This is a genomic window from Streptomyces sp. NEAU-174, from assembly GCF_052665095.1.
The window spans coordinates 438,089-495,759 of record NZ_JBQTCE010000006.1 but is presented as its reverse complement, the minus strand read 5'-3'; the positions used below and the strand labels follow the sequence as shown (position 1 = coordinate 495,759).

The following is a 57,671-nucleotide window of genomic DNA, read 5'->3' as shown; positions in this document are numbered from 1 at the left end:
GCCGGGCCGTCACCCGGCGCGCGTCACCTCCACCGTCCCCGTCACGCACTCCGAGCCGTCGGCCTTGAGGATGCGCGCGTCGAGCCGGATCCGCGCGCCCTCGACCGACGACACCGTCGCGGCCCAGGTCAGTCGCTCACCGGCCACCGCCGTGGCGACATTGCGCCAGGCCACCGACTCCAGCCGGGCGCCCGGCCCGGCCCACTCCAGGGCGTGCCGACCGAGCATCTCGCCGTGCAGCGTGGACTGCACGACGGCGTCGGGAAACCCCTCGGTGGCGGCGTACGCGGCGTCGTAATGGATCCGGTGGGCGTTCCATGACACGGCGCTGAAGCGGAACAGCTGGACACTGGTGTGGGCGTACCGGCGCGGTGGACACTCCGCCCCGACAGCGGGCGCCGTCATCGGTCACCTCCGGTGGCGTCGAGCACCACGAGCGTCTCGTCCACGGCCGCCAGCTCGCCCCCGTCCGGGGACAGGAACCGGGTGCGGACACCCAGCAGGACGAACTCGCCCGACCGCCCGTGCTTGTGCCGCGCGGAGACGACCGCACGGGCCGCCGTGATCCGCGTCCCGGCCACCGGGGGCCGGACCAGGCGCACCGACTGGCCGCCGTGCACCTGGCGCACCGGGAGACCCTCGGTGCACGGCGACTCCCGCCGCGCCAGGCCATCCGGCCGCAGCTCGTCCTCCGTCGGACCGTCCTCCCAGCTCATGGTGGCCGCGAGGAACAGGGCGGGTGCCTCGACCGGCCGTCCGTCCGCCTCCAGGGCGCGGGCCCGGCGGATGTACCCGCCGTCGTTGAGGGCGGCCGCGTAACGGCAGAAGTCCTTGACCGTCGGGGTGCCGCAGTCCTCGTCCCGCCACTGCCCGACCAGCTCCCGCGCCCGCGCCAGCACCTCTCCCAGAGCGGGGGAGGACACGACGGCCGCCGTCACAGCGCCGACCTCAGTGTGCGGCTGATGCCGAGACCCGCCGTACGCAGCGCGCTGGCGTGGGCGATCGCGTCCACACGGTAGGTCGGCGCCGTGATCGACAGGGCCCCGGCGAGGGTGTTCTGGCGCCCGAAGACCGGTACCGCCATGCTCATATAGCCGAGCCGCACCTCCTCCGCCTCCGTGGCGATGCCCTGCTCGCGGACGCGGTCCAGCTGGCCGCGCAGCCGGCCGGGCGAGGTGATGGTGTGGCGGGTGAACGGCTTGAGGCCGCTCCTGACCACCTCGCCGAACAGGGTGCCGGGGGAGTGGGCGAGGATCGCCTTGCCGGTGGCCGTGCAGTACAGCGGAAGCCGCCCCGCCACCCGCGACTCCTCGCTCAGCCCCCGGTGGGGCAGGATCTTCTCCAGGTACACCACGTCCAGCCCGTCGTGGATGGCGAAGTGGATGGTCTCCCGCGTGGCCAGCAGCAGATCCTCCATGTACGGCTGCGCCACCTCGCGCAGGATCCGCTGCCGGTGCACCCGCTGCCCGATCTCGAACAGCCGCAGTCCCAGCCGGTAGTTGCAGCCCGCCCGTTCCAGCAGTCCCCATGCGACCAGCTCCTGGGACAGCCGGTGGACGGTCGCCTTCGCCACGCCGGAACGGCGCACCAGATCGGCGAGCGACAGCGAGTCGTCGTCGGGTGTGAACGCCTCCAGGATGGACCGGACCTTGCCGAGGACGGAGTTCATCGAGTCGGGACAGGCTCTGGTGACGTGGTCGATGGGGACGACGGTCATGGCAGGCACCTCACGATCAGGTGGGGGAGGACGCGGCGAGGAACTCCAGGCTGAGCGGGTTGTACAGATCCGCCTTCTCGTGCTGCGGCCAGTGACCGCACTCGTTGAAGATCTCCAGCCGGGCGCCGGGGATCGCGGTGGCGATGGCCTCGGCCTCCGGTACGTCCCCGAACGGGTTCTTGTTGCCCCAGACCACCAGCGTCGGCGCCTTGATCCGGGCCATGCGGTCGGGCCGCAGCAGATTGCGCTCGCGGGTCTCCGTCTCCTGGAGCGCCAGCAGATTGTGCAGGTTCCGCTGGAAGTCCGGGTGGTGGTAGATCTCGTAGCGGATCCGCGTCAGCTCCTCGCCCAGCTCCTCGTCCCAGTCGGCCCACAGCAGCCGCAGCCGGTCCCGGGTGAAGGAGATGTCGTCCTCCAGGGAGGCGCTGCGCGTGGACTTCTTCAGCCGCTCCATCACCGCCGGATTGACCTTGGTGCCGCCCATGCAGAGCAGTTGGAGGGAGGCGACCCGGTCCGGGTGCTCGCTCGCGGTCCACGACGCCACCCAGCCGCCCAGCGACTCGCCGACCAGATGGGCGCGCTCGGCGCCGACCGCGTCCAGATAGGCCAACAGGTGCTCGACATAGGCCGGGATCTCGCCCGGGCGGTCGGGCTTGCCCGTATAGCCGTGGCCCAGCATGTCGATGGAGTGGCAGCGGTAGCGCTCGGCGTGCGCCGGGATGTTCCGTACGAACGCCTCCAGATGGCCGGTGGTGCCGTGCAGGAACACCACATGCTCACCGTCCTCCGGGCCGGCCTGGAGCGCACGGGTCGTGATGTCGCCGGTCTTCACATAGGCGTGCCGGTAGTCGATGCCCGACAGCTCGGTCCAGATGCTCATGACTGCCTTTCGCTGTTCCGTGTCTGCGCGGGGTCGAGTACGGCGACCCCCATGCCGGTGAGCCACTCGGGTATCGGCTCGTAGGCCAGACGCCGCCCCGGGGCGTGGTCGAGCAGCGCGGCCATCAGCAGCCAGGTGCGTAGCTCCTGTGCGCCGTTGCCGGCCACCTTCTCCAGGTCCGCGGTGGTGTACTCGGTGAGGCGGTGCGCCTGTCCGCGTTCCAGCCAGGACAGGAACTCCTCGTCGAACTCCGGGTTGAGCGCCGCCTCGGCGGCCCGGATGATCTCGCGCCGCCGGACGTCGTAGTCCTGCCAGTTCTCCCGACCGTCTGTCCAGGCGCCGACCATGAACTCCTCGTCCTCGCCGTGCGGTTCGCGCCAGTCCGGCCAGGGCAGCCGGTGGGACAGCCCGCCGGAGCCGATGACCGCCACCCGGCGGTCGCCGGGGAACGCCAGGACCGCCTCGCGGATCGCCCGGCCCAGCCGCTCGCAGCGGTCGAGCGTGGGCAGCGGGGGCGCGAAGACGTTCACCACCAGCGGTACGAGGTCGACGTCGAGGCCGTCGAGCAGATACTGGACGGCGTGCGACTGGCCGTGGTCGATCTGGAGCCGGACGGAGAACGCCACATCGAATCCGGACCGCTCCACCAGCGCGCCGGCCAGGTACAGGGCCAGCTCCCGGTCCACCGGCTGCGGGCCCTTCGGGGTGCCGGACTCGCCGCTGGCGAGACATTCGTCGACCCCGATGGTGAAGCTGGGGATCAGGTCGAGCCAGAACCCCCGGAAGTGGTTGGAGCCGATCAGGACCACCGTGTCGGGGCGGGCCGCGGCCAGCGCGTCGCGCGCCTCGCCGAGCGCGTCCCGGAACCGCTCGGCGCGGTCCTTGTGGTACGTCTCCTCCCAGTGGGTGTTCATCAGCGTGCTGTGCGACGCCCCGACCCCCAGCACGATCTCGGTCATGCCACAGCTCCTTCCTCCGCCTCGGCCACCTCGGCGCGGGTCCGGGTGACGGTGTCCACGGCCGTGCGGATCAGATGGCGCGTGAGCCTCTCCATCGCCGGGAGCGACACCGTGTTCATGCCGCGGGCGAAGTCGATCTCGAACGGGGCCTCCGCCACCTTGGGCATGCCGATCCGCACCGTGGGGATGCCGCGGCCACGCAGGATGTTGGCGTCGGTGGCACCGCTGTTCCCGGCGATCACCTCGTGCGCACGCCCCTCCAGCGCCTCCCAGGCCGCCGTGGCGCTGCGGTGGATCCACGACCCGCGCGGGGTGCGGGTGCCGGGGATCGCCAGCACCATCTCCGCCCGGACGTCGAGACCGGGCGAGGCGGCCCGCAGGGCGGCCAGCGCGTCCATGAACTCCCGCTTGGCCCGCATCGGTGTGATGTCCGGGCTGATCCGCAGGTCCACCATCAAGGTGCACACGGCGGGGGTGACCGCCGCCATCCGCGGCCAGCCGCCACGGATCGAGGAGACGATGCCCTGCGGCGCCACCGTGCCCGAGGTATGCCGCTCGGCGTACTCCTCGAACCACTTCTCCAGATACCCGGCCACCTCACCGGCGCGGGCAATGGAGTTGTCGTACGGGAGCCGGTGGCGGGAGCCCGCGTAGGTGTGGGTGCCGCCGACCGTCACCTCGAACCAGACCAGTCCGACCTCGTCCCACGAGACGGTCCAGCCGGGCTTGGCGATGACCGCGTAGTCGGTCCACACGCCCTGCTCCAGCAGGAACGAACACCCCACGCCCTGGCCGGTGTTGTGGCGCGTCCCCACCGGCCGGGCGTTGGTGGGCATCCCGCCCGCGCCGAAGGCCGCCACCAGGTCACCGGTGAGCGGGACACCTGCCCGGGAGATCGCCTCGACGGCCATCATCACGCATGCCGCGTGCCCCTTGGGGTTGGAGGCGCCGAGCCCGGTGACGAGGTCGTCGTACACGGTGGCGGCGGGCCGCATGTCCTCGCGCAGCTCCGGGCCGATCCACGGCACGTCCTCGCTCTCCTCGCCCACGGTCAGGGTGTCGATGGGGGCGTAGAGCATGAGGTCGGGGCCGGTGCCGTCACCGGTCAGCCGCGCCCAGGCGTTGGCCTGCCGGTCGTCGAGGGGCTGGACGGCCGCGTGGCAGCCGGTGGCGCGCAGGGTGTCGGCGATATGCGTGGCCAGCGGGCCCTCGTCGCCGGTGGGGCTGGGGATGTCCACCAGGCCGGTGATCAGTTCGCGGAGCCGGTCGGCGCTGATGTGGCGGGCGGCGTCGAGCGCCCAGGAGCGCCGCCGTTCGTCCAGGCTCGCCAGGCCGTCGGCGCTCACTGGTTGATCCTGTGGACCTGGGTCATCGTGGTCCGCGCGACGCGCTTCGTGGCCAGCGGGATCCCGACGGCGATCGCGGCGCCCAGCAGCAGGGTGAACAGTTTGCGGAACATGTCATGCCTTCTCTGCGGGTGCGGATGCGGGTGCGGATGCGCCGCCGACCGCGGCCAGCTTCTTGCCGTACTCCTCCTCGCTGAGGTTCCGCCAGGCGGTGAGCGAGATGTCGGGCCGGTAGAGCTTCTCCGGCGGCGCGTCGGTGACATCGACCATCCACGCGTCCTGGCCGGAGAACTGGCCGTGGAACAGCCAGCGGATCGCCCCCAGGTACTTGGCGTAGAAGCGCAGGGTGTCCCAGCCCTCGGTGAAGTTGACCATCACCCCGACGTAGCGGTGGTTGTCCTCGTCCACCGGGACGTAGAACTCGTAGTGGATGAACTTGGGGTAGGCGATGCGCAGCACGCCCGGCATCGACAGGGACGCGAAGCCGGGGAACTCCTGGGCCTCGATCGTCGGGTCGACGCTGTCGGCCTTGCCGGTGTTGCCGATGTTGAAGGTCTCCTTCGGCGGCTGCATCTTCCACCAGCGCTTGTTGGTCCAGCGGCCCACCCCGGGGTACTCGGCCTCCCAGTGGACCTCGTCCTGGACCCGGAAGATCCAGCGGCCGCGCGGCACGATCCGGGTGATGTTCCAGGTCGGCATGGGCTTGAACAGCCGCCACAGCGACGTGCGGTGCAGATACTTGGCGTGGCCCTCGTCGAAGCCGTTCTCGCAGGCGAACCGCCAGTTGCCACCGCGCGGCTCGATCCGCCCGCCCATCACGAACGCGTTGCCGACCAGCTCCTCCGGAAGCTGGGAGTCGATCGGATGCGGCTCCTCGTCGGCGATCGGGATGTACACCCACACCATCCCGAGGCGCTCCTCGACCGGATAGGTGCGCACGCCCAGCTTCCCGGTCAGCCGGCACCCGGGGCCGTCGGTGATGACCGCGGACAGCCGCCCGGTGGGCAGGTCGAAGGTCCAGCCGTGGTACGGGCAGCTGACCGTGCCCGGAAACTGCTGATCGCCCTCCGACAGCGGCACACCGCGGTGCGGGCACCGGTTGTGCAGGGCGTACGCGGTGCCGCTGTCGCGGATCAGCGCGATCCGCTCGCCGCAGATGGTGAACGGCAGCGGCTTGCCGGTGATCTGGCTGGACCAGGTGACCGGGTACCAGTAGCCGCGGAAGCCCGCGGCCGCACCGTCGTAGTGGGGCCAGGACGACCAGTCCTGGCGGCCGGGCTCGGCCGGTTTTCTGCGGCGGCTCCGGACGGGGGTGGCCGTGTCGGGAGAGTCCTCGACCGTCATCGTGCGTGTCCTCCTGATACCGGGTGAACGGTGGACCCGAGCATCCGGCCCGGCGCGGATCCGCCCAAGGGATCCGGTCCGCTGAGCAGACCGCGCCCTCCCCGGCGCGGCGACCGGGCGGCGGGGTGACGGGATGGCGGGCCGACCGGACGGCGGCCGACTGGAGGCGGCCGCGGCGGTGCGTCCCGCTGAGCGGACCCCGCCCGGTGCGCGGACCGGACGGCGCGGTCTAGCGTGCGCCGGGTCCGCCCCCTCGCCGAACAGGGCCGTGAGCCCGTGATACGGAGCGAAACGTGAGCCACCCGACGTCACAGTCCCTGGTGCTGGAGGAGTTCGGCACCCTGCCGCGGCTCGTCGAGCGGCCGGTACCCGAGCCACGCCCCGGCCACACCCTGGTGCGGATCGAGGCGGCCGCCGTCAGCCACCTCGACCTGAACGTCATCGACGGCAAGTTCGGTATCCTCCCCGACCTGCCCGCGGTGCCCGGAACCGCGGGCAGCGGAATCGTCGTCGCCTCCGACACCCACCCCGAGGGGAGCCTCGTCCGCCTCAGCGGCAAGGCACTCGGGCTGCGCCGCGACGGCACCTGGGGCGGCCACGCACTGGTCCCGGACGCCGCGGTGGAGGCGGTGCCCGACGGCACGGACCCCGCCCTGGCCTGTAGCTTCTTCTCCCCCGCGGGCACGGCGTGGGCCTCGGTGCACACCGTGGCGGACGTCCAGCCCGGGGAGCGGGTCCTGGTGACCGGGGCGGCCGGTGCGGTGGGCGCGCTCACCGTGCAGATCGCGGCCCGGGCCGGGGCGGAGGTGATCGGCGTGGTGGGCCGCCCCGCCAAACTGCCGCATGTCCCGGCCCCCGCCAAGGCGCTGCTCGCCGCCGACCTCTCCGCCGACGCGATCGGTGGCCCGGTGGACGTCGTCGTCGACACCGTGGGCGGGCCGGTCCTGCGTGATTCCCTGCCGCTGGTGCGTCCGCGCGGCCGGGTCGCCCTCGTCGGCTACACCGCGGGCCGTGAGTTCACCGTGGACCTGGCCGACTTCCTGCTCGCCGATGTCTCGCTGCTGCCCGTGAACCTGATGACCCGGGGGAAGGAAGTGGCCGCCGACACCCAGCGGCTGCTCGGCGACCTCACCTCCGGCGAGCTGACGCTGCCCGTCGAGCGCCATCGCATCGACGGGCTGGCGGAGGCCGTGGCACGTCTGCGGTCCGGGGAGGCGGTGGGCAAGGTGGTCCTCGACCTCGGCTGAACGGCCCGGCGGCGGGGCGGGGCCGTTCACCGGGGAGGCGGGGCCGTTCACCGGCGGGGCGGGGCCGTTCACCGGCGGGGCGGGGCCGTTCACCGGCGGGGCGGGGCCGTTCACCCCATCAGGACCACGGCCCGGCCCCGGCAGCACACCACATCGCCCCGGCCACCGTGCTCGACCAGATCCAGGGTGACCCGCCCCGTCACCGGATCGACGGCGCCGACCGCGCCGCTCACCACGAGCCGCTCCCCGGCGAGGGCCGGTGCCCGGTTCCGCCATTCGACCTCCAGGACCCGTCCGCCAGGACCCGCGAAGGACATGGCGGCGCGGTGCATCAGACAGCCGTGCAACTGCGCCATGACGACCGGGCCGTCCAGCCCCTCGGACCGTGCGAACCCGGTGTCGTAGTGGATGCGGTGGGCGTTGCGGGTGACCGCCCCGAACCGCAGCAGCGTGACGGCGTCCGGGGTGAACTCCACCGGTGGTACGGGCTGACCCGTGTGCACCTTCATCGGACTCATCGGACGATGAACCTCTCCCGCACCCGGGCGAGCGTGGACCGCTCCACCGTGTACGTCTTCTCGACGGTCAGCAGCAGGAACGGCGCACCGCTGCCCTTGCGTGCGACATCCGTGAGGACACGGCGGACCCCGATCCGGTCGCCCGTCCGCACCTCGCCGGTGAACCGGACCTCCTGGCCGCCCGCCATGAGCCGTACGTCCAGGCCGTCGGTGCCCGGGACCTCGTCGCGGTACATCCCGTCCGGCCGGAACTCGCCCTCGTCGGCGCCGCCCGCGCCCCGCAGCAGACTCACCACGTACAGCGGATGGACGGTGAACCCGGGGTCGTCGGGGTCGATCAGCCGTGGGCTGGTCTCCCCGGCAGCGCGTGCGAACTCCGCCGCGTCCTCGGCCCGTACGACCCCCAGATCCCGGTGTTCCGGGCGGCCGATCACCGCCCTGGCCCGTTCCTCGGCCACTTCCCACGCGGACATGTGCTGCCTTTCTGCGGACGCGAATCATCGGGACGCGAATCGTCGGGACGCGAATCATCGGGGACACGATGAGCCGGGAGGCTAGCCACCGCCCGGAGGCCCTCACCATGGGACCGGCCCGCTCAGCGGACCGGTCCGCTTGGGCGGAGATCACCGGCCGCACACCATCGGGACATGGACCTCATGACCATCCAGAAGCCGCCGGAGGGCGCCTACGCGGAAGCGGACGGCGTCACGTACCACTACACCGAACTGGGCACGACGGGCAGGCCGACGGTCTTCCTGCACGGCGGCGGCCCCGGGTGCACGGGCTGGTCCGACTTCGGGCAGGTGGCACCGCTGTTCGCCGAGGACCGCCACTGCTACCTCGTGGACATCCTCCAGTACGGCAAGTCCGGCAAGTCCGTCATCGAAGGCCCGATGTGGGACTACCACGCCGCCAAGACGGTCGCCCTGCTCGACACCCTGGGCATCGAGCGCGCCGACTTCGTGTGCAACTCATGGGGCGGGACCATCGCGCTGAACCTGGCCGCGAAGTACCCCGAGCGGGCCCGGTCGCTGACCATCACCGGCAGCATGCCCGTGTTCCACGGCCCGCTGGCCCCGCTGCCGGAGGGCGGCCGGCGTGGCCGCAACGCCCGCGATGTGTACTACGGCGGCACCGGCCCCTCCTGGGAGAAGATGCGGGAGCTGATCGCCCGCCTGGAGTGGTACGACCCCGCCGCGATCCCCGACGACACCGTGACCCTGCGCTATGAACAGAGCCTGGACCCGGAGGAGACCGCCCTCGCCGGAGCCTCCGACAACCCGCGTGGCGACTGGCAGGACCTCACCGCGGAACTCGGTGCCATCCAGGCGCCCACCCTCTTCCTCTGGGGCATGTACGACGCGTTCCTCACCCCCGACTATCCGCTGATGCTCGCCCGCATGGTCCCCAAGGGCAATCTGCACGTCATGCACCACGCCTCCCACCACCCCCAGGAGGAGCGGCCGCACGCCTACTACACCGCGGTCACCGGCTTCCTGAACCAGCAGCACGACTGAGCATCCCGCGGAGGACAAGTGAGCAACCCGGCCGTACGCGTCGTCGAACTGTCCAGCCCCTTCACCCGGTTCGCGGGCCGGCTCCTGGTCGGCCTCGGACACGAGGTCGTCCTGGTCGAGCCCGAGGAGGGCGATCCGACACGGCGGGAACTGAACGGCGACGCCTTCGTCCACTGGCACGCAGGCAAGCGGTCCGTCACCCCCGCGTCCCCGGAGGAGCTGCGGCGCCTGGTGGCGGGAGCCGACGTCCTCCTCGACGGGACACCGGACGGCGCTCCGGAGGCCGTATCGGGACTCGGCCACCTCGTCCACGTCCGCGTCACCCCCTTCGGGACCGTGGGCCCCCGCAGTCACTGGCAGGGCACCGATCTGGTGGTCGCCGCGCTCGGCGGGATGCTCGCGCAGGTCGGCGACCCGGACGGGCCGCCCCTGCGCCTTCCGGAGAACCAGGCGGAGCAGCTCGCCGGGGTGCACGCCGCGATCGCCGCGCTGCTCGGACTGCGGGCCAGGCGCACCGGCCCGGGCCAGCTCGCCGACGTATCCGCGCAGGCGTGCGTGGCCGCCGCCCTGGAGGCGGGCGCCCTCGCCTATCTGCACGAGGACCGGGTGCCCGCGCGCCCCGGCCGGGTGCATCCGCTGGTGCCGCACGGGCTGTTCCGGGCCGCCGACGGCCACCTCGGCGGTGGGCTCGGTGGCAGCCCCCGCATGTGGGACGCGCTGCTCGCCTGGCTGCGCGAGGAGGGCGCCGAGGCCGACCTCGCCGAGCCGCGCTGGCAGGACCCGGTGGAGCGCAAGAAGCACCAGGAGCATGTCTTCGCGGTGGTGCAGGAGTTCGCGGGCCGGTGGCCGAAGGCCGAGTTCGCCGAGCTCGCCCAGTCCAGGAAGCTGCCGTGGGCGGCGGTCGACCTGCCGCACGAGCTGCCCGGCAACCCGCAGCTCGCCGCCCGTGACTTCTTCCTCCGCGCCGGGGACCGCACCGATCTGGGCTTCCCCTTCGCGTTCCCCGAAGGCCACCGGATCAAGGAGCTGGACGTCCCGGAACGGGGCGCGGACCGAACGCTTCTGCACGAGCACCGCGCGGCCCCGAAGGTGCCCGAACCGCGGGAGCCCGCGCCGCCCGCCCTGCACGGCGTCCGGGTGCTGGATCTGACCTGGGTGCTCGCCGGGCCGTACTGCACCAAGGTGCTCGCCGACCACGGCGCCGATGTCATCAAGGTCGAGTCACTCGGCCGTCCCGACCCCACCCGGTTCGCGCCCTTCATGCACCTCTCGCGCGGCCCGCACACCGATCCGAACACCAACGGCTACTTCAACGAGGTCAACCGCAACAAGCGCAGTCTGGCCCTCGACACCCGCACCGAGGACGGCATCGCCGTGCTGCGCGAGCTCATCGCCTCCTGTGACGTCCTGGTGGAGAACTTCAGCGCCACCGTCATGACCAAACTCGGTCTGGGCTACGACACCCTGCGCGAGATCAACCCCCGGCTGGTGTACGTCAGCATGTCCGGGATGGGACACACCGGCCCGCGCAGCGGCTGGGTGTCGTACGCGGACACCGTGTCCGCCAGCTCGGGGCTCACCGGCCTGACCGGGTGGGGTCCGGACGACGTGGTCGGGGTGATCTACGGCCACGGCGACATCGTGGCGGGGCTACAGGCCGCGCTCGCCACCGTCGCCGCCCTGGAGCACCGGGAGGAGACCGGGCGCGGACAGCACATCGACCTGTCCCAGCTCGAGGCGATCGCCTCCCATATGGGCACCAGCCTGCTCCACCCCACCGAGCCCGCCGGGAACACCGATCCGCGGTGGAGCCCGCAGGGCGTGTACCGCTGCCTCGGCGCCGACAGCTGGCTGGCCGTCAGCGTCCGCGACGACACCGAATGGGCCGCGCTGTGCACGGTGATCGGGCGTCCCGACCTCGCCACCGACGAACGCACCCGCACGGCTGCCAACCGCGCACACCACACCGAGCTGGTCGACGGAGCCCTCGCCGCCTGGGCCAGGACCCTGCCGGCCGACGCCGCCGCCGAACTCCTCCAGGAGCACGGCATACCCGCGGGCCCGGTGCGGGACGGCCGCGACCTCGTGGAGCACGATCCGCAGCTGCGGGCCAGGGGCTTCTACGTCCGCGCGGAACACCCGGTGGCGGGGGCCTTCCTGCACGAGGGGCCGCCCGTCCGGCTCACCCGCACACCCGGTGGCATCGTCAAGGCGGCACCCGTGCTCGGCGCCGACACCGACGATGTGCTGCGTGACGTCGCGGGCCTGTCACCGGAGCGGATCCGCGCACTGCGCGAGCGCGAGGTGCTGCGGTGACCACCCTGACGATTCCCGGGCTGCTCCAGGCCGCGGCCCGGGACCACGGGGACCGGCCCTTCCTGCGGATCGGCACCACGGTCCGCACCTACCGCGAGACGCGGGACGCCGCCGCCACCATGGCGGGGGCCCTCGCGGTCCAGGGCTGCCGCCCGGGCGAGCGCATCGCGGCGATGACGGGCAACCGGATCGAACTCGTGGACCTGTTCCTGGGCGCCGCCTGGCTCGGCGCCGAGCTGGTCCCCCTGAACACGGGGCTGCGCGGTGGCGGGCTGCGACACGTCCTGGACCAGGCCCGCCCCGCGTATCTGCTCGCGGAGGACGAGACGGCCGAGCGCGTGCGGGCGGCCGGGTACCGGGGGACGCTGTGGCGCGCGGGTGCGGACGGCACACCACGGCCGGGCGGCGGCCCGGCCTTTCCGGCGGCGCCCGTCCGCCCGGAGGACACCGCGTGTGTCCTGTTCACCTCCGGGACCACCGGCACCTCGCGCGGGGTGCGCTGCCCCCACGCCCAGTTCGTCTGGTGGGGGCGCAACGTCTCCGACGCGCTGCGCCTCACCGCGGACGACGTCCTCCACACCTGCCTCCCGCTGTTCCACACCAACGCCCTGAACGCGCTGGCGCAGGCGATGACCGTGGGGGCGTCGATCACCCTGGCGCCCCGCTTCTCGGCCTCCCGGTACTGGACCGAGGCGGCCGCGGCCGGGGCGACCGTGGTCTATCTGCTGGGCGCCATGGTGCCGATGCTGCTGGCCCAGCCCCCGGGCCCGCACGACCGTGCGCACCGGGCCGTCCGCGGACTCTCCCCGGCGACACCGGCCCACGCCTGGGGGCCGTTCCGCGAACGGTTCGGCGTCACGCTGGTCGACGGATTCGGCTCCACCGAGACCAACCTGGTCATCGGCACGACCGCCGAGGAGCAGCGGCCCGGCTACATGGGCACCCTGCGCGAGGGTTTCGACGCCCGCGTCGTGGACGAACTGCTCACGCCCGTCCCCGACGGCACCCCGGGTGAGCTGGTCGTGCGCAGCCACCGGCCGTACGCCTTCGCCACCGGCTACCTGGGCGAGCCGGCGGAGCCGGTGGACGCGTGGCGGCACACGGGGGACCGGGTGGTCCGCGAACCAGACGGCTGGTTCCGGTTCGTGGACCGCATCAAGGACGTGATCCGCCGCCGGGGGGAGAACATCTCCTCGTGCGAGGTCGAGACGGTCGTCCGTGGCCATCCCGAGGTGGCCGACGCCGCCGTCTTCCCCGTGCCGTCCGAGCTGGCGGAGGACGAGGTGATGGTCGCCGTGGTGCCCCGCGCGGGCGGCACGCTCGACCTGGCCGAGGTGATCCGCCACTGCGAGCGCGAGCTGCCCCCGTTCGCCGTCCCCCGTTATGTGGACATCCTGCGCGAACTGCCGCTCACCGAGACCGGCAAGGTGCGCAAGGCGGCGCTGCGCAGGCGGGGTGTCACCGGGACGACATGGGACCGGGCCACCGCCGGTGCCGCTCCACCCACGCGCTGACGACGTCGGCGAACTCCCCGGGCAATTGCTCGGGCGCCGGTACATGGCCGCCGGACAGGACCGCGGTCTCGCAGCCGAGCGCCGCCGCGAACCTCTCCAGCGCGGGCAGCGAGTAGTGGTCCTCCGGCGCGCACACGGCGAGTACGGGGGCGGTGATGTGCGCCAGCCGCTCCTCCATCCGGTACCGGTACACCGCCTCGTGCCCCTCCTCCACCCGGTCCAGCACGGTCAGCGCGTCGATCACATAGCGGTGCAGCGCGGCCTCCTCGCCCGCCCGGTAGAAGGCGCGGCGCCGGTTCCACACCTCCACCAGGTGCGAGCCGTCCGGCCTGGGGGCGACATGGTCGACCGGCGGGCGCGCGGGAGCCGCCGCGCGCTTGGCCTCGTCCACGAAGGCCGTGGCCGAGAGCAGCAGACTGCTGACGCGGTCGCCCAGCCGGGCGGCCACCTCCACGGCCACCACACCGCCGGTGTGATGGCCCACCAGGTGGAACGTGTCGAGCCCGAGCGCGTCGGCCAGCGCCGCCACCCCGTCGGCGAACCGCTCGATCGAGTGCGGCCCCTCGGGCTTGGCCGAGGCGCCGAACCCCACGGTGTCCATGGCGATCGCCCGGTGCGCCCGGCCCACCAGGGGCAGCACATCGGCGTACTCGGTCCAGGAACGCGGCGTCTGATGCAGCAGGAGCACCGGCTCGCCGGACCCGCACTCCGCGTAGTGCAACTGCCCGAAGTGGCTGGGCGCGTAGCCCCGCCGCACCGTGTCCGCCATCGCTGTGCCCCGCCTTCCGGTTGACGCGAAACCGCCCGCCCACTCTGCTCGCCACCGAGCGGCCGGGACCAGGAGGACGTTCCGCTGTCCGGACCCCGGACGGCCACAGCGTCCGTATGCGGCTCCGCCGCGTGGGCCACCAGCCACGACGGCGCCGCGGACGATCCACAACACATCGTGGCAGTCCCAGCGGAGCGCTTCAGTGGCGCCGCGCCCGGCGCCCCGACCGGCCCGTGGCCCGCGCGGGCGTCCCGGACTCCCGCCGGCCACCCGGGACCTCGGCCATGACGAGGCCGAGAACCAGCCAGAAGAGCATGGCGATCCGGTCCAGGTTGGCCGGGTGGTCCACCGTGGCCGCGAGGAAGAACCCCGTCAGGGCGGCGAGCCCGACGACACCGGCCACGGACTTCTCCCGGGCGGCGCGGACCGCCGAGGCCACGGCGATCACCGTCACCAGCAGGATGCCGAGCAGACCGGCCACGCCCGCTTCGGCCAGCCAGTTCAGCCACATGTTGTGCGCGTGGACGAAGGTCCTGCCGCCCGGTACGGCCGCGGAGACAGCGTCGCCGGCCCGGCCGAGACCGACCCCGAGCGGATGGTCCACGGCCAGGTCCACGGCCGCCTTCCACGCCTGGCCCCGGACCCCGAGCGCGTCACCGGCCCGCGACACCACCCACAGCGCCACCGTCACCGCCGCCAGCCCGGCCAGCCCCACGGTCGTCAGCGTCCGCACCCCTCACCGGCCGAGGCGGGGGGCGAGCCAGTACGCGCCACCGAGCACCAGCAGACCCGCCGCGGCCGCGACACAGCCGGCCCGGGAGAAGGTGGTCAGCACCGCGCCGTACGCGAGGAGGCCCACGGTCACGACGGCGATCCGGGCCGTGCGTTCGGCGACCGTCACCGCCGTCAGCAGGGCGATCGGGGTGAGCAGCACCAGGAACGCGGCGAGCAGGTTGGGATTGGCGAAGGTGCCCGTGGCGCGGATCATCGAACCGGCCCCGCCGCTGTCGCAGTCGACGTCGGTGAAGAGCCCGGTGCGGCAGAAGCCGGTCGGCGCCTCATTGGTCACCTGGGCGAACGCCGAAGTGGCCGCGGCCGTCACGCAGACGAGCGCGAGCAGCGCCACCGCGCGCCACGATTCGGGCTGCGACCGCCGCACCCCGACCAGCAGATAGAAGGTGGCGAGAGCGGTCAGCAGGGCGCGCAGCGGCGCGTCGGGGTGTCCGCCGACGTAGGTGGTGGCGATGGCACTGAGCAGGAGCAGCGCGATGGCGAGGTCGAGCCGGGTGCGGAACGTGGCGAGTCGCGGGGCCGTCACCACCGTCGCGACCAGCCCCGCCAGCACGGCGAGGCGCACCGGTGTGATGACGCCGACCAGCGGGGCGTCCGGGAAGAAGTCGGTGGCCGAGTCGAGCATGACGATGGCCGTAGCCACCAGCGGAACGGCTTGGACTGTCGCGCGCACAGGTGCCATGGCGCCCCAGCGTGTCCGGCGGCGGGTACCGGCAGATGGCACCCACACGAACAGTGGACAGCGCCTTCACGTCCGCTGACCCGGCCGGCCGGTTGGGATGGATCGGCCGGTTCGGGCGGATCGGCCGGTTGGGACGGAGCGGCCGCGACGCCGGACCGGGTGCCCGCGCCTCAGGTGGCGGCGGCGCCCCCGGCGGCGGGGGCGGTGAAGGGGCGCAGCGGGACGATACCCACGCTGTGGCCGTCGCGGTCCAGCAGCCGGCCCATGTGCTTGACCGTGCGCAGCACCACCGAGCGGTCCTCGATGGTCAGCCGCGGCAGCCGCCTCGACAGATGCGCCTCGAAGGCGTGCACATCGCCGGACGCGCGCAGCCAGACGTCGATGACGAGGTTGTGCGGGCCCGCCGTGATCGCACACGACCGCACCTCCCGCACCCCGGCCAGCGCCCGGCTGGTCTCCTCCAGGCGCTCGGCCGGTACGGAGGCGAAGTACACCGCGGACAGTGGCCACCCCGACAGCGGCCGGGCCAGGTCGCAGCGCAGACACACCCGTGAGCCGAGCAGCGACCGCAGCCGTCGGCGGACCGTGGTGAGCGGCGCGTCGGCGTGCTCCGCCAGATCGCTGATCGCCATCCGGCCGTCCACACTCAGCAGCTCCAGGAGCCGGATGTCCAGGGGGTCCCAGCCGGTCGCCCCCGAGGGGAGCGGCTCGGCCGGCGGGAGCGCCTCCTGGAGACGGGCGAGCTGCGTGGCGTCCAGGGCGCGCAGCCGCCACCGGCTGCCCTCGGAGGGCACGCCCGTGGCCACGTGCGTACGTGTCGCCCGTACCCCCGGCGCGCCGCGGAAGAGGGCGGTGGTGAGCTGGGAGAGCTCACCCAGATCGGAAGCCTGGAGAGCGATCACCAGATCCCGGCTTCCGGCCGTGAGCTTGACGTTCGCCACCGAGGGCTCGGCCGCCAGGGCCTCGGCCACGTCCTCACCGACCCCGGGCTCGGCGTCCACCTCGACGATGCCGGTCACCACGATCCGGGAGTCGGACAGCTGGGGGTAGGCGGTCACCCAGGCCAGCCCCGCCTCCTGGAGCCGGTGCCAGCGTCGCGCGGCCGTCACCGGGTTCACTCCGAGGACATCACCGACGAGAGTCCATGGGGCCCTGGGGTGGATCTGCAAGGCGTGTATGAGGCCGCGATCCAGCTCGTCCAGGTCATGCGCGGCGAAATCCTGCGTGTGCATGGGCGGCGCTTTTCTGCGTATCGCATGTGAATCTCGATGGAATGCTGCATGATAACACCCGAAACACGCGATGGATCGACACTCCTCCCCACCAGTTCCCTGAACGAGGAGTGAGATCGAGCTCATGACGGAACCCACCACGTCCGAGACCACCAGGACCGCTCTGCGCGTGGAGAACGCCACGTTGGTCGACGGTACCGGGGCGGCCCCGATCGCGGACGCCGTCGTCATCGCCGACGCCGAAGGAACCATCACCTACGCGGGCCCGGCGGCCACCGCGCCCCCGGCCTCCGGCGACGGCTTCACCGGCCGTGTCATCGACGCGGGCGGCCGCACCGTGCTGCCGGGTTTCTTCGACTGCCACACCCACCTCGCCTACGCCCACGCCTCCCCGCCCGGCCGCCGTGGTGAACTCGACCCGGTCCTGGTCACCTACGACACCGCCACCCGCATGCGGCAGACCCTCGACGCGGGCATCACCACCGCCCGGGACCTGGGCGGGCTGGCCACCGGGTACCGCACCGCCGTCGAGACCGGGCGGATCAAGGGCCCCCGGCTGCACACCGCCGTACGGATCATCAGCCACACCGGTGGCCACGCCGATGTGCGCCTGCCCGACGGCACCGACCTCAGCGGCGGTGAGATGTCCGAGCTCGCCGACACCGAGGACGAGGCGCGGCTGGCCGTGCGCAAGGTGCTGCGCGCCGGGGCCGACCTGGTCAAGATCTGCGCCACCGGTGGCATGGGCAGCCCCTACGACCAGCCGGACGACGAGGGGCTCCTGGAGGAGGAGATCCGCGCCGTGGTCGACGAGTGCCGGCGCCATGGCGGCAAGCCGGTGGCCGCCCACGCCCAGGGCAACGCGGGCATCCTCAACGCCATCCGCGGCGGGGTCACCAGCATCGAGCACGGCTACGGCCTGGACGACCGGGCCCTGGAGATGGCGGGGGAGCGTGGCGTCTTCGTCGTCCCGACCCTCTCCACCGTCTACGCGGGCATCAACAAGGCCACGATGGAGCACTATCACTACGAGAAGAAGGTGCGCTGGTCCGGCATCACCAAGGAGAACATCTCCCGCGCCATCGAGCAGGGGGCGAAGATCGCGCTCGGCACCGACGCCGCCGTCTGTCCGCACGGACAGAACCTGATGGAGCTCTCCTACCTCGTGGACCTGGGCATGGACCCCATGGACGCCATCGTGGCCGGCACCCGGACCGCCGCCGAACTCCTCGGCGTCGCCGACCGGCTCGGCACGCTGGCCCCCGGTCGCGTCGCCGACCTCGTCGTCTGCGAGGGTGATCCGCTCGCGGACATCGGTGTGCTGGGCGATCCCGCCAACGTGGTGTGCGTTGTGCAGGACGGACATGTCCGCAAGGACACCAAGGGCCTCCTGCCCTCGGCCACGTCAGCCGGAGGGCGGCCCTGATGCCCGCGGTGACCGGGCTCCCCGCCCCCGGGGGCACCTCGCCGGACAAGGAGCGGCGTGGCCGGCTCGACCGTGTTCTCTCCTTCATCGAACGCGCCGGCAACGCCCTGCCCAACCCCATCGTCCTGTTCGCCGGGCTCTTCGCGCTGCTGGCCGTCGTCTCCACCGTCCTCGCCCTCGCCGGTGTCTCCGTCACCGTCCCCGGCACCGATGACACCAAGTCCATCGGCGGGCTGCTCACCGGTGAGGGGCTGCGCTGGCTGCTGGAGAACCTGATCCCCAACTTCGCCACCTTCCCGCCGATCGGCGCCGTGCTGGTGCTGATCATGGTGGTCGGACTCGCGGAGAAGACCGGGCTGCTGGAGACCGCGATGCGGGCCACGCTGGCCCGGGTGCCGCGCGCCATGCTGCCGTACGCGGTGGCGATCATCGCCAGCCAGGCGCACATGATGAGCGATGTCGGCGCCATCGTGCTGCCACCGCTGGCGGCCCTGGTGTTCAAGAGCGCCGGACGCCATCCCGTGGCGGGCCTCATCGGCGGCTTCGCCTGTGTCACCGCGGGCTACGCCGCCGGGTTCACCATCGGCTCGCTGGACGCCCTGTACGTGGGCATCACCCAGCAGGCGGCCTCGGTGCTCCCGGCCGCCGAGGGCCTCCATATCCACGTGCTCATCAACTACTTCTTCACTGCCGCCAGCAGTGTCGTCCTGGGGCTGCTCGGCGGGTTCCTCATCAGCCGTGTCCTCGAACCGCGCCTTGGCACCTACCAGGCGGCCGACGGCGAGGCCACGGGCGAGGACCTGACCCTCACCCCGGTGCAGCGCAAGGGGCTCGCGGTCACCTGCGCGGTCGTCGGTGTGTACCTGGCGGCGGTCCTCGCGCTGTGGCTGCCACCGGGCGCGCCGCTGCGCGGGGAGGGCGGGGCCTTCGTGCCCTCGCCGGTGCTGACCGGTGTCGTCCCCGTGCTCTTCGGCGCCTTCCTGCTCGCCGGGCTCACCTACGGCTTCACGGTCAAGCAGCTCACCGGCACCGAGGACGTGGTCACCGCCATGACCGACTCGGTGAAGAACATGTCCGGCTACATCGTGATGATGTTCTTCGCCGCCCAGGTCATCGCGGTCTTCACCTGGTCCAACCTCGGGGTGCTGCTCGCGGTGAAGGCGGCCGCGCTGTTCAACTCCATCGGCGTGACCGGCTTCTGGGCGATCATCGCGTTCGTCCTGCTGGCCTCCTGCCTCAATCTGGTGATCCTCTCCGGATCCGCCCTGTGGTCCCTGGTCGGCCCCGTCTTCATCCCGGCCTTCATGCTGATGGACATGAGCCCGGCGCTCAGCCAGGCGGCCTTCCGCATCGGCGACTCGGCGACCGGCGCCATCACCCCGATGAACCCGTATCTCCTCCTGGTCCTGGCCATGGTCCGCGAATACGAACCGGAGGCCCGCCTGGGGACCCTCATCTCCCGGCTCGCCATCTTCGTGGTGCCGTTCCTGGTGGTGTGGCTGGCGATCCTCGGCATCTTCTACGGCCTGGACCTGCCGCTCGGCCCCGGAGCACACATCGGCGTCAAATGACGCTTCCCGGGCACACGGTGGTCGCCATGTGCCCGGGGCTCAGTCCAGGGGGCGGTCGTCCCGGTGGGCCCCGTAGAAGTCGGCCTGCCGGGACATGATCGTGCGCATCGAGGTGCCGCGCTCGACGCCGTAGACAGTGTCGGGAAAGTCGAGGGTGCGCTGCACCTCCCACAGCTCGGTGTGCTGATCGGGGGAGAACAGCCGGGCCGGATCCCCGACCGCGATCCAGCCGATGGGGAGCACCGTGCCGGGCGCCAGCCGCGAGTTCACCTGGAGCACACTGTTGATCCGCAGCTCGGCGCCCGTCCCCGCGACCGCCCCGGGAAACAGCGACGCGCCGGTGGCCACGAAGACCTCGTCCTCGATCCTCGCCCCGTTGACATGGGCGTGCGGCCCGATCAGCACCGCGTCGCCCAGCGTCACCGGATGCCCGGCCCGGCCGCGGACCAGCGCGTTCTCCATCACCACCACATCCGCCCCGGTGCGCACCTCACCGTCCTCGGCGGTGAGCACGGCACCGTGCAGCACCCGCGCCCGCTCGCCGAGGACGACGGCACCGCACAGGACGGCGGTGGGGGCGACATACGCCGATTCCGGGACCACGGGCCGCTTGCCACGATGTTCGAGCAACATGCTCCGACCCTAGGCGACCGCCGGGCCCCGCGGCGGTCAGTACGCGGTCGGTCCAGGTCCCGGCCCTGCCGCTGGGGGAGGTGATGGAGCGTCAATTCTAGTCGCTGGGAGCGCGCGTGGGCCCTGGGCCGGGGTCCAGGGCCCTTCCGCGCGAGGAAGCGCTTTCCGCCCTTCCGTCTATCGGTGTTCCGTCTCCCAGTCCGCCCTGGTGACCGGGGCGGGCCGGGGAAGCGGCCGGCCGTCCAGGTAGAGGTCGACCTTCTCGTTGTAGAACGCCACCAGCCCCGCGATGGGGGACACCTGGCGGGTCGGGAAGTCATAGGTCCAGGCGAGGTCCGGGTGGGTGGCGGTGTCGGTCCGGACGGACCAGTAGCCGCTCGTCATGCCCTTGTACGGACAGCTGGTGACGGTCTCGGTGGGCTCCATGCGCGTCCAGTCCAGATACACCCGGTCCAGGTAGTAGCGCGTCGGGAGCCCCGTCTCCAGCACCATCACCGAGCTCGGGGCGTCGGCGAGCACGGCGCCGTCCAGCTCGACGCGCACGGCGCGGCCGGACCTGAGCGCGTCGACGCGGGTGTACGGGCTCCTGGGGTGGACGAAGACCTGCTCGTCCTCCTCGAACCAGGCGTCGATGGCCTCCCAGCGGAAGGTGACCTGGCCGACGATGCCGGAGGGCGCGTCCTCGCCCCACTCCCAGGCCGCGCCCGGGCGGGTGAGCGAGCCCATCCGGAGGGTCTGGCGGCGCGCTCCGCCGACCTTCAGCGCCAGGCTCCGGCCCTCGTCGACGAGCGCCCCCTCGACGATGTCGTCGCGGGGCACGCAGTACTGCGGATAGCCCGGCCAGAGCCACACATAGCGCGCCCGCACGGTGTCGAAGACGGGACGGCCGGCCACGAAGCCACGGATGCGGCGGGGTACGGGCTCCACATGCCCGACCGGAACGATCATCGAGGGGTAGTCCGGTGCGCCCGGCGGGTACTCCGTCATGCCTCTTCCAGGGCCTCTCCGAACTCGCGCAGCGCCTTCCCGTGCTGGCTGTGGGCCAGCCCGTGCCCCACCGCTATGGCCGCCGCCACCGGCCAGTCGATGATCCCGACGGCGGCGATGACGCCGAGCCCGGCGAGGAAGCAGAGCTGCTCCTGCGAGGGCAGCTCCACCCGCCGTCCATCGAACTGGACGGCTACCGAATGGCGCTCACATACGACCTCGGCCGCGGCGCGGGGGCCGCGCGGGCGCTTCGTGGCCGGAGCCGGCGCCCGGGAGGATGCGCTGGTGGGAGGGGCTGTCTTGGTCGCTCTGGCCATGGCTTCGATCCGTTCGTCGACCTTGACGGACATCCGCACGATGACATTTTCTACTCTAATCCAACCTCCACGGCTCATGCCCGGTGGCAGCTACTTGCCATGATTTCGGCCGGTCCGGCGAGAAGAGAGCGGTTGCGGTCGCGGCTCCCTTGTGCGGTCAGAGCACCTCGCTCCGGTTGTGGCCAGGGGCTCGCCGAAGCGTCGGTGGCGGCCTTAGCTTCGAGCCGAATCGTGGCCGCCGGGCCACGGCTGACCGGACGGAGGAAGCGACCATGAGAGCGGGCTTACGGAAGGCGCGGGCAGGTGTGGTTGTCGCCACGGCGGCTCTGCTGGGGCTGGCGGGGACGGTGGACGCCCAGGCCCTCGAGACGGATCGGGCGCGTACCACGGCGACCGGGACCCCCAGCGCCGCCGCGGCCGTCGACTACGAGACGTGGAAGAGCGACGTCGACAAGGTGATCGACCAGGCTCTTCCCTACATCCAGCAGCGCATCCAGAACGGCGGGGGACAGAAGCAGGCGATCGTCCTCGACATCGACAACACCTCGCTGGAGACCTACTTCCAGTGGTTCCCGCCGACTCCCGCCGTCGAGCGGGTCCTGGAGCTCAGCCGCTACGCGAACGAGCGCGGAGTGGGCATCTTCTTCATCACCGCGCGCCCGGACCTCCTCGACCAGGTGACCCGGGGCAACCTGGTGCACGTCGGTTACCCCATCACCGGCCTGTACCAGCGGTCACTGGGTGACGTGCTCGGCGACCCGGCCGAGTACAAGACGGCGAAGCGGGCGGAGATCGAATCCCTCGGCTACACCATCATCGCCAACATCGGGAACAATCAAAGTGATCTTGTTGGCGGGCACGCCGAGCGCACGTTCAAACTGCCTGACTATGACGGCCAGTTGTCCTGAATCGGAATAATGAGTTCCGGCGGTTGCCCGAAGGGAGCCGCCGGAACTCGTCGTTCCACGGCCCTGTCACCGGTCCCCCGGGTGGCGTTCCGGGGTGCGGCTTCCCCGTTGCCCGAGGGGCGTGAATCCGCACCGTGCAATGAGGTTTCCCCCATTGTCTTTAGTGATTCGACCATTCTCCGCGCTGGATTGGGTAGGTATAGTCCAGCGCCATGGACGGTCAAGGTGCGATCGCTACCTCTTTGTCCGCCGGCGGCGGGGTGCTCATGGGAAAGGCGAGCACGCTCCGAACGCGGCCGGTGTGGGCGAACAGCGAGCCCTCTTTTCTCCTTGAGCTGTCTTGATCCCATGGCGTACTCGTGGATCGCTACCCCTTCCTGTCGACGATCAATGCCGGGTCTAGGACGAATCCCAGGCTTCAGGGGGAACTGTGCCAAGCTCTCGCAATGACGTGTTCATCATCGCTGACAATTCCATTGGTCCGGATTCCGAACCAGACGCTGATATCACACCGTTAAGAACGAGCGGCGGAGTCTTCAGCGGAGAGATAGAACGCATGCTTATGGAGGCCGGCCGGCTCGTCAAGTCGGCCGCCGACCGCCACCGCAGCGAGGAACGGCTCCTGACCGCGATGGAGCTGGAGGAGGGTGTGGACGCCGCCGAGCACGTCATCGAGTCGGCGCAGCAGAGCCTCTCCGTGGTCTTCGCCGGTGGCAACGACCAGCGGGCCGCCAGGCTGGTCACGCGGCTGGGCAGGGCCGTCGCCCGGGGGGTCGACGTGCGTCTGCTGGGGCGGGTGGGGCTGATGGACGAGCGATACCTCCTGAAGTGCCTGGACAAGCAGGCGTCAGGAGTCGACGTGCGACTCGTCGGGGCGCCCCTGCATGAAATGGTGCTCGCCGATGGTTCGGTGAGTGTGGTGTGGTCCGGTTCGGACAATCTTTCGCGCGAGGCGGTGCTGGTGCGGGCGCCGGCCGTGCTGCGCAATCTGCGCACCCTGTTCATGATCTCCTGGAACGGCAGTGCGGCGCTCGAGGACCACCGCCGCCTCAGCGGCCGGACGCGCAGCGTCATGGCCCGGCGGATACTCATGGCGCTGAGTTCGGGGCGTACGGACGAGGCCGCCGCACGGGAAATCGGTATGTCGGTCCGTACCTATCGGAGGAACGTGGCCGAAATAACGCGTGAACTCGGCGCACATTCACGCTTTCAGGCCGGCGCCCGTGCGGTGGAGCTGGGCCTGCTGCCCTATGTGGACGCGGCCGATGATGAGGACTCGCAGCCCGCGTAATCACCGGACCGTGGTCAGTACCTGTCAGGAGAAGTCGACTCCCCGGAACACCCCGGCATCGTCTGGCAACTTGTTGTATGGACCTTGCAGGGGTGCGAGCGGCGAATGTAGGAACTTCCCAGCCTCTCACTGCATTGCCCGATCCGCTCCCTGCGAGGAATGATATCCGGTGAATAGCGCGATGATTGATGTGATGGATATATGCCGGTCCTTCGGCAGCACACGGGCGCTGGACGGTATCAGCTTCCGCATCGGGGAAGGCGAGGTGCTGTGCCTGCTGGGCCACAACGGCGCGGGCAAGAGCACTCTGGTGAGCATCCTCGCCACCGCGCTGCCGCCCAGCCGGGGCACGGCCCGGGTGGCCGGATACGACGTGGTGCGCGAGGCCCGTGAGGTACGTCGGCGCATCGGCCTGACCGGACAGTTCGCCGCGGTGGACGAGAACCTGTCCGGCAGGGACAACCTCATCCTGGTGGCCCGTCTGCTCGGCGCGAGCCGCACCGAGGCCCGGGCGAGGGCGGATGAGCTCCTGGAGACCTTCGCGCTGACCGGCGCGGCCGACCGGTCGGCCGCGACGTACTCGGGAGGCATGCGCCGCCGGCTCGACCTCGCCAGCAGCTTCGTCGGCCGCCCCCAGGTGCTGTTCCTCGACGAGCCCACCACCGGACTCGACCCGGTCAGCCGCGGCGCGCTGTGGGACTCGGTCCGGTCGGCGGTGACGGGCGGCGCCACCGTGCTGCTGACCACTCAGTACCTCGAAGAGGCCGAACAACTCGCGGACCGGGTCATCGTGCTGGGCCGTGGCCGGACCATCGCCGACGGCTCGGTGGCACAGCTCAAGGAGCAACTCGGCGTCAGCTCGGTCCGCGCCACCCTCGCCGAACCGGCGTCCGTACCGGCCGCGTGGGCCGCGCTGCGCCACGCAGGTCTCGAGCCGCAACCCGGTGAGCCCGCGGGCACGGTCTGCGTCCCCGTGCGCGAGTCCGCCGCCCTCGCCGCCGTCGTACGCGCCCTGGACGACGCCGGAGTGGTGATCACCGGGATCTCGCTGTCCGAGCCGACCCTCGACGACGTCTACGTGGCCCTCGCCGAGGGCTTGACCGACCTGCCGGTCCTCTCCTGATCCCCTTCCCGGACCCCGAGGAGTCTCCATGCCGCTGTCCGCACTGACCTACCGCTCCATCACCGAGGCCCAGATGCTGCCACGCCTCATCCGGCTCGGCCCCAATCTGTACGGCGCGGTCTTCACCCTGATGAAACTGGTGCCCGCCCAGTACATCCTGCGTCGCGCGTTACAGCGCGGTGAGCTGACCGAGGACACCGTGATCGTCGAAACCACCTCGGGCACCTTCGGCCTCGCCCTCGCGATGCAGGCGGCGCTGATGGAGCGTGAGCTGGTCCTGGTGAGCGACCCCGCGATCGACGACAACCTCTACCGGAGACTGACCGACCTCGGCGCCAAGGTGGAGATGTGCCTGGAGCCCGCGCCGGTCGGCGGATATCAGGGCGCCCGGCTGACCAAGGTCGCGGAGATCCGTGCCTCGCTGCCGTCCACCTTCTGCCCCGAGCAGTACAACAACCCGGACAACGCCCGCTCGTACCACGTGGTGGCCGAGCAGCTGGTGCGCACCTTCGGCACCGTCGACTGCCTGGTCGGCACCGTCGGCACCGCGGGATCGATGTGCGGCACCGGGGGCGGCCTGCGCGAATACAGCCCGCACACCCAGGTCATCGGCGTCGACAGCCACCGCAGCGTGCTGTTCGGCCAGCCCGACGGGCCCCGCTCGCTGCGCGGCCTGGGCAACAGCCTGTGGCCCGCCAACCTCGACCACACCCTCTTCGACGAGATCCACTGGTGCAACGCGACCGAGGCATACGCCCAGACCCGGGCCCTGCACGCCGAATCCGCCCTCTTCCAGGGCCCGACCAGCGGCGCCGCACACCTGGTGGCACAGTGGTGGGCGGCGAACAACCCGGACGGGCTCTGTGTGGTGATGCTGCCCGACGAGGGATACCGCTACCAGGCCACCGTCTACGACGACGCGTGGCTCGCCGCGAACGGCCATGTGCTCGCCGAGCGTCCCACCGAGCCGGTGACCGTCGCGTCCCCCGCCGAGGCCGGTGACCGCTGGACCCGGCTCGTCTGGGGCCGCCGCTCCTATGAGGAGGTGCCCGGCGTCGTGCCCAGGGTCAAGCACCCCCTCGCCGAGCGGGCCCTGTCGTGAGCTCCACCGGACGGCTCACCCGCATCCTCGGCCCGCGCACCCGCCGCGTCGTCTACGGGGAACCGGACCCCGGCGCCATACGCGGGGAACTGGAACCCATCAGCACCATCGACCTGGCGCACGTGGTCATGCTCACCGAGTGCGGGCTGCTGCCCGCCGACACGGCCACCGCGCTCCTGGAGCGCATCACACAGCTGCGCGCCGAGGGCTTCGGCAGTCTGCACGGGCTGCCGGCACCGCGCGGCCTGTACTTGATGTACGAAGGCCATCTGGTGGCCGAACTCGGCGCCGACGTGGGCGGGAAACTGCACACCGGACGCTCCCGCAACGACATCAAGGCGACCGTCACCGCGATGCGGCTGCGCGCCGAACTGACCGATCTGCTCGGCGAGGTGCTGAGGCTCCAGGCGGTCCTGCTCTCCCGGGCACGCGCCCACCGCGACGTGGTGATGCCCATCTACACCCACTTCCAGCCGGCCATGCCCGTCAGTTACGGCTACTACCTGTGCGGGATCGCCACCGCGCTGGACCGTGACATCACCGCGCTGCGCCAGACGCTGGACGAGCTGGACCGCTGCCCCCTGGGCGCCGGCGCGGTGTCCGGGACGGACCTGCCCATCGAACCGGCGCGAACCGCCTCCCTGCTGGGGTTCGCCGGCCCACCGCTGCACGCCGTCGACGCGGTGGCCGCACGGGACACGGTGCTGCGCGCGCTCGCCGCCGCGTCCTCGGCCGGGGTGACGCTGAGCCGGCTCGCCACCGACCTCCAGCTGTGGAGCACTCAGGAGTTCGGGTTGATCGAGTTCCCCGAACGGCTCGTCGGCGGCAGCTCGGCCATGCCCCAGAAGCGCAACGCGTTTCTGCTGGAACACGTCAAGGCCAAGGCGGGCGCGGCCATCGGCGCCTGGACGGCCGCCGCCTCCGCCATGAAGTCGGCGCCGTTCACGAACTCCATCGAGGTGGGCACCGAGGCGGTGGCTCCGGCCTGGCCCGCGCTGGCCGCCGTACGCGACTCCGTCCTCCTCGCCCAGGTGCTCGTCAGCGGCGCCCGTCCGATGGTGGAGCGGATGGAGCGCCGTACCGCGGAGAGCTTCGTGACCGCCACCGTGATCGCCAACCGACTGGTCGCACAGGGGGTTCCGTTCCGCACGGCCCACCACATCGTGGGCGCCGCCGTCCGCGAGGCGATCGAGAGCGGGGCGACGGAACTCACCAAGATCGACATGCCCGACGGGGCCCCCGGTGGCACGGTCGCCGAACTGCCCTCCCTGCGTGAGGTCGTCGAGGCACACGAACGCGGCGGCGGCCCCGGCGAGTGCGACGCGGCCGTGGCCGTCCTGCGGGAGCGGCTCACCGCCCATGGACGACGGCTCGCCGACCACCGCGGCCGGACGCGGGACGCGCGGCGGCGACTCGACGAGGCGGTCGACGCGCTCCTGGCGGGCCGCGGATCCGCGGCCGGAAGGGAAGGAGAGCGGTGACCGGGCACGAGAGGACGAACGGGCGGTGGCTCGCGTTCGTGGAGAGCAACACCACGGGAACGGGGCGGGAGTTCTGCGCGGCGGCGCGGGCGCGAGGGCTGCGGCCGGTGCTGCTGACCCGGGACCCGGGCCGCTATGTGTACGTCGAGCAGGACGGCATCGACACCAGGCTGCTGGACACCGGGGACCTGGCCGCGGTGGTGGACTGCTGCGCCGGGCTCGCACTGGACGAGGGGCTCGCCGGAGTCGCCTCCAGCTCCGAGTACTTCGTGTCCACGGCCGCCCGCGCGGCCGCCAAGCTCGGCCTGCCCGCGGCGGACGGGGACGCCATCGCCCGGTGCCGGGACAAGGAGACGCAGGTTGCCGCGCTGGCGGCCGCCGGCGTCCCGGTACCCGCCGGCGCGGCCGTCGGCGAGGTGGCCGACGCGGTGCGCGCCGCCGACGGGATCGGCCACCCGGTCGTGCTGAAACCGGTCCTCGGATCGGGCTCGGTCGGCGTCCGGCTGTGCCGGGACCGCGAGGAGACCCGGCGGTGGGCGGACGAACTGCTGAGCCGGTCCACCGACGAACGCGGCAACCCGGTGCCGACCCGGATCCTGGTCCAGGAGGCCGTCGAGGGGCCCGAGTTCTCCGTCGAGACCTTCGACAACGCTGTCGTCACCGTCGCCGCCAAGCACATCGGGCCCCGGCCGTACTTCGTGGAGACCGGACACGAGGTGCCCGCACCCGTGCCCGACGCCACCGCCGCCGCGCTCGGCGACACCGCCCTGCGGGCGCTCGCCGTGCTCGGCCTCGGCTGGGGAGCCGCCCACACCGAACTGCGGATGTCCGCCCACGGCCCCGTCGTCATCGAGGTCAACCCGCGGCTCGCGGGCGGCATGATCCCCGTCGCCGTACGGGCCGCCCTCGGCATCGATCTCGTCGACGCCGTGATCGCCCGCGCGGCGGGACAGAGCCGGACGCCCGCACGGCCGGGCCGGGGGCACGCCGCGGTCCGCTTCCTGCGCAACGAGCGCGAGGGGCGGGTCACGGGCATCGGCGGAGTCGAGGCGGCACAGGCGGCCCCCGGTGTGGTGGCCGTCGCGATCGGCACCGCCCCCGGACGGACCGTGCGGGTGACGAACACGTTCCAGGACCGCCTGGGCTGCGTGGTCGCCACCGGGACGGACGGCGAGCAGGCCGGACACCGCGCGGCGGCCGCCGCGCGCCTGATCAGGATCGAGCTGGAGGAGCCGGCGCTGCCGGACGAAGGAGTGGCAGGCTGATGAGAGACGGCGCGAAGCCCTTGGCGTTCACCCGCGTTCCCCGGTGGACCCCGCCGTCCGCGACCGACGCGGGCACGGGGGTCCATGGCATACGGCTGGACGCGGAGCTCACGGAGGCGTTGGAACGCGCCGCCGGGGAAGCGGAAACCCCCCTGGCGGCCCTGCTGCTCGCCGGTCACGCCCGTGTCCTGGTGACCGTCGCCGCCGAGCGCGACCTGCTCCTCGGCTGTGTGCCGCAGGCCGGGCCGGGCCCCGCGTGGTCGCTGGCCCTGTCCGTCGCCGACTCCACCTGGGCGGAGCTGGCGGCACTCGCGGACGGGGCGCTGAACGGCCTGGGAGCCGCGGCCGGCGCACGGCCCGAGGTCGTGCTGGACCTGTCCGGGCTGGCGGAGCACGAGGACACTCCGGCCCGGGCGCACGAGGACACTCTGGCCGAGGTCCACGGCGACGGCCCGCCCGCCGCCCTGGACGACGGAGTGGTGCTTCGGGTGGCCTGGTCGCGCGACGAGCACGGCATGTCGCTGCGGGTGCTGCACGACCGTGCCGCGATCGACGGCAGCTACGCGCGGCGCCTGGCCGGATACCACCTCGCCGCCCTGCGGCTTCTGGTGGCCGACCCGCACGGGAGGCACGAGTCCGAGAGCCTGCTGTCCCCCCAGGAGACCGAGAAGCAGCTGTACGGGCTCGCGGGCCCCACCGTCGAACTGCCCGACCGCACTTTCGTCGACCTGTTCCAGGAGCGGGCACGCGGCTGCCCCGACGGCATCGCGGTCGAGCACGGCACGGTCCGCTGGACCTACCGGGAGCTGGAGCGGCGGGTCAACCGGATCGCGCACGCGCTGGTCGAGGCCGGGGTGGGAGCCGAGGACGTGGTCGCGGTCGTCATGGACCGCACCCCGGAGTGGATCGCGGCCGCCCTCGGCGTCTTCACGGCCGGCGGTGTCTACCTGCCCGTTCGGCCGGACTTCCCGGTCGAACGCGTGGTGGCCCAGCTGGAGCGCAGTGCCTGCGCCGTCGCGCTGACCGACCCGGGCAGTGAGGCGCTGGTGCGCGCGTCCTCCGCGCGGCTGGCCGCCCCGCTCACGGCGCTGTCCGTGACGCGCGTCCTGGCGCGCGGCGGCCACGCGGAGCCGCCCCGCGTGCAGGTGACGCCCGGCCAGGCCGCCTACATCTACTTCACCTCGGGCTCCACCGGAACCCCCAAGGGAGCCCTGTGCGAGCACGCCGGCTTCCTCAACCACCTCTACGCGAAGATCGAGGACACCGGGATGACGGCCGGTGGCGGGGACGTGGCCACCCAGATCGCGTCGCAGTGCTTCGACATCTCCCTGTGGCAGTTCGCCGCGCCGCTGCTGATCGGCGGCAGCGTGCGGATCGTGGACACCTGCACCCAGCTCGACGTCGCCGCCTTCGTCGAGGAGATCGTCGAGGGCCGGGTCACCGTGATGCAGGTCGTCCCGTCGTATCTGGAAGTGCTCCTCACCCACCTGGAGCAGCACCCCCGCCCGCTCGGCGCCCTGCGCTCGGTGTCGGTGACGGGTGAGGCGCTCACCTACGAACTGGTGCAGCGCTGGTTCGCCGCCTACCCCGATGTCCAGCTGGTCAACGCCTACGGCGCCACCGAGACGTCGGACGACCCGATGCACGAGGTGCTGCACGGCGTCCCGGAACGCGACTTCGTGTCGGTCGGCCGCGCGCTGCGCAACGTCAACACCTATGTGCTCGACGAGAACCTGGCGCTGGTGCCGCTGGGCACGCCGGGCGAGATCGCGTTCTCCGGGGTGTGCGTGGGCCGTGGCTACATCAACGACGAGGAGCGCACCCGGGAGGCGTTCGTCCCGGACCCGTTCCGGCCGGGCAGCCGGATGTACCGGACCGGTGACTTCGGCCGGTGGCTGCCCGAGGACCGCCTCGAATTCCTGGGGCGCCGCGACGCACAGGTCAAGATCCGCGGCTTCCGCATCGAGATCGGCGAGATCGAGAACAAGCTGCTGACCATGGAGGGTGTCCGCGAGGCGGCGGTGGTCACCGAGGGCGACACCAGCGAACAGCGCGTCCTGGTCGCCTTCTTCAGCGGCTCGGAGAAGGTGACCCCGGAGCGGGTCCGCGAGTTCCTCGGCACCGTCCTGCCCGACTACATGGTGCCCACCCATGTCCACCGGGTGGACCGGCTGCCGCTCACCGAGAACGGGAAGATCGACAAAAAGGCGCTGGCGCGGCCCGCGGCGGAGACGGCCGGACGCGCCGCCCACATCCCGCCCGCCACCCCCGCCGAACGGCGCCTCGCCGAGCTGTGGGCCGACGTCCTCGGCGTTCCGCTGGAGCGCATCGGCCGGTCCGACGACTTCTTCGAGCTCGGCGGCACATCGCTGGCCGCGGTGCGGCTCCTGGTCCGGCTCGACCGGGCCCTTTCGCTGAAGGACCTGGCCGCCCACCCGGTGCTCGCCGACTGCGCGGCGGTGCTCGAGCCGCGCCACGCCGGAGCCTTCGCCCGCCCGGTGGTGACCCGGCTGCTCCAGACGCTGGCCGCCGTGCCGGATCCGCACCACACCCTCGTGTGCTTCCCCTTCGCGGGGGGCAACGCCGTCAACTTCCGGCCCCTGGCCGCCGAGCTGCGGCGCGACGGCATCGCGGTGCTCGGTGTGGAACCGCCCGGCCATGACTTCGCCGGCGACGGCGAGCCGTTGGAGGACGTCCCCGTCCTGGCCCGGTGGGTACGGGACGAGATCGTCGCGCACATCACCACGCCGGTGTCGGTCTGGGGACACTCCACCGGTGCGGCCGCCGCCTTGGAGACGGCGCGGCTGCTGGCGGAGGCGGGCCGGCCCGTCGAGCGCGTCTACATCGGCGCGCTGCTGATGGGGGACACCGAGACGCTCGCCGCCGAGATGGCCCGGGCGGCCACGGCGGACGAGGAGAGCCTGCTGTCCCGGCTGCGGGCCGGAGAGGTGTACACGGAGCTGGACGAGCTGGGGGCGGAACGTGCCGATGTGGTGGCCGGCGCCTACCAGCACGACGTACTGACCGCCGGCAGGCACCTGCGCGCGGTCCGCGAGGACCCGGAGGCGTACCGGCTCGACGCTCCGGTGGAGGTGGTGGTGGCACGGGACGACACCGCCACGGCCTCCTTCACCGAGGAGTACGGCGGGTGGAAGGCGATCTCCGACCGGATCACCCTCCATGAACTGGAGCAAGGCGGCCACTACTTCGTCCGCACCCGGCCGGCGGAGACCGCCGCGCTGGTGCGGTCCGGCTGTCTGCCGTCCGCGCCGCGGGACCAATGACAAAGGGGGGCGTACCCGGGTCCGCCCGGGTACGACCCCTCAGCCATGGCTCGCCGCGGTCCTGGCAGCTGACCGGCGGACGGTGCGCCTAGGGACGGAACGGTTCGCCGAGGCCGACGACGATTTCGCGGTCGCCCCGGTAGGGCTCGCGGCTGTGCGCCATGCGGACGTTGTCGATGACCATGAGGTCGCCGCGCCGCCAGGGCTCGCGCACCGTGTGCTTCTCGTAGACCGCGTTGATGAGGTCGACGGTGGCGCCGTCCAGGGGTGAGCCGTCGCCGTAGAAGGTGTTGAACGGCAGCCCGTCGGGGCCGAACTCCGCGGTGAGGAACTCCCGCACCTCGGGAGCCATCGTCCACTCGTTCAGGAACGCGATCTGGTTGAACCAGCACCGTTCGCCGGACTCGGGATCCGTGATGACGGCCGGACGGGTCTGCCGGGTGCGCAGGCCGCCATCGGCGTCCCAGCGCACCTCGATGCCGTGCTCGGCGCAGTAACGCTCCACCTCGTCGGGGTTCTTGGCGCCGAACGCGTCCTCCCATCCGATCCCGACGAACGGGTTGTAGTGGCGGGTCAGCGCCCAACCGTGGCGTTCGAAGCGCTCGACGAGCCCGTCCGGCAGGTCACGCAGCACCGCACGGGCGTCGGCGACGGCCGTGACACCGCCGGCGGACGGCGGGGTGACACAGGCGAAGACCATCAGCCGGGGTGCCTCGGCCGCGTAGCTGAGCTCATGGTGCATGCACATCGGCTGGTCGGCCGGCCAGTGCGAGGAGGAGTACAGGCCCGGTCCGAACTCGTCGCGGGGAGCGAACCCCTCGCGCTCGGCCATGCCGTCACCGATGATCCCGCGGACCACGGAGGCGGCGTACTCGTGGCCGTCCAGGTCCAGCCCGCGGACCAGCAGGGCACCGTGCCGGGCCACCAGGTCCCGGATCTCCTCGCGATGTTCGATGACCCAGGTCGCGGCGTCGGTGCCGGGGCCGGGGGCGGCGTCCAGCCGCCGCAGGGCATCTCGCTGCTCGGGCATCAGGGCTCTCCGTTTCGTCCTATGAGGGGGAGGGTGGGGGAAGGGGGGTGAGCTCAGACCAGGGGCCGCCGGAACGCCCACACCGCCGCGCTCGATCCGAGCAGCGCGACGAGGGCGCTCGCGCCCAGGGCGGACCACACCTGGGCGCCCAGCGGCTGGTCGAGGCAGAGCGCGCGCGAGGCGTCCATCGCGTACGACAACGGGTTGAGGATCGCCAGGACCTCCAGCCAGCCCGGCATACGGTCCACCGGGACGAAGGCGCTGGAGGCGAACATCAGCGGGAAGGTCACCAGATAGGCGGCGCTCTGCATCGCCTCCGCACTGCGTAGCCAGGCCGCCAGCGCCAGGAAGATCCAGGTCATCGCCCACACCACCACACAGGTCAGCAGCAGCGCGGCCACCAGCCCCACGCCGCCGCCGGCCGGGTCGGCGCCCATGAACACCACGGCCACCACGAGCAGGATCGCCAGCTGTGCGGTGGTGCGCAGCAGATCGGCGAAGCTGCGGGCGAACAGCAGCAGCGGCGCGTGGATGGGCAGCGTGCGCAACCGTGCCACCGCACCGTTGTCCATGTCCCGGACCAGGCCGATACCGGAGGCGATCGCGGGGCCGATGCCCGTGGTCACCAGCAGCGCGGGCAGCAGATAGTCCAGGTAGGAGACGCCGTCGGGCAGGTGGTCGAGGTCGACGATGCTGCCGAAGACCTCGCTCAGCAGTAGCAGCATGAAGACCGGTTGCAGCATGGCGAGGACCAGGGTCCGGCGGTGCGCGAGATGGGCCTTGAGCGACCGCTGGGTGAGGATCAGCAGTTGTGCCCAGGGGCTGCTGCCGTACCAGGCGGGGGCGAAGGCGCCGGCGTCCGGTAACGACGGACCAGGGGTCATGAAATTCCTCCGGAAGTCGTGCGCCCGTTGATGCGCGGCACGGTACGCCACATTCCTGGAGCGGTAATCAAAAAAGGCAGGATCAAAGAATCCGCCGCCATGACCGGCTACGCGATGACTGAGCGCGGATGTATCGGATGGCTGTGTCGTCCATGCGGAGCGAAACCACGTCGACTCTATCGCGCGGAAATGGACCCGACGGCACGTTTCCTGGCCAGTACTGGCCGGTGCGCCCCGGAATCGCCGTGCGATATGGGTGATTCGGGGGAGTTTGTGCCCAGGAAGTGAGGGGCACTGTGCAATTTGTTGTCAGTGCCTTTCCCTCGTTGCGGTCCCTCGGTAGAAATGCGGAACAGTGCCGGATCGGCGCATGGAAACTCAGTTCGCGGATACGAAGGGCAGGGCCTCGGATATGGCGGGAATCGTCACCGCCCCCAGCGTTGACGCAGTGCTCCGGGAGCATGCGGAAAACCGTCCGGAAAAGACGGCGGCCGTATTCGTGACGGACCCGTTGCGCACCGACGGAGCGCAACGCCTCACCTATGCGGAACTCGACGCACAAGCCAGGAGCGTGGCCGTACGGCTGCGCGCCCACGTCCCACCGGGCGGCCGTGTCGTCCTGCTGTACCCCGCGGGGCTGGCCTTCGTCACCGCCTTCCTCGGCTGTCTGTACGCGGGCGCCATCGCGGTTCCCTCGTCCCTGCCCGGCCGGTACCGGCATGAGCGCTACCGGGTCAGGCGCATCGCGGACGACGCGGGCGCCGTGGCGATCCTCACCGACACCGCCACCCGTGCCGACATCGAGGCATGGGCCGCCGAGGAGGGACTCGACACACTTCCCCTCCTGGTCACCGACGACGGCGACGCCCCCGATCCGCACGCCTGGACGATGACGCCCGCCGGACACGACACGCTCGCCGTGCTCCAGTACACCTCCGGATCCACCGGCGATCCGAAGGGCGTCATGATCAGCCATGGCAATGTGCTGCACAACACCGCCAATCTGGCCGACTCCCTGGACCTGGACGACACCACCCCCATCGGCGGATGGATCCCGCACTTCCACGACATGGGGCTGATGGGCTCGATACTCCCGCCACTGCTGCTCGGCGCGACCACCGTCCTGATGAGCCCCACCACCTTCCTCAAACGCCCCCACCTGTGGCTGCACATGATCGACCGCTATGGCATCGAGGCGTCCGCGGCGCCGGACTTCGCGTACGACCTGTGCAGCCGACGGGTCACCGACGCCCAGAGCGAGGGCCTGGACCTGTCCCGCTGGCGCCATGCGCTGGACGGCTCCGAACCCGTACGCGCGGCCGTACTCGAACGGTTCCAGCGGCGCTTCGCCCGCCACGGCCTGCGCGCCGACGCCCTGACCCCCTGCTACGGCATGGCCGAGGCGACCCTCTTCATCTCCGGGGCCGCCCGCACTGCCCCCCGGGTGCGGCAGGTCTCCGCCGAACTGCTGGAGCGCCACGCGTTCCGGCCCGCGGCCCCGGACGAGCCCGCCCGCGCCGTCGTCGGCTGCGGTCCGCCGCTCGGCGCCCAGGTGCGCATCGTCGAACCGGAGACCCGGCAGGTCCTGCCCGAGGGAGGCGTCGGCGAGATCTGGATACGCGGCGACATCGTCGGCCAGGGCTACTGGAACCGCGAGGCCACCAACGAGGCCGAGTTCCGCGCCACGACCGCGGACGGCGACCCCGGCTGGCTGCGCACCGGTGACCTCGGGGTCCTGTACCAGGGCGAACTCCACATCACCGGCCGCATCAAGGACGTCCTCAATCTGCGCGGCCGCAACCTCTATCCGCAGGACATCGAGGACGAGCTGCGCACCCAGTGGCCGGAGCTGGGCAACCTCGTCGGCGCGTGCTTCGCCGTACCGGGCGAGGGACCACAGGGCGACGAGGTGCTCGTGGTCACCCACGAGGTGCGCGGCATCAAGGACGAGGAACGGCTGAACGAACTCGCCGCCGAGATGCGGCTCACCGTCGCCCGCGAATTCGGCGCCCCCGTCGGCGCGGTCCTGCTGCTGCGCCCCGGCGGGGTACGCCGCACCACCAGCGGCAAGATCCAGCGGTCGGCGATGCGTGACCTGTTCCGCGCCGGCGCGTTGCGGCCCACCTACGCCGTCTACGAGCAGAGCCTGCTGCGCCCCTTACCCGAGCCCCAGGAGGCCGCCGTATGACCACCGCCTCCCCGGCCACCCGGACCCAGGACCCCTCCGCCGCGCCCCTCGAGCGGCTCACCCGCCTGCTCGGCGAGCTCACCGGACCGGGACAGCCCTTCGCACCCGAGGCGCTGGCCGAACTCGACCGGACGGAGGCGTTTCCCACCGAGGCGTGCCGGGCGCTCGACGCGTTCGGGCTACGGCGCTTCTACGTACCGGCCGAACACGGCGGCGCACTGGAGAGCTTCGACATCGTCATGCGGCTGCTGCGGGCCGTGTCCCGGATCGACCTGACCGTGGCCCTCTCACACGGGAAGACCTATCTCGGGGCCGCCGCCACCTGGATCGCGGGAGAGCCGGAGGCCGCCCGCCGGCTGGGACGGCGGATAGCGGAGGGAACACCCGTCTCGTGCGCCCTCACCGAGCGCCACCACGGCAGCGATCTGCTGGCCGGTGAGGTGACCGCCAGGCCGGCCCCGGGCGGCGGCTGGCTGCTGTCCGGCGAGAAGTGGCTGATCAACCTCGCCACCCGGGCCGGTCTGGTCACCGTCCTGGCCCGCACCGACGAGGAAGGCGGTCCGCGCGGCTTCAGCCTCTTCCTCGTGGACAAGTCCCGTCTCGCCCCGGAACGGTTCACCCATCTGCCCAAGGTGCCCACCTACGGCATCCGGGGCGCGGACATCAGCGGCATCGCGTTCCACGACGCGCCACTGCCCGAGGAAGCGCTCATCGGGCGGGTCGGTGAGGGCATCGAGATCATCGTCAAGGCGCTGCACTTCAGCCGGACCGGCTGCGTCGCGATGTCACTGGGCGCGGGAGACCACGCGCTCGCTCTGGCCGCCGAGTTCGTGGCTCAGGACGCCGGTGACGGACGGCTCGCGCTGGAGCCGTACGTGCGGCGGGAGCTGGGCGAGGCCGCCGCGGGGCTGCTGCTCTCCGACGCCACCGGCCTGGTGGCCGCGCGCTCCCCGCACGCGCTCGCCGGCGAGATGAGCGTGATCTCCGCTGTCGCGAAGGCATTCGTGCCCACCGAGGTCGACGACCTCATCGCGCGCCTGCTGCACCTCCTCGGCCCGTACGGGCTGCTCCGCCCCGACGACCCGCACACCGGATTCGCCAAGGTGGAACGCGACCACCGCATCATCGGCATCTTCGACGGCAGCAGCCTGGTCAACCGCAGCGCCCTCATCGAACAGTTCCCCCGCATCGCCCGCGGCTACGCGAAGGGCCGGTGGGACGCCGAGGGGCTCGCCGAGGCCACGAATCCGCACGCCCCCCTGCGCCCGATGCGGCCCGGCGAGCTCACCCTGGTCTCCAGCGGCGGCTGCTCCGTCCTGGCCGGTCTGCCGGCGGCCGTCGGCGAACTGCGCGACCTGGCCGCACGCGGCCACGCCTCCACGGCGCTCACCACCCTGGCCGGGCGGCTCCTGGCCGTGTCCGACCGGCTCCACCAGGACATGGCGGCGATCCGGTTCCCGCCCCGCGCCGTCCCCGGCCACGCGTTCCGGCTCGCCGAGCGGTTCGAGTCGTGCTTCGCGGCGGCTTCGGCGCTCCACCTGTGGCTGGGCGCCGCCGCCCGCGCCCGGAGCCCCATCCCGGAGACCGCGCTGCTCGCCTGTCTCGTCAAGGCGCTCACCGACCTGGAGGAGCCCGTCGACGACGCCGCCCGCACCGCCTTCGACGAACTCGCCGAAGCGGTCCTCTCCCGCCCGTCCGCCCCCCTCCACTCGCTCCTCGACCTTATGGAGCCGACCGGCTCCCCGCAGGGGGCCGCCTCGTGAACACCACCCTTGACCCCTTCACCCTCGCCACCACCGTGGAGAAGCGCCTCGGCGACCCGTACGACACCACGAACCCCAACGGCTTCCAGGCGATCCTCGCCGCGCGGGAAGCCGGACAGCCCCCGGCCGGTGAGCCCTTCCGCGCCGTCGGCGTGGGCGGCGCCGAAGACGGCCATGCGGACCCGGAGTCGCTGATGCACGCCCTGCGCGCCGGTTACCGCAGATCGCCCATGCTGACCCGGTCCGGCGGTGGGGCCCGGCGGGGGAGCGGCGCCGTGACGGTCGGCGCGATCGCCGTCGGCACACTCGACTCCGGCCTGCGCATGACGCTGCGCCACCTGCGGGCCCGGCGCCTGTACGGCGCGGCGGCCATCGACATCCCCCAGTTGCGCGCGGTGCTCGCGGGAGCCTACGCCGACCTGCTGCTGTGCGACACGCTGACGACACTCGCGGTCCGGGGCACCGATGCCTTCCCCGCCCGGCCGGACGCCCACGACAGCGTGGTCCGGATCCTCGTACCGCGCGTGCTCCAGAGCGCGATGGACCGCCTCTCGATGGCCCTGGGGTCGCGCTTCTACATCAGGGAGAGCGAACACGCCGCCTTCCACCTGCTGCTGAACGAGATGCAGCACGCCCTCTTCGCGGCCGAAGCCCGACCGGACGGGCAGCCGGGCCGGGCGAGCTGTCCGGGCCGGCCGCCGGAGCCCGCCGGTCATGCCGCTCCGCTCAGCGGCATGACCGGCGCGGACCTCACCACCGCACCGGCCGTCACCGCACTGTGCGATCCCGAACTGCTCGCCGCGGCGCCCGGCCGCGCACTCCTCACGCGTGTGCGACGGTCACCGCAGCCGTCGGGCCCCGCACTGGAGCGCCTGGCCACGGAACTCGACCACCGCTATGACACCGGCCGCTCGTTCGACCTGGCCGACCGCCCGGTCCCCGACCGCCCCTAGGTCCTGTCCGCCCCTAGCCGCCGCGTCCGGGCCCCGCCACCTCAGCGAAGGAGACACCCATGTCCGACCCCCACGCCGCGCCGCACACCCTCGACAGCCTGCGGGAATGGCTGACCAACTGCGTCGCCTCCCATCTGGAGCGGCCCGCCGAAACCATCGACACCAGCGCGCGGCTCTCCGACTACGGACTCGACTCGCTGTACGTCCTGTCCGTCGCCGGAGAGCTCGAGGACCACCTCGACATCTCCCTCGACCCGACGCTCCTGTGGGACAACCCGACCATCGACGCGCTCAGCGAGGCCCTCGCCAAAGAACTGGCCCAGTACGCCTGACGGGCACTCCGCCTCGTATCCGCCACGGCACCCCACCCCGCGCAGTCCGCCACCCCGCAGAACCGAGAGGACCGCTCCGCCATGTCCGACGCCGCCCGTACGCTCCGTCGACCGGTAAGTGCCGCCCAGTTGGGCGTGTGGGTCGCCCAGCAACTGGACCCGGACAGTCCGCTCTACAACTGCGGCGCCTATCTGGAGATCGACGGCCCGGTCGACACCGGCGTTCTCGGAGAGGCGGTACGGCGAGCCGTGGCGGAGACCGAGGCGCTGCGGTCGTACTTCACCGAGGACACCGATCCCGCCGAGGCGCCCGAGCGCACCGATCCCGGCGAGGACGCCGAGCGCACCGAGGACCCCCGGCTGTGGCAGCTCGTCGTACCCGCCGAACCGACGTCTCTGCGCGTACACGACCTGCGCGACGAGGCGGACCCGGAGGCCGCGGCGCATCAGTGGATGAACGCGGAGATGCTCATCCCCTTCGACCTCGGCAGCGGGCCCCTGAGCGATCAGACCTTGCTGCTCCTGGCCGACGACCGGTCCTTCTACTTCCACCGCTACCACCACGCCGTCCTCGACGCGTTCGGACAGACCGTGTACGGCGCACGCGTCGCGGCCCTGTACACCGCCCTGCTCACCGGCGCCGAGCCGCCCGCGCCCGGCTTCGCCACCCTCGACCGGGTGGTCGCCGAGGAGACCGGCTATCCGGGCTCGCGCCGCCACGCCCGGGACCGGGCCCACTGGCTCGATCTGTTCGAGGAGATGCCCGACCCGGTGGCGCTCGCGGGCCGCTCGGCCGGCAGCACCCACAGCAGTCTGCGGCGCATCCAGACCCTGCCGACCACCCTGGCCGATCGGCTCGCCGCGCTGAGCGACCGGCTCCGGGCGCAGTGGCCGGCCGTCGCCATCGCGGCCACGGCCGTCCTCTACCACCGCATGACCGGCCGCACCGACCTCACCTTCTCGATGCCCCTGGCGGGCCGCACCAGCCGGATGTCCCTGGCCACGCCGAGTGCGATGGTGAACGTCCTGCCCATCCGGGTGACCGCCACCCCGGAGACCACGTTCACGGAGCTGGTCGCGTCGGTGTCGCGCTCACTGGCCGATGTCATCAGGCACCAGCGGTTCCGGGGCGAGGAACTCGTCAGGGAGCTCGGGCTCTCGGGAGGCCGCCAGGCCCGTCTCGGCCCGACAGTCAACGTGGTGGCCTACGTCGACGAGCTCCGTTTCGGTGACAGCCCTGCCATCCCCCACCCCCTGTCCACCGGACCGGTCAACGATCTGAAGATCAACTTCTATGGTGCGGCGGCCTCTGGCAGAGGCATCCGCGTCGAGTTCGACGCCGACCCGGCCCTCTACGACGAACGAGAGATCGCCGCCCACCAGCAACGGCTGATGCGGGTGCTGGAGTGGGTCGTGGGGCAGCCCGATCGCCGCATCGGTGATGTGGAGTTGCTGTCCGCGGTGGAGCGGGAGCGGGTGCTGGTCGGGTGGAACGGTGAGTCGCGGGGGGTGCGGGGTGTGTCGCTGCCGGTGTTGTTCGCGGAGCAGGTGGCGCGGACGCCGGACGCGGTGGCGGTGGTGTGTGGCGATGTCCGGTTGACCTACCGGGAGTTGGACGCGTGGTCGAATCGGGTGGCTCGGTGGTTGGTGGGGCAGGGAGTTGGCCCTGAGTCGTTCGTGGGTGTGGTGTTGCCTCGGTCGGTGGAGTTGGTGGTGGCGCTGCTGGGTGTGGTGAAGGCGGGTGGTGCGTATGTGCCGGTGGATCCGGAGTATCCGGCGGAGCGCAAGGCCCACATCCTGGGCGATGCGCGGCCGGTGCTGGTGATCGATGACGTGGCGGCGCTCGCGGCGGCTGACGAGTACGCGGACACGCCGGTTGAAGATGCCCCGGAGCTGTCGCTTCCGGCGTATGTGATTTATACGTCGGGTTCGACGGGTCGGCCGAAGGGTGTGGTGGTTGAGCATCGTTCGGTGGGGGCGTATCTGGAGCGGGCGCGGGAGGTGTATCCAGATGCGTCGGGTACGGCCTTGCTGCACTCTTCGGTGGCCTTCGATCTGACGGTGACGGCGTTGTATACGCCGTTGGTGAGTGGTGGCCGGGTGGTGCTGGGTGAGCTTGATGAGCGGGCGGGGGATGTTGGTCGGCCGTCGTTTATGAAGGTCACCCCCTCCCACCTGGGGCTGTTGGAGGCGCTGCCGGAGGGGGTGTCGCCGTCGGGGACGTTGATCACTGGTGGTGAGGCGCTGGTGGGGGAGGCGCTGGCGTCGTGGCGGGCCGCGCATCCGGATGTGACGGTGGTCAATGCGTACGGTCCCACCGAGGCCACGGTCAACTGCGCGGACTACCGCATCGAGCCCGGCCAGGAACTTGCGAGTGGTGCGGTGCCGATCGGGCGGCCGTTCTGGAACACCCGTGCCTATGTGCTGGACGCCTGGCTTCGGCCGGTGCCGCCGGGGGCGGTCGGCGAGCTCTACATCGCCGGTGTGGTTCTGGCGCGAGGCTACTGGCGTCGTGCGGATTTGACGGCGGAGCGGTTCACGGCTGATCCGTTTGGTCCGGCGGGCGCGCGGATGTATCGCACGGGGGATCTGGCGCGTTGGAACGCCGATGGTCAGCTGGTGTATGTGGGCCGGGTCGATGACCAGGTCAAGGTGCGGGGTTTCCGTATCGAGCTGGGTGAGATCCAGGCTGTCATCAGTGGTCACCCCGACGTTGCGCAGGCGGCGGTGGTCGTGCGGGAGGACCGGCCCGGGGATCAGCGACTGGTCGCCTACGTGGTGGCGGACGTTTCCGATGCGGCTCTGCGGGAGCACGCGGCCGGGTTGCTGCCGGACTACATGGTGCCGTCGGCGTTCGTCACCCTCCCCGCGTTGCTGTTGACGCCGAACGGGAAGCTGGACCGGCGTGCGCTGCCCGCGCCCGACTACGGGCCCGACACGGCTGAGGGCCGGGCGCCGCGTTCGCCACGCGAGGAGATCCTGTGTGGTCTGTTCGCCGAGGTGCTGGGCGTGGAGTCGGTCACCATCGACGACGACTTCTTCCATCTCGGCGGTCACTCGCTGCTGGCCACGCGGCTGGTCAGCCGGATCCGTAGCGTCATGGACGCGGAGCTGCCCATCCGGCAGCTCTTCGAGACCCCGACCGTCGCGGGCGTCTTCACCGCCCTGGACCGGATGGCCCTCGCCACCTCCACCGCTCGCCCCGCCCTGACCGCCACAGCGCGTCCGCCCCGCGTCCCCGTCTCGTACGCGCAAGCCCGCCTCCGCTTCCTGGACCTGCTGGGCGACGGAAACACCGCCTACAACGCGCCCGGCGCGCTGCGGCTGACCGGACCACTGGACCGGGAGGCGCTGCGCCTGGCCCTGGGCGATGTGGTGACCCGCCACGAGAGCCTGCGCACCGTCTTCGCCGAGGACGAAGAGGGCTTCACCCAGGTCGTCCTGGAACCGCGCCACGCCGCGATCGATCTCGGCGTTCGGACGGTGGACGAGGACCGGCTCCAGGCAGAGCTCACCGCCGCGGCCCGGCATGTCTTCGACCTGGCCCATGAACCGCCGCTGCGGGTCACGCTGTTCGAACTGGGACCGGACGAGCACGTACTCCTGCTGCTCCTGCACCACATCGCGGGTGACGGCTGGTCGATGCGACCCCTGGCGCGTGACGTGGCGACGGCGTACACGGCGCGCGTCGAAACGGGCGAGGCCCCGCGGTGGCAACCGCTGCCGGTGCAGTACGCGGACTACAGCCTCTGGCAGCGGGCGGTCCTGGGCCGGGAGGACGACCCCGACAGCGAGCTCTCCCGCCAGCTCGCCTACTGGACCACCGCGCTGGCGGGCATCCCGGACGAACTCGCGCTGCCCGCCGACCGCGCGCGCACCGACGAGCTGACACAGCGCGGCGGCCAGGACTCCTTCCGCATCCCCGCCGAACTCCATCAGGCGCTGTACGGACTGGCGCGCAGGACCCGCTCCAGTCTGTTCATGGTGTTGCAGGCCGGGCTCGCGGCGCTGCTGACCCGGCTCGGCGCGGGCACCGACATCCCCATCGGCACACCGATCGCCGGCCGCACCGACACGGCAGTGGAGGAATTGGTCGGGTTCTTCGCCAATACGCTGGTGCTGCGCACGGACACCTCGGGCGACCCGACGTTCAACGAGCTGATCGATCGGGTCCGGGAGCGGAGCCTGGCGGCGTACGCCCATCAGGACCTGCCGTTCGAGCGGCTGGTGGAGGTGCTCAACCCGGAGCGCTCGCTCTCCCGGCACCCGCTGTTCCAGGTGTCGCTGTCCCTCCACCACACCGACCCCCGGGCCACGGTCGCCGAGGTCGCCCGGCTGCCGCGGCTCGCCGTGGAGCTGGAGCGGCTGCCGATCGAGGACACCAAGTTCGACCTCAACTTCGAGCTGACCGAGCGGTTCGACGATGCGGGGAGACCCGTCGGCATCGCCGCCGACCTGGAGTTCAGCGCGGAACTCTTCGACCCTCGCACGGCCCGTTCCCTCCGCGAACGCTACCTGCGGCTGCTGGCCGCCATGGCCGGGGAACCGGACCTGCGGGTCTCCGAGGCCGGGATACTCGACGCGGCCGAGCGGATGGCCGTCCTCGAGGAGTGGAGCGACACCCGGCGCCCGGACGTGGCCGCCGTGCTGTCGCGCGTGGAGCTGCCGGACACGGTGCGCGGCACCCGGGTCTATGTGCTGGACGACGCTCTCCACTTGGTGGCTCCCGGTGTCCCCGGGCAGCTGTACGTGGCGCATGACGACCCGGCCCCGGCCGATCGGGACGACGCCGACGGCCGGGGCGGCGCCGACACCGCCGACGCCCCGCGGCCGCTCCCGTGTCCCTTCGACCACGGCAGCACGATGCACCCCACCGGCCGGCTGGCCCGCTGGTCCCACGACGGGGAGCTGCGGCTGGTCGAGCCCCCCGCCGAGGGTCCGGGCGAGGTCACCACACCCGACCGGCGGACCGAGCCGTCACGTGCGCCGCGCAGCCCGCGCGAACAGATCCTGTGCACCCTCTTCGCGGAGATGCTGGGCGTCCCCTCCGTGGGCATCGACGAGGACTTCTTCGCCCGCGGCGGCCATTCCCTCTCCGCCGTGCGGCTGCTCAGCCGCGTGCGCTCGGTGCTCGGCGTGGAGATCTCCATCCGCCGGCTCTTCGAGAACCCGACCGTCGCCGGTCTGTCCGCGGCGCTCGGCGAGGCGTCCGGCGCCCGGCCTCCCGTGACCCCCGCCACGCGCCCGCCGCGCGTTCCGCTCTCGTACGCTCAGCAGCGGCTGTGGTTCCTGCACAACCTGGAGGGCCCCAGCGCCACCTACAACATCCCGGTCACCCTGCGGCTCGTCGGCACCCTCGACCGCACCGCGCTGCGCCTGGCCATCGGTGACGTCGTCGCACGCCATGAGAGCCTGCGCACGCTGTTCGCGCAGGAGACGGCGGAAGGGGCCGGTGCGCGGCAGGTCATCCTGCCCGCCCAGCAGGCCCGACCGGAGCTGATCGAGGAGACGGTCACCCCCGAGGAACTGGACGAAAGGGTGCGGGCCGCGGCCTCCCACCCGTTCGACCTCACCCGCGAACTCCCCGTCCGCGGCTGTCTGTTCACCACGGACACCGGGGAGTGCGTCCTCGTCCTGGTGGTCCACCACATCGCGGGCGACGGCTGGTCGCTCGGCCCGCTGGCCCGCGATCTGTCGTCCGCGTACACGGCGCGCGTGGACACGGGCGAGGCCCCGCGGTGGCGGCCGCTGCCGGTGCAGTACGCCGACTACACCTTGTGGCAGCGTGAGGTGCTCGGTGCCGAGGACGACCCGGACAGCGAGATCTCACGCCAACTCGCCCACTGGAAGCAGGCACTCGCGGGTCTCCCGGAAGAGCTGGAGCTGCCCGCCGACCGGCCCCGGCCACCGCGCCAGTCCCACCAGGGCGGACGCATCACCTTCGAGGTTCCCGCGGAGCTTCACGCGGGCCTCGCCCAGCTGGCGCGCGACACGCGGTCGAGCCTGTTCATGGTGGTGCAGGCCGCCCTGGCGACGTTGCTGACCCGCCTCGGGGCCGGTACGGACGTGCCGATCGGCAGCCCCATCGCGGGGCGCACCGACGCCGCCGTGGAGGACCTGGTCGGGTTCTTCGTCAATACGCTGGTGCTGCGCACCGACACCTCCGGCAACCCCGCCTTCACCGAACTCGTCGGCCGGGTCCGGGAGACGAACCTCGGCGCCTACGCGCATCAGGACCTGCCGTTCGAACGGCTCGTCGAGGTGCTGAGCCCCGTCCGCTCGCTCGCCCGCCACCCCCTGTTCCAGGTGCTGCTGGGCTTCGACAACAACCAGGACGCCCTCGACGTGCTGAGGCTGCCGGGCCTGACCATGGACGTACGGGCCCCGGAGACCGGACGCGCCAAGTTCGACCTCGCGTTCTTCTTCGACCAGACCTACGGGCCCGCGGGCGAGCCGACCGGCATGCACGCCGCGGTCGAGTACAACGCCGACCTCTTCGACCGGGAGAGCGCCGACGGCTTCGCCGATCGTCTGCTGCGGGTACTCGAAGGCGTCGTGGCCGACCCGGACCGTACGATCGGGCAGCTCGACATTCTGACGCCCACCGAAACCCGGCAGATCCTGCGCGACTGGAACGGAACCTCGCACGAGGTGCCGCCGCAGACCGTGCCCGTACTGTTCGAACGGCAGACCGCCCTGGTGCCCGGCGCCACCGCGTTGATCTCCGAGGACACCACCCTCTCCTACGAGGAGCTCAACGCCCGGGCCAATCGGCTGGCCAGGCTCATGGCCGCCGGGGGAATCGGGGGCGAGGACATCGTGGCGATCGCCCTGCCCCGGTCGGCGGAGATGATCGTCTCCCTGGTCGCCGTCCTCAAGACGGGCGCCGCCTACCTCACCCTCGACACCTCGGCCCCCGAGCAGCGGCTGCGTGCCATCCTCGACGACTGCGCGCCCCGCGCCCTGATCACCGACGCGGCCACCCGCCCCCTCCTGGGCACCGGCCCGGCCCACTGCCTCGTCCTCGACGACCCGGCCACCGTACGGGCGCTCGCCGACGCCCCGGCCGCCGATCTCACGGACGACGACCGGGCACGTCCGCTCGACCCGCGCCACCCGGCGTACGTCGTCTACACCTCGGGCTCCACCGGGACCCCCAAGGGTGTGGTGATGCCCATGGCGTCGCTGATGAACCTGCTCGCCTGGCACACCGGCACCTACAGCGGCGGTGTCGGCACCCGCACCGCCCAGTTCCTCGCCGTCGCCTTCGACTTCGCGGTACAGGAGATCCTCCAGGCGCTGGTGGCGGGCAAAACACTCGTCCTGCCCGAGGAACACGTCCGGCGCGACGCCTACGAACTGGTCCGCTGGATCGCCCGCCACGACGTCAATGAGCTGTTCGCGCCCACGTTGATGATCGACGCGGTGCTCGCGGCCGCCGAGGACCGCGGCGAACCACTGGACTCGCTCACCGACATCTTCCAGGGCGGCGAACAGTTCCGGCTCAGCGGCGAGCTGCGCCGGTTCTGCGCGGGCGACTGGCGCCACATGGCGCACAACATCTACGGACCGGCCGAGACCCACGCGGCCACGTCCACCACGCTCCCCGAGGACACCGACGAGTGGCCGTCGTCCGCGTCCATCGGCCAGCCGCTGTGGAACGCCCAGGTCCATGTGCTCGACGCCCACCTGCGGCCGGTGCCGCCCGGTGTGCGCGGGGAGCTCTACATCGGCGGCGCCCAGCTGGCCCGCGGCTATCTCAACCGGCCCGGCCGCACCGCGGAACGCTTCGTCGCCACCCCGTTCGGCGCCCCCGGCTCCCGTATGTACCGGACCGGCGACATCGTGTGCTGGAACCGCCTCGGGCAACTGGAGTTCCTGGGGCGCGCCGACGACCAGGTGAAGATCGGCGGCTTCCGCGTCGAACCCGGCGAGGTCGAAGCCGTGCTCGGCGACCATCCGGACGTCGACACGGCGGTCGTCGTCACCCGCGAGGACACCCCCGGGGCCACCCGGCTGGTCGCCTACGTCGTACCGGAAGGCGCCCACGACGAGGCCGACCTCGCCCCCGCCCTGCGGACCCACCTCGAACAGCAACTGCCGCACTACATGGTCCCGTCGGCCGTGACGGTCCTGTCCGAACTGCCCCTCACCGCCAACGGCAAGCTCGACCGGCGCATGCTCCCCGCCCCCGTCACGGACCGCGACGGCACGGGCCGAGGGCCGCGCACCGAGCGGGAGAAGACGCTGTGCGGGCTGTTCGCCGAGGTGCTGGGGCTGGACGGGGTCGGTATCGACGACGGCTTCTTCGACCTCGGCGGCGACAGCATCATGTCCATCCAACTCGTCAGCCGCGCCCGGCGGGCCGGACTCGAACTCGCGGTGCGCGACATCTTCGAGCACCGCACCGTGGCCGCGCTCGCCGACGTCGTCACGGAGGTGGAGGGGACCGTCGCCGAGGAGCCGGGCGCCGGCGTCGGCGAGGTGCCCCTCACCCCGATCGCGCACTGGCTGCTGCGGCGCGGTGCGGACCTGGACGGGTTCAACATGTCCGTCGTCCTCCAGACCCCCGTGGCGCTGCGCCTCGACACCCTCACCCGGGCCCTCCAGACCCTCCTTGACCACCACGACGCCCTACGGGCCCGGCTCACCGCCGGCCCCGAACGCCGACTGGAGATACGGGCGCCCGGCACGGTCGACGCCGCGCCCCTGGTGCGCCGTGTGCCGGCGACCGGACAAGGCGGCCGGCCCCTCGACGAACCCGCGCTCAACGCTCTGGTACGGGCCGAGAGCGAGAGCGCCAGGGACCGGCTCGACCTGGACGCGGGACGGCTCGTCCAGGTCGTGTGGTTCGACCGTGGCGCGGAAACACCGGGCCTGCTGCTGTTTCTCGTCCACCACCTGGTCGTCGACGGGGTGTCCTGGCGCATCCTGGTACCCGACCTTGCGGAGGCACACGAGGCCATCGCCGCGGGCCGCACGCCCGAACTCCAGCCCGCGGGAACCTCGCTGCGCCGCTGGGCCCAGCGGCTGACCGAGGAAGCGGCCGCACCGGCCTGGGTCGCCGACGCGGCCTGGTGGCAGGAGACCCTGCGGAAGGAGGGCGGCGGCCTCGGGCGGCGTGCGCTGGACCCCGCCCGGGACACCACCGCGGCCGCCGGACGCATCAGTCTCACCCTTCCGGTGAACGTCACCGAAGCCGTGCTGACCCGAGTGCCCGCCGCGTTCAACGCGGAGGTCAACGACGTCCTGCTGACCGCCTTCACCGCGGCCTGGGAACAGTGGCGCGGCGAGACCGGCCTCCTGCTCGACCTGGAGGGGCACGGCCGCGAGGAGCACCTCGTCCGGGGCGCCGACCTGTCACGCACGGTGGGGTGGTTCACCAACCTCTACCCCGTGCGCCTGGAGACGGGCGCCACCGACCTCGCCGAGGCGTTCGCGGGCGGTCGAAGCGCGGGAGACATCCTCAAACGGATCAAGGAACAGCTCAGGGCCGTGCCCGACAAGGGCATGGGCTACGGGCTCGTCCGCTACCTCAATCCCGCCACGGCCGAGGGATTCGCGGGACTGACGCCTCCTCAGGTCGCCTTCAACTACCTGGGCCGCTTCTCCACCACAGCGGCCGGCCAGGACGCCGACTGGACCCCGCTCCTCGGCATCGAAAGCGTCGCCGGCGACCCGCCGCACCTGCCGCTCGCCCACGCCCTTGAGCTCACCGCCCGTACGCATGACGGCCCCCAGGGATCGCAGTTCGTCGCGTCCTGGACCTGGGCCCCCGGGATCCTCGACGAGGACGAGGTCCGCGCACTGGCCGATCTGTGGTTCCGGGCGCTCGAAGCCCTCGTGGCCCACGCCGAGAACCCCGAATCCGGAGGGCTCACCCCTTCCGATGTCTCCCTGTCCTCGATCACCCAGGACGAGATCGAGGCGTTCGAGGACGAACTCGGCGACCTGTTCGACGACATGCCGGACGACGCAGAGCCGGCCGCATACGACGACGTACACGCTCCTGAAGACGAAGAAGAGGCCCGAAAGTGAGTCGCACCCCGCGGAAGATCGAGGACATCCTGCCGCTGGCCCCGCTCCACGAGGGCCTGCTCTTCCACAGCGTTTACGACCAGGGCGAACTCGACCCCTACGTCGTCCAGGCCGCCTTCGACATCGAGGGCCCACTGGACACGGCCACCCTGCGCACCGCCGCCGAGGCCCTCCTGGCCCGCCACGCCACCCTGCGCGCCGCCTTCCGGCAGCGCAAGAACGGCGACTGGGCGCAGGTGGTGATGCGCGGCGTGCCGCTGCCCTGGACCGAGACCGACCTGACCGCGCTGCCCGAGGACGAGCGGCCCGCGGCCGCGGCCGAGGCCATGGCCGTCGACCGGAGCACCCGGATCGACGTGACCCGGCCTCCGCTGCTGCGCTTCACGCTCATCCGGCTGGGCGCCTCGCTCCACCGCCTGGTGCTGACCAACCACCACCTGGTGCTGGACGGCTGGTCGCTGCCCGTCCTCATGGGTGAACTGTGCGCGCTGTACGACGCCCGAGGCGACGACAGCGCCATGCCCCGGGTACGCCCCTACCGCGACTACCTCGCCTGGCTGGCGGCACAGGACCGTGAGGCGGCCCGCGCCGCCTGGCGCGAGGCGTTCGCCGACCTCGCCGAACCCGGCCCGGTGGCACCCGGCGTCGCCCGAACCACGGTCGCCTCCGCCGAGGTCCTCGCCTCCTTCTCCCGGTCCGACACCGCGGCCCTCACCGAGATCGCCCGGAGCAGCGGCGTCACCCTCAACACCGTCGTGCAGACCGCCTGGGCGATCACCCTCGGGCGGCACACCGGACGCGACGACATCGTCTTCGGCACCACCGTCTCCGGGCGCCCGCCGCAGATCGACGGCGTGGAACGGATGGTGGGCCTGTTCATCAACACCCTGCCCACCCGGATACGGCTGCGAGCCGCCGAGCCGTTCGCCGAACTCCTCACCCGCGTCCAGTCCGAGCAGACCCGGCTCACCCCGCACCAGCACCTGGAACTCGCCGAGATCCAGCGCGCCGTGGCCCACGGCGAGCTCTTCGACACCTCCATGGTGTTCCAGAACTATCCCGTCGACCGCGCCACCGCCGCCGAGGAGGGCATCGCCGCCGCCGTCCAACTCGTCCCCAGCAAGGACCGCGAAGCCACCCACTACCCGCTGATGCTGGTCGGCTCGGCGCGCGACACCATGCTGTTCAGGCTGAACTACCGGCCCGATGTCTTCGACGAGACCGCTGCCCAGCGGTTCCTGGACCGCTTCGTACGGGTCCTGCACGCCCTTGTCGCCGACCCCGAGCTGCCCGTCGGCCGGATCGACGTGCTGGACGAGGCCGAGGTCCGGTCGGTGCTGTGGGACTGGAACGACACGGCGGGTGAGGTGCCGGGTCGATCGGTGGTGGAGCTGTTCGAGGAGCGGGTGGTTCGGGCGCCGGACGCGGTGGCGGTGGTGGCGGGCGATGTGTCGCTGTCGTACCGCGAGTTGGACGCCCGGGCTGGGCGTTTGGCGCGGTTGTTGGTTGAGCGTGGGGTGGGTGCGGAGTGTTTTGTGGCGGTGGCGTTGCCGAGGTCGGTGGATCTGGTGGTGGCGTTGCTGGCGGTGTGGAAGGCGGGGGCGGCGTATCTTCCGCTGGACACCGAGTATCCGGCCGATCGGCTCGCGTACATGCTCCAGGACGCCACGCCGACTCTCATCCTCACCACCGATGAGCTGGTGGGCGTGGTGCCGGATGTGGACATCCCGCGGGTGCTGCTCGACGCGCCGGAGACCGTTGAGGAGCTTGCCCGGACGGCGGGGGAGGGGCGGATCGCTGCTCGGGCGCTGTCGCAAGCGGCGTATGTGATTTATACGTCGGGGTCGACGGGGCGGCCGAAGGGTGTGGTGGTGCCGCAGGGGCCGTTGGCGAACTTTGTGGTGGCGATGGCCGGGCGGTTCGGCCTTGTGGGCGAGGATCGTTTGCTGGCGGTGACCACGGTGGGGTTTGACATCGCGGGTCTGGAGTTGTTTGTGCCGTTGCTGAGTGGTGCGGTGGTGGTGGTGGCGGAGCGGGATGTGGTGCGGGATCCGGTGGCGTTGTGTGGGTTGGTGTCGGCTGAGCGGATTTCGGTGATGCAGGCGACGCCGAGTCTGTGGCGGGCGGTGCTGGCTGAGGACCCGGCGGTGCTGAGCGGTGTGCGGGTGCTGGTGGGTGGTGAGGCGCTGCCTGCCGATTTGGCGGTGGCGTTGGCTGAGCGGGCCGAGTCGGTGACGAATCTGTATGGTCCGACGGAGACGACGATCTGGTCGACGGTATGGTCGGTCACCCCGGAGGGCGCGCGTGCGCCGCGCATCGGGCGGCCGATTGCCAATACCCAGGTGTATGTGCTGGATGGTGGGTTGCGGCCGGTGCCGGTTGGTGTGCCGGGTGAGTTGTATATAGCGGGTGAGGGTGTGGTCCGTGGGTATCACGGGCGGTCGGGACTGACCGCTGAACGTTTCGTGGCCGATCCGTTCGACCGCACGGGCGGTGGGCGGATGTATCGCACCGGTGACTTGGTGCGGTGGACCGCCACGGGCGAGCTGGAGTACCTCTCCCGGGTTGATGACCAGGTCAAGCTGCGTGGTTTCCGGATCGAGCTGGGTGAGATCGAGGCGGTGCTGGCCGGGCATGACGGCGTGGCCCAGGCGGCCGTTCTCGTGCGCGAGGACCGGCCCGGCGACAAGCGCCTCGTGGCCTATCTCGTCCCGGTGGCGGATGGTGGCGTGCCGAGCGGTGCCGAGCTGCGCCGGCATGTGGCCGCACAGCTCCCCGACTACATGGTGCCCTCCGCGTTCATGACCCTGGACGCCTTCCCGCTGACGCCGAACGGCAAGCTGGACCGGCGTGCCCTGCCCGCGCCCGACTACGGACCGGGCTCGACGGGCGGCCGGGCCCCGCGCTCGCCGCGTGAGGAGATCCTGTGTGGTCTGTTCGCCGAGGTCCTGGGCGTGGAGTCGGTCACCATCGACGACGACTTCTTCGGCCTCGGTGGCCATTCGCTGCTGGCCACGAAGCTGGTCAGCCGGATCCGTTCGGTACTGGACGTCGAACTGGCGGTGCGGCGGGTCTTCGAGGCCCCCACTGTCGCCGAGCTCGCGACCGTGCTGGACGCGTCCGCCGCGGTGCGCTCGCCGCTACGGGCGGTGGAACCGCGCCCGGCGCGGCTGCCGCTGTCGCTGGCGCAGCAGCGGTTGTGGTTCCTGCATCAGTTCGAGGGGCCGAGCGCCACGTACAACATTCCGGTGGCGCTGCGGCTGAGCGGTGAGCTGGACGAGCGCGCGTTGCGGCTGGCCCTGGGCGATGTGGTGGCCCGGCACGAGAGCCTGCGCACGGTGTTCGCCGAGGACGCCGACGGTCCGTACCAGGTCGTCCGGGACGCCGAAGCGGTCGGGCTCACCGTGGTACGGACTGACGAGACCCGGCTGCGCACCGAACTTCTCGGGGCGGCCCGCCACGCCTTCGACCTTCGGGCGGAAGGACCGCTGCGGGTTTGGCTGTTCGAGCTGGGCGACGACGCGTACGTCCTGCTGGTCGTCGCGCATCACATCGCGAGCGACGCATGGTCGATGGGGCCACTGGCCCGCGATCTGACCAGTGCGTATGCGGCGCGGGTCGGCTCCGGTGGGGCTCCCGGCTGGGAGCCGCTGCCGGTCCAGTACGCGGACTTCAGCATCTGGCAGCGCGAGGTGCTCGGCGCCGAGGATGACCCCGATAGTGAGATCACCCGCCAACTGACCTACTGGAAGGCGGCGTTGGCCGACCTTCCGGAAGAGTTGCCCCTGCCGTTCGACCGTCCCCGCCCGGCGGCCGCCACCTACCAGGGCGACTCCGTTCCCCTCGACCTCGCTCCGGAGCTGCACGAGAAGCTGACGCGGATCGCCCGTGAGCGCCGGGCCAGCCTGTTCATGGTGGTGCAGGCGGCGCTGTCCACGCTGCTCACGCGGCTCGGCGCGGGGACGGACATTCCCCTCGGCACCCCCGTGGCCGGCCGCACCGATGACGCGCTGGACGATCTGGTCGGCTTCTTCGTGAACACGCTGGTGCTGCGGACGGACACGTCCGGTGATCCGACGTTCGCGGAGCTGATCGAACGGGTGCGGGCGCGGGATCTGGAGGCGTACGCGTACCAGGATCTGCCCTTCGAGCGGCTGGTCGAGGCGGTCAACCCGGAGCGTTCGCTGTCCCGGCATCCGCTCTTCCAGACGATGCTCACGCTGAACAACACCGAGCAGGGCGCGGAGACCGCGGTCGCCTCGCTGCCGGGTCTGACCGTGGCGAACGAGCCGGTGGCCGTGGGCGGGGCGAAGGTCGACCTGTCCTTCCGGCTGGGTGAGCGGCGCGACGGTGGGGCGGACGGGGGTGTGGTGCTGGAGGGGGCTCTGGACTTCAGCACCGATCTGTTCGACCGGGCCACGGCGCAGGGTATCGCGGAGCGTTTCGTCCGCGTTCTGACCGTGCTTGCCGAGGATCCCGAGCGCCATATCGGGGAGGTGGAGTTGCTGGATGCGGCGGAGCGGGAGCGGGTGCTGGTCGGGTGGAACGGTGAGCGGCGCGATGTACGGGGTGTGTCGCTGCCGGTGCTGTTTGCCGAGCAGGTGGCGCGGACACCGGACGCGGTGGCGGTGGTGTGTGACGGGCGTGAGATGTCGTACGGGGAATTGGACGCGTGGTCGAATCGGGTGGCTCGGTGGTTGGTGGGGCAGGGAGTTGGGCCTGAGCGGTTTGTGGGTGTGGTGTTGCCGCGGTCGGTGGAGTTGGTGGTGGCGCTGCTGGGTGTGGTGAAGGCGGGTGGTGCGTATGTGCCGGTGGATCCGGAGTATCCGGCGGAGCGGATAGCGCACGTCCTGGGCGACGCGCGGCCGGTGCTGGTGATCGATGAGGTCGCGGATCTCAGGGCGGCCGATGCGTACTCGGATGAGCCGGTGGAAGCGGTGCGGGAGCTGTCGCTTCCGGCGTATGTGATTTATACGTCGGGGTCGACGGGTCGGCCGAAGGGTGTGGTGGTTGAGCATCGTTCGGTGGGGGCGTATTTGGAGCGGGCGCGGGAGGTGTATCCGGATGCGTCGGGTACGGCCTTGCTGCACTCTTCGGTGGCCTTCGACCTGACGGTGACGGCGTTGTATACGCCGTTGGTGAGTGGTGGCCGGGTGGTGCTGGCGGATCTCGATGAGGGTGCGGCCGGTGTCGGTCGGCCGTCGTTCATGAAGGTCACCCCCTCCCACCTGGGGCTGTTGGAGGCGCTGCCCGAGGAGGTGTCGCCGTCGGGGATGTTGATCACTGGTGGTGAGGCGCTGGTGGGTGAGGCACTGGCGTCGTGGCGGGCCGCGCATCCGGGTGTGACGGTGGTCAACGCGTATGGTCCGACGGAGGCCACGGTCAACTGCACCGACTTCCGGATCGAGCCTGGTCAGGAACTTGCGAGTGGTGCGGTGCCGATCGGGCGGCCGTTCTGGAACACGCGGGCCTATGTGCTGGACGCGGGGTTGCGTCCGGTGCCGCCGGGAGTGGCCGGTGAGCTGTACGTCGGTGGTGTGGTGCTGGCGCGTGGCTACTTGGGGCGTGCGGATCTGACCGCCGAGCGCTTTACCGCTGATCCTTACGGTCCGGCGGGCGCGCGGATGTATCGCACGGGGGATCTGGCGCGTTGGAACGCCGATGGCCAGTTGGTGTATGTGGGCCGGGTGGATGACCAGGTCAAGGTGCGGGGTTTCCGTATCGAGCTGGGTGAGATCCAGGCTGTGCTGCGTGGTCATCCCGAGGTGGCTCAGGCCGCGGTGGTTGTGCGGGAGGACCGGGCGGGGGATCAGCGTCTGGTCGCCTATGTGGTGGCGGATTCCGACGTTTCCGGTGCGGGATTGCGGGAGCACGCGGCCGGGTTGCTGCCGGATTACATGGTGCCGTCGGCGTTCGTCACCCTGGACGCGTTGCCGTTGACGCCGAACGGAAAACTGGACCGGCGTGCCCTGCCCGCGCCCGACTACGGTTCGGACACCGCTACCGGCCGGGCGCCGCGTTCACCGCGTGAGGAGATCCTGTGCGGTCTGTTCGCCGAGGTGCTGGGCCTGGAGTCGGTCACCATCGACGACGACTTCTTCCGGCTCGGTGGCCACTCCCTGCTCGCGACCAAGCTGGTCAGCCGGATCCGTAGCGCTATGGACGCGGAGCTGCCCATCCGGCAGCTCTTCGAGACCCCGACCGTCGCGGGTATCTCCACCGCTCTCGCGACGGATGGTGTGCGTCGGCGCGTGACCGTGGCCGATCCGCGACCGGACCGGATCCCGCTGTCGTATGCCCAGCAGCGGCTGTGGTTCCTGAACCAGTTCGAGGGCCCCAGCGCCACCTACAACGCTCCGGTCGCGCTGCGGCTGACCGGGCCGCTGGACCGGGACGCGTTGCGGCTGGCGCTCGGTGATCTGGTCGCCCGCCATGAGAGCCTGCGCACCGTCTTCACCGAGGACGCGGACGGTTCCCGGCAGATCGTCCTGCCCGCCGACGAGGTTCGTACGGAGCTTCCGGTGGTGGAGACCGATGAGCGACGGCTGGACGAGGACCTGGCCGTCGCGGCGGCCCGTCCCTTCGACCTCGCGGCCGAAACCCCCTTCCGCGCCGTGCTGTTCGCGGTCGCGGAGCAGGAGCATGTGCTGCTCGCCCTGACCCACCACATCGTCAGCGACGCGTGGTCGCGCGCCCCGCTGGCGCGTGATGTGGCGGCGGCGTACGCGGCCCGTGTCACCACCGGTGAGGCTCCCGTGCGTGAGCCACTGCCGGTGCAGTACGCGGACTACAGCCTCTGGCAGCGCGATGTCCTCGGTGACGAGTCCGACCCCGACAGTGAGATCTCGCGTCAGCTCGGCTACTGGACCTCCGCGCTGGCGGGTCTTCCGGATCATCTCGAGTTGCCGTACGACCGGCCGCGGCCGTCCGTGGCCACCTACCGCGGAGACCGCGTCTCGTTCCAGGTCTCCCCGGCGCTGTACGCGCGGATCGGCGAGGTGGCCGGGGAGGCGCAGGCCAGCCCCTTCATGGTGCTTCAGGCAGCCCTCGCCGCCCTCCTCACGCGGCTGGGCGGGGGTACGGACATCCCCATCGGCACACCGATCGCCGGCCGCACCGACACCTCGCTCGACGATCTGATCGGCGTCTTCCTGAACACGCTGGTGCTGCGTACGGACACGTCGGGGAACCCCAGCTTCGCCGAGCTCCTCGACCGGGTCCGGGAGACGAACCTGGGCGCGTACGCCCATCAGGACCTGCCCTTCGAGCGGCTGGTCGAGGTGCTCAATCCGGAGCGTTCGCTGTCCCGCCACCCGCTCTTCCAGGTGTTGCTGACCCTCAACAACACCGACTACCAGGGGGCGCTGGACTCGCTGGACGGCCTTCCGGGGCTCACCGCCGAGCGACAGCAGGTCGAGACGTCAGTGGCCAAGTTCGACCTCGCCTTCGGCTTCACCGAGAGCCACGACGAGGACGGGCAGGTGCGTGCGCTCAACGGTGTGCTGGAGTTCAGCACCGACCTGTTCGACCGCGCGACGGCCCATACGCTCACCGAGCGACTCCTCCGGCTCCTGACCGAGGCCGTGGCCGAGCCGACCGCCCCTGTGTCCCGTGTCGATCTGCTGGACGAGGCCGAGGTCCGGTCGGTGCTGTGGGACTGGAATGACACGGCGGGTGAGGTGCCGGGTCGTTCGGTGGTGGAGTTGTTCGAGGAGCGGGTGGCGCGGACGCCGGACGCGGTGGCAGTGGTCGCTGGTGAGGTATCCCTGACGTACGGCGAGTTGAACGCTCGGGCCGGGCGTCTGGCTCGGCTGCTGGTTGACCGTGGAGTGCGGGCCGAGGGCTTTGTCGCGGTGGCGTTGCCGAGGTCGGTGGATCTGGTGGTGGCGTTGCTGGCGGTGTGGAAGGCGGGGGCGGCGTACTTGCCGCTGGACACGGAGTATCCGGCCGACCGGCTCGCGTACATGCTCCAGGACGCCGCACCGACGCTCATCCTCACCACGACGGAGACTGGCGACCATCTCCCCGAGACCACCCGGATTCCGCGTCTGGTCCTGGACGAGCCCGTCGTACGGGACGCGCTGGGCGATCCGGCCGGGCCCGAGGAGGCACGCGCGGCGCTGGACCTCAACACCTCGGCGTATGTGATCTATACGTCGGGGTCGACGGGGCGGCCGAAGGGTGTGGTGGTGCCGCAGGGGCCGTTGGCGAACTTTGTGGTGGCGATGGCCGGGCGGTTCGGGCTTGTGGGCGAGGATCGTT

The 57,671-nt window shown here is 71.6% G+C and carries 37 protein-coding genes (1 of these 37 cut by a window edge); 19 read left to right on the top strand and 18 right to left on the bottom strand.

Going from position 1 to position 57,671, the window contains the following annotated elements:
• Window positions 1-9 precede the first annotated feature (9 nt).
• From ACT2CW_RS20445 to ACT2CW_RS20415, 7 genes are all read right to left on the bottom strand, one after another.
• A complete protein-coding gene (locus tag ACT2CW_RS20445; protein ID WP_445517698.1) occupies window positions 10-405 on the bottom strand; it encodes an acyl dehydratase in 396 nt (131 codons plus the stop codon).
• The gene (locus ACT2CW_RS20440; protein ID WP_445517697.1) at window positions 402-923 is read right to left on the bottom strand and encodes a hypothetical protein; all 522 of its coding nucleotides are present in this window, start codon (window positions 921-923) and stop codon (window positions 402-404) included. Before ACT2CW_RS20440 ends, ACT2CW_RS20445 begins: the two co-directional genes overlap by 4 nt.
• Window positions 924-934: 11 nt before the next feature.
• Window positions 935-1,717 carry an IclR family transcriptional regulator gene (locus ACT2CW_RS20435; protein ID WP_138910473.1) on the bottom strand — a complete coding sequence of 261 codons (783 nt, stop codon included), beginning with the start codon at window positions 1,715-1,717 and terminating at the stop codon, window positions 935-937.
• A gap of 16 nt (window positions 1,718-1,733) precedes the next feature.
• The gene (locus ACT2CW_RS20430; RefSeq protein WP_445517696.1) at window positions 1,734-2,597 is read right to left on the bottom strand and encodes an alpha/beta fold hydrolase; all 864 of its coding nucleotides are present in this window, start codon (window positions 2,595-2,597) and stop codon (window positions 1,734-1,736) included.
• Window positions 2,594-3,556 carry a DODA-type extradiol aromatic ring-opening family dioxygenase gene (locus ACT2CW_RS20425; protein WP_445517695.1) on the bottom strand — a complete coding sequence of 321 codons (963 nt, stop codon included), beginning with the start codon at window positions 3,554-3,556 and terminating at the stop codon, window positions 2,594-2,596. The genes ACT2CW_RS20430 and ACT2CW_RS20425 overlap by 4 nt, the downstream gene beginning before the upstream one ends.
• Window positions 3,553-4,902, bottom strand: coding sequence for a M20 family metallopeptidase (locus tag ACT2CW_RS20420; RefSeq protein ID WP_445517694.1), 1,350 nt, complete (start codon window positions 4,900-4,902; stop codon window positions 3,553-3,555). The genes ACT2CW_RS20425 and ACT2CW_RS20420 overlap by 4 nt, the downstream gene beginning before the upstream one ends.
• A gap of 114 nt (window positions 4,903-5,016) precedes the next feature.
• The gene (locus ACT2CW_RS20415) at window positions 5,017-6,246 is read right to left on the bottom strand and encodes an aromatic ring-hydroxylating oxygenase subunit alpha (RefSeq protein ID WP_445517693.1); all 1,230 of its coding nucleotides are present in this window, start codon (window positions 6,244-6,246) and stop codon (window positions 5,017-5,019) included.
• A 293-nt stretch (window positions 6,247-6,539) separates the two neighbouring features.
• On the opposite strand from ACT2CW_RS20415, the gene ACT2CW_RS20410 reads away from it, so the two are divergent.
• Window positions 6,540-7,493, top strand: coding sequence for a quinone oxidoreductase family protein (locus ACT2CW_RS20410; protein WP_445517692.1), 954 nt, complete (start codon window positions 6,540-6,542; stop codon window positions 7,491-7,493).
• 110 nt (window positions 7,494-7,603) lie between these two features.
• Here the strand turns inward: ACT2CW_RS20410 and ACT2CW_RS20405 are convergent, their stop codons facing one another.
• Complete coding sequence (locus ACT2CW_RS20405) at window positions 7,604-8,002, bottom strand: acyl dehydratase (protein ID WP_445517691.1); 399 nt, start codon at window positions 8,000-8,002, stop codon at window positions 7,604-7,606.
• A 5-nt stretch (window positions 8,003-8,007) separates the two neighbouring features.
• Complete coding sequence (locus ACT2CW_RS20400; RefSeq protein WP_445517690.1) at window positions 8,008-8,484, bottom strand: FAS1-like dehydratase domain-containing protein; 477 nt, start codon at window positions 8,482-8,484, stop codon at window positions 8,008-8,010.
• Between the two features lie 174 nt (window positions 8,485-8,658).
• Here ACT2CW_RS20400 and ACT2CW_RS20395 point away from each other — a divergent pair, with 174 nt between their 5' ends.
• The 3 genes from ACT2CW_RS20395 to ACT2CW_RS20385 are packed head-to-tail and all read left to right on the top strand — an operon-like array spanning window position 8,659 to window position 13,358.
• Entirely contained in the window at window positions 8,659-9,528 is an 870-nt protein-coding gene (locus tag ACT2CW_RS20395; protein ID WP_138910465.1) for an alpha/beta fold hydrolase, read from the top strand.
• A gap of 18 nt (window positions 9,529-9,546) precedes the next feature.
• Window positions 9,547-11,844: a CoA transferase gene (locus ACT2CW_RS20390; RefSeq protein WP_445517689.1), complete on the top strand. Its 2,298-nt coding sequence runs from the start codon at window positions 9,547-9,549 to the stop codon at window positions 11,842-11,844.
• Window positions 11,841-13,358 carry an AMP-binding protein gene (locus tag ACT2CW_RS20385; RefSeq protein ID WP_445517688.1) on the top strand — a complete coding sequence of 506 codons (1,518 nt, stop codon included), beginning with the start codon at window positions 11,841-11,843 and terminating at the stop codon, window positions 13,356-13,358. Before ACT2CW_RS20390 ends, ACT2CW_RS20385 begins: the two co-directional genes overlap by 4 nt.
• Here ACT2CW_RS20385 and ACT2CW_RS20380 read toward each other — a convergent pair.
• The 4 genes from ACT2CW_RS20380 to ACT2CW_RS20365 all read right to left on the bottom strand — a co-directional run bounded on the left by ACT2CW_RS20380 (window position 13,303) and on the right by ACT2CW_RS20365 (window position 16,833).
• Window positions 13,303-14,127: an alpha/beta fold hydrolase gene (locus ACT2CW_RS20380; protein ID WP_445517687.1), complete on the bottom strand. Its 825-nt coding sequence runs from the start codon at window positions 14,125-14,127 to the stop codon at window positions 13,303-13,305. The genes ACT2CW_RS20385 and ACT2CW_RS20380 overlap by 56 nt on opposite strands.
• A 199-nt stretch (window positions 14,128-14,326) precedes the next feature.
• Window positions 14,327-14,860, bottom strand: a complete 534-nt coding sequence (locus tag ACT2CW_RS20375) for an O-antigen ligase family protein (protein ID WP_445517686.1) — start codon at window positions 14,858-14,860, stop codon at window positions 14,327-14,329.
• Window positions 14,861-14,863: 3 nt separating this feature from the next.
• On the bottom strand, window positions 14,864-15,601 hold the full coding sequence (locus ACT2CW_RS20370) for a hypothetical protein (protein ID WP_445517685.1): 738 nt from the start codon (window positions 15,599-15,601) through the stop codon (window positions 14,864-14,866).
• Between the two features lie 170 nt (window positions 15,602-15,771).
• The gene (locus ACT2CW_RS20365) at window positions 15,772-16,833 is read right to left on the bottom strand and encodes an Lrp/AsnC family transcriptional regulator (RefSeq protein WP_445517684.1); all 1,062 of its coding nucleotides are present in this window, start codon (window positions 16,831-16,833) and stop codon (window positions 15,772-15,774) included.
• A 124-nt stretch (window positions 16,834-16,957) separates the two neighbouring features.
• Between ACT2CW_RS20365 and ACT2CW_RS20360 the strand changes: the two genes are divergently transcribed.
• Both ACT2CW_RS20360 and ACT2CW_RS20355 read left to right on the top strand, forming a co-directional pair.
• Window positions 16,958-18,259 (top strand): amidohydrolase family protein, encoded by a 1,302-nt coding sequence (locus tag ACT2CW_RS20360; RefSeq protein WP_445517683.1) that lies wholly within the window; start codon window positions 16,958-16,960, stop codon window positions 18,257-18,259.
• Window positions 18,259-19,830, top strand: a complete 1,572-nt coding sequence (locus tag ACT2CW_RS20355) for an AbgT family transporter (protein WP_445517682.1) — start codon at window positions 18,259-18,261, stop codon at window positions 19,828-19,830. The genes ACT2CW_RS20360 and ACT2CW_RS20355 overlap by 1 nt, the downstream gene beginning before the upstream one ends.
• A gap of 39 nt (window positions 19,831-19,869) precedes the next feature.
• On the opposite strand, the gene ACT2CW_RS20350 is transcribed toward ACT2CW_RS20355, so the two are convergent.
• From ACT2CW_RS20350 to ACT2CW_RS20340, 3 genes are all read right to left on the bottom strand, one after another.
• Window positions 19,870-20,463 carry a gamma carbonic anhydrase family protein gene (locus tag ACT2CW_RS20350; protein ID WP_445517681.1) on the bottom strand — a complete coding sequence of 198 codons (594 nt, stop codon included), beginning with the start codon at window positions 20,461-20,463 and terminating at the stop codon, window positions 19,870-19,872.
• A 177-nt stretch (window positions 20,464-20,640) separates the two neighbouring features.
• Window positions 20,641-21,450 carry a DUF427 domain-containing protein gene (locus ACT2CW_RS20345; RefSeq protein ID WP_445517680.1) on the bottom strand — a complete coding sequence of 270 codons (810 nt, stop codon included), beginning with the start codon at window positions 21,448-21,450 and terminating at the stop codon, window positions 20,641-20,643.
• Window positions 21,447-21,806: a hypothetical protein gene (locus ACT2CW_RS20340; RefSeq protein WP_445517679.1), complete on the bottom strand. Its 360-nt coding sequence runs from the start codon at window positions 21,804-21,806 to the stop codon at window positions 21,447-21,449. The genes ACT2CW_RS20345 and ACT2CW_RS20340 overlap by 4 nt, the downstream gene beginning before the upstream one ends.
• A gap of 233 nt (window positions 21,807-22,039) precedes the next feature.
• On the opposite strand from ACT2CW_RS20340, the gene ACT2CW_RS20335 reads away from it, so the two are divergent.
• The 7 genes from ACT2CW_RS20335 to ACT2CW_RS20305 all read left to right on the top strand — a co-directional run bounded on the left by ACT2CW_RS20335 (window position 22,040) and on the right by ACT2CW_RS20305 (window position 32,221).
• Entirely contained in the window at window positions 22,040-22,675 is a 636-nt protein-coding gene (locus ACT2CW_RS20335; RefSeq protein ID WP_445517678.1) for an HAD family acid phosphatase, read from the top strand.
• A 556-nt stretch (window positions 22,676-23,231) separates the two neighbouring features.
• The gene (locus ACT2CW_RS20330) at window positions 23,232-23,966 is read left to right on the top strand and encodes a TrmB family transcriptional regulator sugar-binding domain-containing protein (RefSeq protein ID WP_182468501.1); all 735 of its coding nucleotides are present in this window, start codon (window positions 23,232-23,234) and stop codon (window positions 23,964-23,966) included.
• Between the two features lie 193 nt (window positions 23,967-24,159).
• Window positions 24,160-25,089, top strand: coding sequence for an ATP-binding cassette domain-containing protein (locus ACT2CW_RS20325; RefSeq protein ID WP_445517677.1), 930 nt, complete (start codon window positions 24,160-24,162; stop codon window positions 25,087-25,089).
• Between the two features lie 28 nt (window positions 25,090-25,117).
• Complete coding sequence (locus ACT2CW_RS20320) at window positions 25,118-26,191, top strand: pyridoxal-phosphate dependent enzyme (protein ID WP_166483049.1); 1,074 nt, start codon at window positions 25,118-25,120, stop codon at window positions 26,189-26,191.
• Window positions 26,188-27,672 (top strand): argininosuccinate lyase, encoded by a 1,485-nt coding sequence (argH, locus tag ACT2CW_RS20315; RefSeq protein ID WP_445517676.1) that lies wholly within the window; start codon window positions 26,188-26,190, stop codon window positions 27,670-27,672. The genes ACT2CW_RS20320 and argH overlap by 4 nt, the downstream gene beginning before the upstream one ends.
• The gene (locus ACT2CW_RS20310) at window positions 27,669-28,937 is read left to right on the top strand and encodes an ATP-grasp domain-containing protein (RefSeq protein WP_445517675.1); all 1,269 of its coding nucleotides are present in this window, start codon (window positions 27,669-27,671) and stop codon (window positions 28,935-28,937) included. The genes argH and ACT2CW_RS20310 overlap by 4 nt, the downstream gene beginning before the upstream one ends.
• Window positions 28,937-32,221, top strand: coding sequence for a non-ribosomal peptide synthetase family protein (locus ACT2CW_RS20305; RefSeq protein WP_445517674.1), 3,285 nt, complete (start codon window positions 28,937-28,939; stop codon window positions 32,219-32,221). The genes ACT2CW_RS20310 and ACT2CW_RS20305 overlap by 1 nt, the downstream gene beginning before the upstream one ends.
• Before the next feature lie 88 nt (window positions 32,222-32,309).
• Here the strand turns inward: ACT2CW_RS20305 and ACT2CW_RS20300 are convergent, their stop codons facing one another.
• Both ACT2CW_RS20300 and ACT2CW_RS20295 read right to left on the bottom strand, forming a co-directional pair.
• Window positions 32,310-33,251: a TauD/TfdA family dioxygenase gene (locus ACT2CW_RS20300; protein WP_445517673.1), complete on the bottom strand. Its 942-nt coding sequence runs from the start codon at window positions 33,249-33,251 to the stop codon at window positions 32,310-32,312.
• 53 nt (window positions 33,252-33,304) lie between these two features.
• On the bottom strand, window positions 33,305-34,135 hold the full coding sequence (locus ACT2CW_RS20295) for an ABC transporter permease (RefSeq protein WP_445517672.1): 831 nt from the start codon (window positions 34,133-34,135) through the stop codon (window positions 33,305-33,307).
• Between the two features lie 370 nt (window positions 34,136-34,505).
• Between ACT2CW_RS20295 and ACT2CW_RS20290 the strand changes: the two genes are divergently transcribed.
• The 6 genes from ACT2CW_RS20290 to ACT2CW_RS20265 all read left to right on the top strand — a co-directional run.
• The gene (locus ACT2CW_RS20290) at window positions 34,506-36,323 is read left to right on the top strand and encodes a fatty acyl-AMP ligase (RefSeq protein WP_445517671.1); all 1,818 of its coding nucleotides are present in this window, start codon (window positions 34,506-34,508) and stop codon (window positions 36,321-36,323) included.
• The gene (locus ACT2CW_RS20285) at window positions 36,320-38,086 is read left to right on the top strand and encodes an acyl-CoA dehydrogenase family protein (protein ID WP_445517670.1); all 1,767 of its coding nucleotides are present in this window, start codon (window positions 36,320-36,322) and stop codon (window positions 38,084-38,086) included. Before ACT2CW_RS20290 ends, ACT2CW_RS20285 begins: the two co-directional genes overlap by 4 nt.
• Window positions 38,083-39,039 carry a hypothetical protein gene (locus ACT2CW_RS20280; RefSeq protein ID WP_445517669.1) on the top strand — a complete coding sequence of 319 codons (957 nt, stop codon included), beginning with the start codon at window positions 38,083-38,085 and terminating at the stop codon, window positions 39,037-39,039. Before ACT2CW_RS20285 ends, ACT2CW_RS20280 begins: the two co-directional genes overlap by 4 nt.
• A 59-nt stretch (window positions 39,040-39,098) precedes the next feature.
• The gene (locus tag ACT2CW_RS20275) at window positions 39,099-39,371 is read left to right on the top strand and encodes an acyl carrier protein (protein ID WP_138910446.1); all 273 of its coding nucleotides are present in this window, start codon (window positions 39,099-39,101) and stop codon (window positions 39,369-39,371) included.
• Between the two features lie 81 nt (window positions 39,372-39,452).
• The gene (locus ACT2CW_RS20270; protein ID WP_445517668.1) at window positions 39,453-49,409 is read left to right on the top strand and encodes an amino acid adenylation domain-containing protein; all 9,957 of its coding nucleotides are present in this window, start codon (window positions 39,453-39,455) and stop codon (window positions 49,407-49,409) included.
• A protein-coding gene (locus tag ACT2CW_RS20265) for a non-ribosomal peptide synthase/polyketide synthase (RefSeq protein ID WP_445517667.1) crosses the window boundary here: on the top strand, window positions 49,406-57,671 show its beginning. Its footprint extends 12,269 nt past the window's final position; only the first 8,266 of its 20,535 coding nucleotides appear in the window; the start codon lies at window positions 49,406-49,408; its stop codon lies off the right edge, out of view. The genes ACT2CW_RS20270 and ACT2CW_RS20265 overlap by 4 nt, the downstream gene beginning before the upstream one ends.

Bases quoted from the DNA above. Each gene is read 5' to 3' on its own strand.
- ACT2CW_RS20445 (WP_445517698.1), bottom strand. From the start codon at position 405: ATGACGGCGCCCGCTGTCGGGGCGGAGTGTCCACCGCGCCGGTACGCC.
- ACT2CW_RS20295 (WP_445517672.1), bottom strand. From the start codon at position 34,135: ATGACCCCTGGTCCGTCGTTACCGGACGCCGGCGCCTTCGCCCCCGCC.
- ACT2CW_RS20320 (WP_166483049.1), top strand. From the start codon at position 25,118: ATGCCGCTGTCCGCACTGACCTACCGCTCCATCACCGAGGCCCAGATG.
- ACT2CW_RS20395 (WP_138910465.1), top strand. From the start codon at position 8,659: ATGGACCTCATGACCATCCAGAAGCCGCCGGAGGGCGCCTACGCGGAA.
- ACT2CW_RS20360 (WP_445517683.1), top strand. From the start codon at position 16,958: ATGACGGAACCCACCACGTCCGAGACCACCAGGACCGCTCTGCGCGTG.
- ACT2CW_RS20415 (WP_445517693.1), bottom strand. From the start codon at position 6,246: ATGACGGTCGAGGACTCTCCCGACACGGCCACCCCCGTCCGGAGCCGC.
- ACT2CW_RS20430 (WP_445517696.1), bottom strand. From the start codon at position 2,597: ATGAGCATCTGGACCGAGCTGTCGGGCATCGACTACCGGCACGCCTAT.
- ACT2CW_RS20370 (WP_445517685.1), bottom strand. From the start codon at position 15,601: ATGGCACCTGTGCGCGCGACAGTCCAAGCCGTTCCGCTGGTGGCTACG.
- ACT2CW_RS20350 (WP_445517681.1), bottom strand. From the start codon at position 20,463: ATGTTGCTCGAACATCGTGGCAAGCGGCCCGTGGTCCCGGAATCGGCG.
- ACT2CW_RS20425 (WP_445517695.1), bottom strand. From the start codon at position 3,556: ATGACCGAGATCGTGCTGGGGGTCGGGGCGTCGCACAGCACGCTGATG.
- ACT2CW_RS20325 (WP_445517677.1), top strand. From the start codon at position 24,160: ATGGATATATGCCGGTCCTTCGGCAGCACACGGGCGCTGGACGGTATC.
- ACT2CW_RS20300 (WP_445517673.1), bottom strand. From the start codon at position 33,251: ATGCCCGAGCAGCGAGATGCCCTGCGGCGGCTGGACGCCGCCCCCGGC.
- ACT2CW_RS20435 (WP_138910473.1), bottom strand. From the start codon at position 1,717: ATGACCGTCGTCCCCATCGACCACGTCACCAGAGCCTGTCCCGACTCG.
- ACT2CW_RS20345 (WP_445517680.1), bottom strand. From the start codon at position 21,450: ATGACGGAGTACCCGCCGGGCGCACCGGACTACCCCTCGATGATCGTT.
- ACT2CW_RS20400 (WP_445517690.1), bottom strand. From the start codon at position 8,484: ATGTCCGCGTGGGAAGTGGCCGAGGAACGGGCCAGGGCGGTGATCGGC.
- ACT2CW_RS20335 (WP_445517678.1), top strand. From the start codon at position 22,040: ATGAGAGCGGGCTTACGGAAGGCGCGGGCAGGTGTGGTTGTCGCCACG.
- ACT2CW_RS20290 (WP_445517671.1), top strand. From the start codon at position 34,506: ATGGAAACTCAGTTCGCGGATACGAAGGGCAGGGCCTCGGATATGGCG.
- ACT2CW_RS20275 (WP_138910446.1), top strand. From the start codon at position 39,099: ATGTCCGACCCCCACGCCGCGCCGCACACCCTCGACAGCCTGCGGGAA.
- ACT2CW_RS20380 (WP_445517687.1), bottom strand. From the start codon at position 14,127: ATGGCGGACACGGTGCGGCGGGGCTACGCGCCCAGCCACTTCGGGCAG.
- ACT2CW_RS20355 (WP_445517682.1), top strand. From the start codon at position 18,259: ATGCCCGCGGTGACCGGGCTCCCCGCCCCCGGGGGCACCTCGCCGGAC.
- ACT2CW_RS20365 (WP_445517684.1), bottom strand. From the start codon at position 16,833: ATGCACACGCAGGATTTCGCCGCGCATGACCTGGACGAGCTGGATCGC.
- ACT2CW_RS20270 (WP_445517668.1), top strand. From the start codon at position 39,453: ATGTCCGACGCCGCCCGTACGCTCCGTCGACCGGTAAGTGCCGCCCAG.
- ACT2CW_RS20285 (WP_445517670.1), top strand. From the start codon at position 36,320: ATGACCACCGCCTCCCCGGCCACCCGGACCCAGGACCCCTCCGCCGCG.
- ACT2CW_RS20305 (WP_445517674.1), top strand. From the start codon at position 28,937: ATGAGAGACGGCGCGAAGCCCTTGGCGTTCACCCGCGTTCCCCGGTGG.
- ACT2CW_RS20405 (WP_445517691.1), bottom strand. From the start codon at position 8,002: ATGAAGGTGCACACGGGTCAGCCCGTACCACCGGTGGAGTTCACCCCG.
- ACT2CW_RS20330 (WP_182468501.1), top strand. From the start codon at position 23,232: ATGCTTATGGAGGCCGGCCGGCTCGTCAAGTCGGCCGCCGACCGCCAC.